The sequence below is a fragment of the Paenibacillus illinoisensis NBRC 15959 genome, from assembly GCF_004000925.1.
In the GTDB taxonomy this organism is placed as follows: Bacteria; Bacillota; Bacilli; order Paenibacillales; family Paenibacillaceae; genus Paenibacillus; species Paenibacillus illinoisensis.
In genome coordinates, this window is record NZ_BIME01000011.1 from 171,000 (window position 1) to 228,670 (window position 57,671).

56 protein-coding genes and 2 pseudogenes (2 of these 58 cut by a window edge) are annotated in these 57,671 nt (G+C 43.8%); 7 read left to right on the forward strand and 51 right to left on the reverse strand.

The genetic code is table 11. The features are described from left to right. From PIL01S_RS23415 to PIL01S_RS23455, 9 genes are all read right to left on the reverse strand, one after another. On the reverse strand, nt 1–1,035 hold the 5' portion of the coding sequence (locus PIL01S_RS23415) for a transglycosylase domain-containing protein (RefSeq protein ID WP_246058531.1). The gene continues 828 nt to the left of window position 1, outside the view; the window shows 1,035 of its 1,863 coding nt (coding positions 1–1,035); its start codon is at nt 1,033–1,035; its stop codon lies beyond the left edge, outside the window. Further along, nucleotides 1,032–1,754, reverse strand: a complete 723-nt coding sequence (locus PIL01S_RS23420) for a HAMP domain-containing protein (RefSeq protein WP_127539628.1) — start codon at nt 1,752–1,754, stop codon at nt 1,032–1,034. Before PIL01S_RS23420 ends, PIL01S_RS23415 begins: the two co-directional genes overlap by 4 nt. Nucleotides 1,755–1,871: 117 nt before the next feature. Continuing rightward, nucleotides 1,872–3,014 (reverse strand): sensor histidine kinase, encoded by a 1,143-nt coding sequence (locus tag PIL01S_RS23425; protein ID WP_127539629.1) that lies wholly within the window; start codon nt 3,012–3,014, stop codon nt 1,872–1,874. Between the two features lie 66 nt (nt 3,015–3,080). Beyond that, complete coding sequence (locus PIL01S_RS23430; RefSeq protein WP_170948143.1) at nt 3,081–3,812, reverse strand: response regulator transcription factor; 732 nt, start codon at nt 3,810–3,812, stop codon at nt 3,081–3,083. After that, nucleotides 3,809–4,750, reverse strand: a complete 942-nt coding sequence (locus tag PIL01S_RS23435) for an aminoglycoside phosphotransferase family protein (protein ID WP_164764324.1) — start codon at nt 4,748–4,750, stop codon at nt 3,809–3,811. Before PIL01S_RS23435 ends, PIL01S_RS23430 begins: the two co-directional genes overlap by 4 nt. Nucleotides 4,751–4,889: 139 nt before the next feature. Continuing rightward, nucleotides 4,890–5,351: a DinB family protein gene (locus tag PIL01S_RS23440; protein ID WP_127539631.1), complete on the reverse strand. Its 462-nt coding sequence runs from the start codon at nt 5,349–5,351 to the stop codon at nt 4,890–4,892. Nucleotides 5,352–5,535: 184 nt separating this feature from the next. Continuing rightward, nucleotides 5,536–6,477, reverse strand: coding sequence for a YwqG family protein (locus tag PIL01S_RS23445; RefSeq protein ID WP_127539632.1), 942 nt, complete (start codon nt 6,475–6,477; stop codon nt 5,536–5,538). 150 nt (nt 6,478–6,627) lie between these two features. Beyond that, on the reverse strand, nt 6,628–7,917 hold the full coding sequence (locus tag PIL01S_RS23450) for an ammonium transporter (RefSeq protein ID WP_127539633.1): 1,290 nt from the start codon (nt 7,915–7,917) through the stop codon (nt 6,628–6,630). Next, on the reverse strand, nt 7,914–8,333 hold the full coding sequence (locus tag PIL01S_RS23455) for a hypothetical protein (protein ID WP_127539634.1): 420 nt from the start codon (nt 8,331–8,333) through the stop codon (nt 7,914–7,916). The genes PIL01S_RS23450 and PIL01S_RS23455 overlap by 4 nt, the downstream gene beginning before the upstream one ends. Before the next feature lie 196 nt (nt 8,334–8,529). Between PIL01S_RS23455 and PIL01S_RS23460 the strand changes: the two genes are divergently transcribed. Beyond that, nucleotides 8,530–9,021 (forward strand): DinB family protein, encoded by a 492-nt coding sequence (locus tag PIL01S_RS23460; protein WP_164764325.1) that lies wholly within the window; start codon nt 8,530–8,532, stop codon nt 9,019–9,021. Between the two features lie 141 nt (nt 9,022–9,162). Here the strand turns inward: PIL01S_RS23460 and PIL01S_RS23465 are convergent, their stop codons facing one another. Then, nucleotides 9,163–9,669 (reverse strand): GNAT family N-acetyltransferase, encoded by a 507-nt coding sequence (locus PIL01S_RS23465; protein ID WP_127539636.1) that lies wholly within the window; start codon nt 9,667–9,669, stop codon nt 9,163–9,165. A gap of 138 nt (nt 9,670–9,807) precedes the next feature. Then, nucleotides 9,808–10,230, reverse strand: coding sequence for an Lrp/AsnC family transcriptional regulator (locus PIL01S_RS23470; RefSeq protein ID WP_127539637.1), 423 nt, complete (start codon nt 10,228–10,230; stop codon nt 9,808–9,810). A 167-nt stretch (nt 10,231–10,397) separates the two neighbouring features. On the opposite strand from PIL01S_RS23470, the gene PIL01S_RS23475 reads away from it, so the two are divergent. Then, nucleotides 10,398–10,604 carry a DUF1272 domain-containing protein gene (locus PIL01S_RS23475; protein WP_127539638.1) on the forward strand — a complete coding sequence of 69 codons (207 nt, stop codon included), beginning with the start codon at nt 10,398–10,400 and terminating at the stop codon, nt 10,602–10,604. A 57-nt stretch (nt 10,605–10,661) separates the two neighbouring features. Here the strand turns inward: PIL01S_RS23475 and PIL01S_RS23480 are convergent, their stop codons facing one another. Continuing rightward, complete coding sequence (locus PIL01S_RS23480) at nt 10,662–11,645, reverse strand: alpha/beta fold hydrolase (RefSeq protein ID WP_246058532.1); 984 nt, start codon at nt 11,643–11,645, stop codon at nt 10,662–10,664. Nucleotides 11,646–12,040: 395 nt separating this feature from the next. Between PIL01S_RS23480 and PIL01S_RS23485 the strand changes: the two genes are divergently transcribed. After that, nucleotides 12,041–12,586, forward strand: a complete 546-nt coding sequence (locus tag PIL01S_RS23485) for a GNAT family N-acetyltransferase (RefSeq protein ID WP_127539639.1) — start codon at nt 12,041–12,043, stop codon at nt 12,584–12,586. Nucleotides 12,587–12,645: 59 nt separating this feature from the next. Here PIL01S_RS23485 and PIL01S_RS23490 read toward each other — a convergent pair whose 3' ends face one another. From PIL01S_RS23490 to PIL01S_RS23515, 6 genes are all read right to left on the reverse strand, one after another. Then, nucleotides 12,646–14,154, reverse strand: coding sequence for an alpha/beta hydrolase family protein (locus tag PIL01S_RS23490; protein ID WP_127539640.1), 1,509 nt, complete (start codon nt 14,152–14,154; stop codon nt 12,646–12,648). 155 nt (nt 14,155–14,309) lie between these two features. Then, nucleotides 14,310–14,735: an arsenate reductase (thioredoxin) gene (gene arsC / locus PIL01S_RS23495; RefSeq protein WP_174818725.1), complete on the reverse strand. Its 426-nt coding sequence runs from the start codon at nt 14,733–14,735 to the stop codon at nt 14,310–14,312. Between the two features lie 2 nt (nt 14,736–14,737). Continuing rightward, nucleotides 14,738–16,174: an arsenic transporter gene (locus PIL01S_RS23500; protein ID WP_127539642.1), complete on the reverse strand. Its 1,437-nt coding sequence runs from the start codon at nt 16,172–16,174 to the stop codon at nt 14,738–14,740. Beyond that, a complete protein-coding gene (locus PIL01S_RS23505) occupies nt 16,171–16,500 on the reverse strand; it encodes an ArsR/SmtB family transcription factor (protein ID WP_127539643.1) in 330 nt (109 codons plus the stop codon). Before PIL01S_RS23505 ends, PIL01S_RS23500 begins: the two co-directional genes overlap by 4 nt. A gap of 489 nt (nt 16,501–16,989) precedes the next feature. Continuing rightward, nucleotides 16,990–18,129 (reverse strand): serine hydrolase domain-containing protein, encoded by a 1,140-nt coding sequence (locus tag PIL01S_RS23510; RefSeq protein ID WP_218029848.1) that lies wholly within the window; start codon nt 18,127–18,129, stop codon nt 16,990–16,992. Nucleotides 18,130–18,241: 112 nt separating this feature from the next. After that, nucleotides 18,242–18,907 (reverse strand): TetR/AcrR family transcriptional regulator, encoded by a 666-nt coding sequence (locus PIL01S_RS23515; RefSeq protein WP_127539644.1) that lies wholly within the window; start codon nt 18,905–18,907, stop codon nt 18,242–18,244. Nucleotides 18,908–19,139: 232 nt separating this feature from the next. On the opposite strand from PIL01S_RS23515, the gene PIL01S_RS23520 reads away from it, so the two are divergent. Then, nucleotides 19,140–20,336 carry an MFS transporter gene (locus PIL01S_RS23520; protein ID WP_127539645.1) on the forward strand — a complete coding sequence of 399 codons (1,197 nt, stop codon included), beginning with the start codon at nt 19,140–19,142 and terminating at the stop codon, nt 20,334–20,336. Beyond that, the gene (locus PIL01S_RS23525) at nt 20,329–20,985 is read left to right on the forward strand and encodes a TetR/AcrR family transcriptional regulator (RefSeq protein ID WP_127539646.1); all 657 of its coding nucleotides are present in this window, start codon (nt 20,329–20,331) and stop codon (nt 20,983–20,985) included. The genes PIL01S_RS23520 and PIL01S_RS23525 overlap by 8 nt, the downstream gene beginning before the upstream one ends. Nucleotides 20,986–21,089: 104 nt before the next feature. Here PIL01S_RS23525 and PIL01S_RS23530 read toward each other — a convergent pair whose 3' ends face one another. From PIL01S_RS23530 to pyrH, 13 genes and pseudogenes are all read right to left on the reverse strand, one after another. Further along, on the reverse strand, nt 21,090–21,479 hold the full coding sequence (locus PIL01S_RS23530) for a C-glycoside deglycosidase beta subunit domain-containing protein (RefSeq protein ID WP_127539647.1): 390 nt from the start codon (nt 21,477–21,479) through the stop codon (nt 21,090–21,092). A gap of 19 nt (nt 21,480–21,498) precedes the next feature. Continuing rightward, entirely contained in the window at nt 21,499–22,488 is a 990-nt protein-coding gene (locus tag PIL01S_RS23535; RefSeq protein WP_127539648.1) for a sugar phosphate isomerase/epimerase family protein, read from the reverse strand. Between the two features lie 21 nt (nt 22,489–22,509). After that, the gene (locus tag PIL01S_RS23540) at nt 22,510–25,008 is read right to left on the reverse strand and encodes a GH39 family glycosyl hydrolase (RefSeq protein WP_127539649.1); all 2,499 of its coding nucleotides are present in this window, start codon (nt 25,006–25,008) and stop codon (nt 22,510–22,512) included. A 28-nt stretch (nt 25,009–25,036) separates the two neighbouring features. After that, a complete protein-coding gene (locus tag PIL01S_RS23545; protein ID WP_127539650.1) occupies nt 25,037–26,005 on the reverse strand; it encodes a sugar phosphate isomerase/epimerase family protein in 969 nt (322 codons plus the stop codon). A 27-nt stretch (nt 26,006–26,032) separates the two neighbouring features. Then, nucleotides 26,033–27,133 carry a Gfo/Idh/MocA family protein gene (locus PIL01S_RS23550; protein WP_127539651.1) on the reverse strand — a complete coding sequence of 367 codons (1,101 nt, stop codon included), beginning with the start codon at nt 27,131–27,133 and terminating at the stop codon, nt 26,033–26,035. Between the two features lie 228 nt (nt 27,134–27,361). Further along, a complete protein-coding gene (locus PIL01S_RS23555) occupies nt 27,362–28,447 on the reverse strand; it encodes a Gfo/Idh/MocA family protein (protein WP_127539652.1) in 1,086 nt (361 codons plus the stop codon). A gap of 18 nt (nt 28,448–28,465) precedes the next feature. Then, on the reverse strand, nt 28,466–29,266 hold the full coding sequence (locus PIL01S_RS23560) for a sugar phosphate isomerase/epimerase family protein (RefSeq protein ID WP_127539653.1): 801 nt from the start codon (nt 29,264–29,266) through the stop codon (nt 28,466–28,468). A gap of 169 nt (nt 29,267–29,435) precedes the next feature. Further along, the gene (locus PIL01S_RS23565) at nt 29,436–30,074 is read right to left on the reverse strand and encodes a TetR/AcrR family transcriptional regulator (RefSeq protein ID WP_164764326.1); all 639 of its coding nucleotides are present in this window, start codon (nt 30,072–30,074) and stop codon (nt 29,436–29,438) included. A gap of 172 nt (nt 30,075–30,246) precedes the next feature. Further along, a complete protein-coding gene (locus tag PIL01S_RS23570) occupies nt 30,247–31,203 on the reverse strand; it encodes an ROK family glucokinase (protein WP_127539655.1) in 957 nt (318 codons plus the stop codon). A 144-nt stretch (nt 31,204–31,347) separates the two neighbouring features. Continuing rightward, nucleotides 31,348–32,748: an MFS transporter gene (locus PIL01S_RS23575; RefSeq protein ID WP_127539656.1), complete on the reverse strand. Its 1,401-nt coding sequence runs from the start codon at nt 32,746–32,748 to the stop codon at nt 31,348–31,350. Between the two features lie 687 nt (nt 32,749–33,435). After that, nucleotides 33,436–33,558: pseudogene (locus PIL01S_RS30095) on the reverse strand (TetR/AcrR family transcriptional regulator); the annotation flags it as partial. Nucleotides 33,559–33,587: 29 nt separating this feature from the next. Continuing rightward, nucleotides 33,588–34,553: a quinone oxidoreductase family protein gene (locus PIL01S_RS23585; RefSeq protein WP_127539657.1), complete on the reverse strand. Its 966-nt coding sequence runs from the start codon at nt 34,551–34,553 to the stop codon at nt 33,588–33,590. A gap of 168 nt (nt 34,554–34,721) precedes the next feature. Beyond that, entirely contained in the window at nt 34,722–35,459 is a 738-nt protein-coding gene (gene pyrH / locus PIL01S_RS23590; RefSeq protein ID WP_127539658.1) for a UMP kinase, read from the reverse strand. A 292-nt stretch (nt 35,460–35,751) separates the two neighbouring features. On the opposite strand from pyrH, the gene PIL01S_RS23595 reads away from it, so the two are divergent. After that, nucleotides 35,752–36,195 carry an Rrf2 family transcriptional regulator gene (locus PIL01S_RS23595; RefSeq protein ID WP_307721003.1) on the forward strand — a complete coding sequence of 148 codons (444 nt, stop codon included), beginning with the start codon at nt 35,752–35,754 and terminating at the stop codon, nt 36,193–36,195. 55 nt (nt 36,196–36,250) lie between these two features. On the opposite strand, the gene PIL01S_RS23600 is transcribed toward PIL01S_RS23595, so the two are convergent. The 4 genes from PIL01S_RS23600 to PIL01S_RS23615 form a co-directional block, all read right to left on the reverse strand. Continuing rightward, nucleotides 36,251–36,613, reverse strand: coding sequence for a VOC family protein (locus PIL01S_RS23600; RefSeq protein ID WP_127539660.1), 363 nt, complete (start codon nt 36,611–36,613; stop codon nt 36,251–36,253). A 209-nt stretch (nt 36,614–36,822) separates the two neighbouring features. Further along, entirely contained in the window at nt 36,823–37,491 is a 669-nt protein-coding gene (locus PIL01S_RS23605) for a Type 1 glutamine amidotransferase-like domain-containing protein (RefSeq protein WP_127539661.1), read from the reverse strand. Nucleotides 37,492–37,669: 178 nt separating this feature from the next. Beyond that, a complete protein-coding gene (locus PIL01S_RS23610) occupies nt 37,670–38,584 on the reverse strand; it encodes an alpha/beta fold hydrolase (protein ID WP_127539662.1) in 915 nt (304 codons plus the stop codon). Nucleotides 38,585–39,186: 602 nt separating this feature from the next. Continuing rightward, complete coding sequence (locus tag PIL01S_RS23615; protein ID WP_127539663.1) at nt 39,187–39,918, reverse strand: glucose 1-dehydrogenase; 732 nt, start codon at nt 39,916–39,918, stop codon at nt 39,187–39,189. 178 nt (nt 39,919–40,096) lie between these two features. On the opposite strand from PIL01S_RS23615, the gene PIL01S_RS23620 reads away from it, so the two are divergent. Continuing rightward, complete coding sequence (locus PIL01S_RS23620) at nt 40,097–40,657, forward strand: TetR/AcrR family transcriptional regulator (protein ID WP_164764327.1); 561 nt, start codon at nt 40,097–40,099, stop codon at nt 40,655–40,657. 226 nt (nt 40,658–40,883) lie between these two features. Here the strand turns inward: PIL01S_RS23620 and PIL01S_RS23625 are convergent. The 16 genes and pseudogenes from PIL01S_RS23625 to PIL01S_RS23700 form a co-directional block, all read right to left on the reverse strand. Next, nucleotides 40,884–41,799 (reverse strand): annotated as a pseudogene (locus tag PIL01S_RS23625) (DNA/RNA non-specific endonuclease). A gap of 199 nt (nt 41,800–41,998) precedes the next feature. After that, nucleotides 41,999–42,841 (reverse strand): oxidoreductase, encoded by an 843-nt coding sequence (locus PIL01S_RS23630; protein WP_127539665.1) that lies wholly within the window; start codon nt 42,839–42,841, stop codon nt 41,999–42,001. Between the two features lie 56 nt (nt 42,842–42,897). Then, nucleotides 42,898–43,287 (reverse strand): MerR family transcriptional regulator, encoded by a 390-nt coding sequence (locus tag PIL01S_RS23635; RefSeq protein ID WP_127539666.1) that lies wholly within the window; start codon nt 43,285–43,287, stop codon nt 42,898–42,900. A gap of 215 nt (nt 43,288–43,502) precedes the next feature. After that, nucleotides 43,503–44,405: an AEC family transporter gene (locus PIL01S_RS23640; RefSeq protein WP_127539667.1), complete on the reverse strand. Its 903-nt coding sequence runs from the start codon at nt 44,403–44,405 to the stop codon at nt 43,503–43,505. Between the two features lie 80 nt (nt 44,406–44,485). Then, a complete protein-coding gene (locus PIL01S_RS23645) occupies nt 44,486–45,919 on the reverse strand; it encodes an aldehyde dehydrogenase family protein (RefSeq protein ID WP_127539668.1) in 1,434 nt (477 codons plus the stop codon). Between the two features lie 20 nt (nt 45,920–45,939). Then, entirely contained in the window at nt 45,940–46,668 is a 729-nt protein-coding gene (locus tag PIL01S_RS30100) for a GntR family transcriptional regulator (RefSeq protein ID WP_127539669.1), read from the reverse strand. Nucleotides 46,669–46,702: 34 nt separating this feature from the next. Next, nucleotides 46,703–48,106: a sulfoquinovose isomerase gene (sftI, locus tag PIL01S_RS23655; protein WP_127539670.1), complete on the reverse strand. Its 1,404-nt coding sequence runs from the start codon at nt 48,104–48,106 to the stop codon at nt 46,703–46,705. 114 nt (nt 48,107–48,220) lie between these two features. Continuing rightward, nucleotides 48,221–50,257 carry an alpha-glucosidase gene (locus PIL01S_RS23660; RefSeq protein WP_164764328.1) on the reverse strand — a complete coding sequence of 679 codons (2,037 nt, stop codon included), beginning with the start codon at nt 50,255–50,257 and terminating at the stop codon, nt 48,221–48,223. A 37-nt stretch (nt 50,258–50,294) separates the two neighbouring features. Then, on the reverse strand, nt 50,295–50,966 hold the full coding sequence (locus PIL01S_RS23665) for a DUF4867 family protein (protein ID WP_127539672.1): 672 nt from the start codon (nt 50,964–50,966) through the stop codon (nt 50,295–50,297). A gap of 115 nt (nt 50,967–51,081) precedes the next feature. Further along, complete coding sequence (locus PIL01S_RS23670) at nt 51,082–51,750, reverse strand: transaldolase family protein (RefSeq protein WP_127539673.1); 669 nt, start codon at nt 51,748–51,750, stop codon at nt 51,082–51,084. A gap of 147 nt (nt 51,751–51,897) precedes the next feature. Then, nucleotides 51,898–53,313, reverse strand: coding sequence for an MFS transporter (locus PIL01S_RS23675; RefSeq protein WP_127539674.1), 1,416 nt, complete (start codon nt 53,311–53,313; stop codon nt 51,898–51,900). A 354-nt stretch (nt 53,314–53,667) separates the two neighbouring features. Beyond that, entirely contained in the window at nt 53,668–54,447 is a 780-nt protein-coding gene (locus tag PIL01S_RS23680; RefSeq protein WP_127539675.1) for an alpha/beta hydrolase, read from the reverse strand. A 374-nt stretch (nt 54,448–54,821) separates the two neighbouring features. Further along, nucleotides 54,822–55,814: a phosphotransferase enzyme family protein gene (locus tag PIL01S_RS23685; RefSeq protein ID WP_127539676.1), complete on the reverse strand. Its 993-nt coding sequence runs from the start codon at nt 55,812–55,814 to the stop codon at nt 54,822–54,824. Nucleotides 55,815–56,005: 191 nt separating this feature from the next. Then, complete coding sequence (locus PIL01S_RS23690; protein ID WP_127539677.1) at nt 56,006–56,401, reverse strand: nucleoside 2-deoxyribosyltransferase; 396 nt, start codon at nt 56,399–56,401, stop codon at nt 56,006–56,008. A gap of 172 nt (nt 56,402–56,573) precedes the next feature. Next, nucleotides 56,574–57,302 (reverse strand): hypothetical protein, encoded by a 729-nt coding sequence (locus PIL01S_RS23695; RefSeq protein WP_127539678.1) that lies wholly within the window; start codon nt 57,300–57,302, stop codon nt 56,574–56,576. Then, nucleotides 57,289–57,671, reverse strand: the 3' portion of a protein-coding gene (locus PIL01S_RS23700; protein WP_246058537.1) for an RNA polymerase sigma factor. It continues 106 nt past the right edge of the window; only the last 383 of its 489 coding nucleotides appear in the window; its start codon lies beyond the right edge, outside the window; it ends in the stop codon at nt 57,289–57,291. The genes PIL01S_RS23695 and PIL01S_RS23700 overlap by 14 nt, the downstream gene beginning before the upstream one ends.

Consider the following 57,671-nt stretch of genomic DNA (forward strand, 5'->3'; position numbering starts at 1 on the left):
ATTATGCTGATCAACTATAACCATACTTGCCTGTACCTGTTCATCTTCCCGATCATCGTTAAAATGTGAGGGGTCACGGAATGCTTCCTCCATGGCAAGCTGCGCCTGGCTGTCGAGTCCGGTGTGAATGGTCCATCCTTCAGATTGAATATCTGTTTCTCGCCTGCCCGTGAGACGAGCAGCTTCCTGCATCACTGTATCCACCGCAGATATATAATCCGGCATAGGTTGATCTGCTGCAGCTGACACAGATGCTGCTTCGGGCGGTGTATAGTCCACGCGGCGCGCTTCCTGCATTTGTTCTTGGGTAATCAGCCCCTGTTCGTACATGAGAGTAAGGATAACGGAACGTCTGTGCTTGGATCGCTCATCATCATCCACCGGATTATAGATGGAAGGCCCCTTGGGAATACCCGCCAGCGTAGCGATCTGCCATAGCTCAAGCTGATGCAGGTCTTCATGGCCGAAGTAACGCCTTGCGGCGGCCTTTACTCCATACTGCTGGCGCCCCATATAAATATGATTCAGATACATTTCCAGCAGTTCATCCTTGTTAAATCTCTTCTCCAGCGAAATGGCTATCGACATTTCGTTCACTTTCCGCACGAGCGTTTTCTCTCCGTTCAAGTACAGATTTCTGGCCAACTGCTGCGTAATGGAGCTGCCTCCCTGACTCCAATCCATGTGTACGACATCCTGTACAATAGCCCGGCTTATACCGATATAATCGATCCCTTCATGCTGATAAAAACGGCGGTCTTCCGTAGCCAAAAATGCCTGTATTAACAGCTCCGGCATTTCTTCGAGATCCGCATATTCTGCAAATCCGCTCGACTGCGTACGGAATCTGGCAATTACAGCTCCAGTCGAGTCAGTAATAACGGTCGAAGAGGCTTTGGCTGTGGCCTCCGGATGATTACGCACCATAGCCTCACCGTATAGAGCCATATAGAGACAACCCATTAGTAACAAAACAACAACGACTACTGCTGCATCAAAAATATAATAAATTCCCTTCTTTATCTTCTTTCTCAATATCCCTGCTCCTTGCCTTCCTGTTCTTCCGGGAAGGCATGTTCACGCGCATCCAGGTGAACGGACTCAAGCGCATGCTGTAACAGTAATGTCTGTTCATAGGCAAGCCTAACCCAATGCTCTATCTCGGCTTCGTCTCGGCAGTGTCCTTTCATTATTTCCTCCAGAGCAGAACGAACACCATACAGCGTCAGTTTAATCGGCAAATCGGATTGCGCCGAACCTCGCTGCACTTCATCTCTTTTCATCCTTTCATAAGCATGATTATCGAGACCTGGAGTATATTCAGTCATTGAAGCGAAACCTTCACGTCCACTCAACTTCCCCTTGTGCATGCGGAGCGCGATCTCATTCAGGTTGGCTGCGATCTGCCGGAGCTCACCTCTATTCAACACCTCAATCGGGGCAGGGATCTGCCCTGCAGCCATCTCCTGTGTTCCCAAGGTAATCCGGTTCATATCGTCTGAAATTTTCTGGGATCGAATCCAAAAGAACAGAGCAAATAAGGCTCCTCCGATGAATATCAAGAAGGGCCTTGTTCCGACATGATTGATTCCCCAGTGGACCATACGAGTGAACCCTGTCGCCTCAGACAAGATGTGATGATAAGCGAAACGTGACATGTGATAAACGACAAACAGGAGCACGGCGCTAAGCAGCGCACTTGCTCCACAGATGTATATGTATCTTAATCTGACTGTACGTAATGAACCTCTCATATTCAGTCTCCTCCTCCATTTAAGCTGATCCCTGTGGATTGAGGTTAAGCTTACCGAATACTTCTTAATAAGGAAGTGGTTAACTTCTTATCATTTTCTTAAGATAGGCTGCTTCTGTTACCTTCCCTGTTCCTCTGAATCATGATGAACAGAGGCAGGAGCCAGCGGGAAGCGGGTCACAAAATCGGTTCTGCCATTCTCACTGAATGCGGCGATATGGCCATGATGCAGCTCAATCATGGCTTTGGCAATAGCGAGGCCAAGCCCCGTGCCTCCCGTTTCGCGCGAGCGGGATTTGTCGACCCGGTAGAACCTTTCGAATAAATGAGGCAGATCCTGAGCCGGGATAGATTCTCCATAATTACTGATACGGACCACTGCTTCTCCCTCATCAAGGGATAATGCAATTTCAACAACTTTCCCTTGTGCTCCATACCGGATTGCATTGCTGAACAAATTCTCGTAGGCCCGGACAAGCTCTCCCGGAGCTGCCATAATCCACAGCGGCTCCTGACCGCCAGTGATCTTGTACGTCATGCCTGCCTCTTCCAGCATGGGAGCAAACTCCTCAGCCAGCTGCATCAGGAACGGATTCAGATTAAGCGGTGTCAGAGACAAGGGAAGGCTTCCACCGCTAACACGTGTATACTCGAATAAATCATCAATCAATTTCCTTAAGGTTAAGGATTTCTCATATGCAATGCTGACATAATAACGCATTTCAATCTCGTCCTGGTACCGATCCTTCTCGATGTACTCCAGGAAACCAAGAATGGAGGTCAGCGGCGTTCTAAGATCATGAGAGATACCCGTAATCAGGTCATTCTTAGCAGCTACCGCACTTCGCTCTTCCTGCAGCGATTGCTGCAATTGCTCGGCCATCTGATTGATGCTGGCAGCAACCACGCCGAATTCGTCCGATGTCTTCACCTCGATCCGGTGTGACAGCTCCCCTTTGGCCACCTCCTGGATGCCGTCAGTAATTTCATCCAGAACCAGCATCACCCTGCGCGTGAACAGGAAAAAGAACAGTACAAAAGCTAGCACGCCGATCATAATCATCAGCGGAACAGAACCAACATGGTTAATCAGCCAGCGGATTCCTCTGGCTGGAATGGAGTAATCGGGATATACCTGAGCTGCCAGAATCGATTGCACAACCTTGCTGCCTCCATACAGAATAGCTGCCGTCAAAATCCCGCTCAGCATAAAGGCATAGATAAACTTCCACCGAACCGTATTAATCAATTTTGAATTCATTTACAAGACTCCCTGCTCATGTGCTTCAACTGCCATGCAACGTAGCGATATAATCGAGCATTCGTGTTACGGTTTAATCATTTTGTAGCCGACACCCCACACAGTTTGAATAAACTTCGGATGTTTGCTGTCGACTTCAATTTTCTCGCGAATCTTCCGGATATGTACCATCACCGTATTATTTGATTCCATAAATTCTTCTTTCCATACCTGTCTATAAATTTGCTCCATGCTTAATACAGAGCCTTGATGACGTGCAAGCAGTTCCAGGACGGCAAATTCTCGCGGAGTCAGCCGAACAGGCTGCTCGTCTACCCAGACCTCATGTGTATCCGTATTGATGACCAGATCATCGATGACCCATTCATGCTCCTTGTGTTCCCGTCCTTCATTGAACGTATAGTACCTGCGAAGCTGGGATTTGGCCCGGGCAACAAGTTCGAGGGGATTAAACGGCTTGGTCACATAATCGTCCGCACCAATGCTTAGTCCCGTTATCTTGTCGATATCCATGCTCTTGGCGGACAGCATGATGATGGGCATCTTCTGCTCTTCCCTGATCTTCATGCACGCTTCGATTCCGTCCATATTCGGCATCATGACATCCAGAATAATCAGATCGATCTGTTCTTTCTTCAGTTGTTCCAGTGCTTCGAGTCCGTCACTTGCCGTCAAAACCCTGTAACCTTCATTGCCGAAATAAATCTCCATCAGTTTAATAATTTCCTGCTCGTCATCCACAAGCAGAATGGTAGCTGGCTGTGCCACGGCATTATTCCTTTCGATTCCATGAATCATTGATTCTTCAAATTATACCACCGGGGAACGAATCTGCGAAAATCATCATGATCTTCCCGAACACGCTCAATCTTGTCCATCATGTCATTTGTCTCTTCCGGTTTCACCTGCTGGATCCATACCACAGAAGATACAAGCGCCATTGCTGTGTATAAGGAATACAATCTCCAGAACTGCTCGTCAGGCTCATTACCGCCAAAGTAACCCTGGATCTGTCCAATGGAATAGGGAATGCTCGTCTCGGATGCAAACAGGCCCAGCTTCAGAAATTCATGAACCGGATCACCCTGGTCAAAGCGGTTGAAATCTATGACTCCTGCAAGCTTATCATCCTTGATGACAAGATTGCCCGGATGAAAATCATCATGCTGGAATCCATCGGGCCGATGTTTCATCCAGTCCAGATTCTCCTCGATAAATGCCAGAACATGCTGATCATGTTCCATTTTGACAGAACACTGTCTATACTTCTCCACATAACGCTTATGCTTCTTGCTCTTGCGAACGTACCACGATTCTGCTTGGTCCTCTACCTTGAAGCGATGGATCTTTCGCAGTTCTGTACCTGCTTCCATGCCTACATCCCATTGACTTTGTTGGCTCATGTGGGGAAGAGCCTCCGATGCTTCTTCACCCTCGATATAGCCAAGCAGCATATAACCATTCTCTTCATCCAGCCGTCCCATGCTTATCGGTAATGGACAGCGGACCCCCAATTCCCGCATGGCAGTCATGCATTGATATTCAGTCCTTTTCAAAGATTCCTGAGACAGGTGATATGTACGCAGCAAAAAATGCCCCTGATCCGGGACAAAGACCTTACATTTCAGATCCGATGAATAACCCCTCAACAAGGGCTCCACCTCTGTTACCTGATGCAGTTGAGGAATGTTCTGGAGCAAGCCTTGTAACGCCTGATATGTGAGATTCCGTTTCAACTCATGGTCCTCCGCTCTTATTGTATAGATAGTATCGTCCGTCTATTGATCCTTTAACCTATTGCAGTACCGGACTCGCAAGCTTCTATGTATTGTATTAGAACGATCTGATTCAGGCAGTACCAAAAAACCTATGTATTCAATTAGTCAAACAATACGCCTTGGACTCTCTCCCCGTCAGGGTCAGCATTGTATATAGCTGCCCTCTATGATGATAAACGTGCCCCATAATCTCGAGCAGCCATTCCAGACGACTATAGGACGCCCCCCAATAGGAATCGGTTACCTTCAGCAGTTCCTCCGTGTTAAATTGCCTGTACCGTTGATACAAATACATCTGATTCTCAATAAGAGCCTGCTTGATCTCGCTTAACGTACGGGGTTGATTCTCTTCATAAAACGCAGCCATCTCCTCTTCCGAGGCACCTTCTGATATGTACACGCCTGCACGACAGATCATCGACAAATGCGAGAGCAGCTCACCAACCGGTGGTTTCCCCTCAATCGGAGTCAAAGTCAAATCCTGTTCGGACAGCTCATCACAGATATCAATCAATGATGCGACTGCCACATCAATATGTTTGAATGCAGATTGAATCACCGATATCACTTCCTTTTCATCCCATTATACAGAACGTATGATCGTATTTCAATCAGTATTACACCCCCTATATATATAAACAAGCTACCTAGCAAAACCAACATTCACGAACAAAAAAGTCCCTCCTCCATCATATAGACGGAATCAGGGACGTTTTGTTGCTTCTATACTTTCAATCTGGATTTTAACTTGAGTATAACGAACAATAGGTTTGATCAAATCTTCCGGCAAACAGATCCGATTTACGAATGAAAAATTGCAGTTCTCCGCAGTCCCACCACTGGAAACCAATCGCGTCATGGGTATCTATCTTAAGAAGCAGCAGCGTATCCTCCAGTTCCTGCCGTGTGCGGTCCGGATCACCGCCATAATGGGCGGTCAGCTTGTTCTCGCATTTCTCTTCATCATACTCGTATTCTTCACCAAGTACGATCTGTAACAGGGCTTGATGCTCTGCATCCGGGTGCTGGCCGTCAGGGTAACCGAACATTCCGCCCCAATTCTGGGTACTCGGATGATTCCAGTCCGATTCGAATTCAAGATACCGCTCATACAGCCCCCCTTCCGGGTCTGCCACTTCATTCTCGCCCGTCTGCTGTACGGATAGTGCATTCAGCGCCTGGGCATCAACATAAGCATATGTAGGAAACTCCAAATTAGGCAGTACCGTAACGGCATGTGCAGCAAATTCGGTCTCCAGCGCGGTAACGCCTTCAGGCTCACGCCTAGTCAAGTTATGCGAATCCGGCTCATAGATCACATAATGTTCAATATTGTAGGCGGGCTCATCGACTCCAATAAAAAAGTAGAGCATTCCCCGTTCAGGCAAGCTCACGCGCCCATCATTCGGGGTATATGGAAGCAAGTCCACAAGATTCAGCTGGGCAAGAAAAGTCATCGGCACACCATCCTGTGTCAGCGGCCACTGGATATGCTCAGGGAGGTCCGGATTGCCGCCCACACGTGAATTGCCCGTTCGGCGATATTCATCGAGTGTCGATACATCCAGCCGGATTCCCCAGCGACTTGAGGATACCAATAGATCAGCGGCAGTGCCCAATCCGTACTCCTCCAGCGTTTTGCGAGCTTTTCTAGTCAGACGTTCACATTGTTCGGGTTTAATCATTCAGATCCTCTCCTTCAGCCAATACATCTATGGTGAGACATATTCACGTTCACACCTGTATATTCTTCCGGCACGAGTTCTTTCCCTGCTTGTGGTTAAAAAAAGAGACCCGCAGAACCATCCGCAGGTCTCCTTACATATACAACCTTGTTAACGAATCTGCTCGGACGAATCACGCTGTAAAGCCCGAATGTGCTCTTCTCCATCGAGAAACTCATGAGCCTGATGCGCAGCCATTACGCCATGGTAGCTAATATCCAGTCCCAGATCTTCCTCTTCTTCCGTGGAGCGAACAGGTACCATTTTGCCAATGAGCTTCAGACCGAACCAGGTCATGACAAAGCCCCAAATGACAAGCGCCGCGAGTCCCAGTGCCTGAACACCGAGCAGCTTCCAGCCACCGCCCATGAATAACCCGCCGTCTGTGGCGAACAGCCCTACAGCAATCGTCCCCCACATCCCGGATGCCGCATGAACAGGGAAAGCACCAACCGGATCATCGATCCGGCGACGTTCAAGCCAATTGGTTGCTGCCATCATGAGCAGGCCGGATACCGCACCGATAAAGATCGCTGCTGCATCGCCAACAAATGCACAGCCTGCCGTAATCCCCACCAGACCGGCAAGGGATCCATTAATGACGGACGGAGCATCTGAACGTTTGAAGCGGAACAGCGTGTATAACATCGTAACCGCTCCACCCGAGGCAGCTGATAGCATGGTGACAATCGCGATATGGCCGATTCTTGCATCCGTGGCGCTCAGTGTGCTCCCGGCGTTGAAGCCGAACCAGCCAAACCACAACAGAAATGCACCTACGGAAGCAAGCGGAAGATTGCTGGGAAGAGCAATTGCACTCACGCCATGAGGCGTGTATTTGCCTTTGCGCGGACCAATAATGATCGCTGCAGCCAAGGCCGAGAATCCTCCCAGGGCATGAATGACAGCCGATCCGGCAAAATCCTGCATGCCCAGCTCGCTGAGCCAACCGCCGCCCCATGCCCAGTGACCGCCAACCGGGTATATTATAGCCGTCATCAAAATGATATACAGGAGGTAGGCCCGGAAGTTGATCCGTTCTGCTACCGCACCTGATACGATGGAAATAACGGCGATGGTGAACGCCGCCTGGAACAGCCAGAACGTTTCAAGCGATACAGGCACGTCGATATGAGACAGATCACCATTCAGGAAGAATCCCGTAACTCCAACAAACCCTCCGGCATCAGAGCCGTACATCAATCCGAATCCAACAGCATAAAACAGTAATGTGCCTATCGTAATGTCGGCAAAAACCTTCATAATAATGTTCACACTATTTTTATAACGGACAAACCCGGCCTCCAGGAGGGCAAACCCACCCTCCATCAATAAAATCATGGCCGCACTCAGTACCACCCAGACCGTATCGATCCCGGAGCTTAACGTCTCCAAAGTCATGCTTGTACATCCTCCGTTTCACTAAGCTGTCTGATCTCGCGGATCATATCGGGCGGAAGCTCAATCTCGCCTTTCTCCTTGATGTGAGGATGCTCGATTTGCTCCATAATCCGATCCAGTTCACGAATATGACGGCGGATCTGTTCCATCTTGCGAAAGCGCTCCTTCACCTGCACCATATATTCCACGGCCTGATGATGGGAGGCAGGACGGCCTGCGAACCACTTCCGCACGGGCGACATGGATTGATAGGCGACTTCCTCCGCACGCTTCTTTTGTTCAAATTGTTCAATTTTATGTTTGAGGGTTCCAATCTCATTTTCTTTTTTGACCTTCAGCTGCTCGATAAGGTACAATAAATCGGACGATGATATTTGCAATGCTGTATGGTGGTACACCTCGTCGATTACTAACATATCATGTCAGGACTCCTTACATATCAAGTTACTTGTTACCGATTATAGTTTGCCGTGGTCTGCTCGTCAATCTTTTTTTGGAGTCCAATTATTTGGATGAGAAGTTGTTCTTCGCAGACGGCTTTATTTTTGTTTGTATAATTACACATAACAACATTAATTCGGCATGAACCCATGTATAAGGAGAGGAATGCACATGTTAACTCGCAATGACGATATTCGGCATGAGATCTGGCAGACCGTCTCGGAGCTGGACGAAGAACAATTGAACCGAAAACCTGCACCGGAGCAATGGAGTGTTATGCAAGTACTCCGTCACTTGAACCTAATGGAGCGCATCATCGTGAAGCAGGCTGAGCTTGCTCTGCAGAAGGAACAAAATGTGACCGTCGATAAAAAACCTTACGAGCTTTCACTGGACCGCAGCCGTTCCCTTGATGCTCCACCCCATCTGCAGCCTCCAGCAGAGCCGGAATCCCTAGCTGACGTTCGCCGGGATCTGGAACAATCCCATCAGGCATTGACTGATTTCGTCCAAAACAATGACTCCTCCCTGCTGCGGAGCAGGTCTTTCCCTCATCCTGTATTTGGAGAGATGGACCTTGCCCAGTGGGTTGATTTTGCAAGCTATCATGAAGAACGCCATCTCGGGCAGATCAAGGATATCAAGCAGGCGCTTGGATTTTAAGAGCTCTCCTCATCCAAAATAAAAACGTAAAAAACCTCCAATGCACGTCAGCGTGAATTGGAGGTTTTTTTAGTTCGAAGTAGTCATTATTAATTAAAATACTGATCATGGATCATGGCTCATGGCCTGACAGCAGATCATTCACATTATTTTTTTGCCCAAAATCGCCAGATCCCGGTTCACACCGTCCAGTACAGCCACTTCCGGATAGTAGCCCCATTGCTCAAAACCATGCTTGCGCAGCAAACCAAGACTTGGTTCATTATGTCCAAAGACAAAGCCCAGAATCGTTGTAATGCCCAGCGCAGGACAAGCAGCAAAAATTGTATTTAACAAACGTCCACCGGCCCCGATTCCCCGGCATTGCTCATCAACGTACACACTGACTTCCACCGTACCGTTGTAAGCTGGCCGCCCGTAAAATGAACTCAGACTGGCCCAGGCCATAACTTGTCCTTCAAGTCTCATCACCCAGAGCGGACGACGGTCCGGTGAATGCTCCTCAAACCAAGGTACGCGCTGCTCAACCGTAACAGGCTCCAGGTCTGCTGTCACCATCCGGCTCTCGATTGTGGAATTATAAATCTCCACAATTCTCGGCAAATCCTCAAGACGCGCATATTCAATCTGCACACTATCCAGCTTCATGTCTACTCCTCCATCATTCCAGATCGAACTCTAGTATGACGAATATTATAACGGAGAAGGCAAGCAGACGTCATCCCCCAAACATTCCTATGAAAAGGCGAGGGAATACCATACCATGAACGGTTTACTCCATTGCATTTAGTTGATTGCTTTACTCTCCACAGGTGAAGAAAGTCTAATCAAGGTCGATGGCTGTCCAAATGCCATGGAAGCATCTATAAAGCTCTCTAGAGATTGAACAGAATCTGTCAAAACCTTGATTAAATAATTGTACGATCCAGCCAGCCGATGACACTCAATCACACTCGTATGATCTTTGCAAAACGCTGTGAACTGTTCACACTTTGTATTGTTATAGAGGATAAATGCTGTGATAGGTTTGTCTATTTTGTCCGGATTAATGATTGCTTTATAGCCAGCGATAATTCCTTTCTCTTCAAGCTTCTTAACCCTCTCATTCACTGCAGGGGTGGATAACCCTACTTTTTTCCCTAGTTCCGTAAAGGAACACCGGGCATTTTCCTGCAAGTGTAATAGTATGTCTCGATCAATCTCATCCATGGTTATAACTCCTCATTAAGAATTTTAAGAGAAACACTATTTTTTCAACTAAAAAGAAAGTCATTCTATAAAATTACAATCAGATTATTATGTAAGGGGAGCAATGGTTTTATTAAAATTAGATTAATAGAACGTTTCAAAAAATAAAAATACAGGAGGTCTTTACCTTGTCTTTAGAAATGAGAAATACATGTCAAACCTGCGAAAGCAGGCTCCATACGGATTCTTTAGCGTATATTTGTACGCATGAATGTACTTTTTGCCATGAGTGTACTGTGGAAATGAAGTATGTGTGCCCTAATTGTAAAGGAGAACTTGTACAAAGGCCAAGAAGTAAATCTTCAATGAGTTGTCCCCTTTCACCTGTTAAATGAACAAAAGCAGTCGATCATGGATCGGCTGCCTTTTTTAAAATTTCTCGTTGAGCTTCCTTATTCCCTATCCTCAATATCCTTCATGAATTTCAAGACAGCTTCATTCATCTCCTTGGATTGGGTCCAATGAAGGTAATGATGACCTTGCAAAGGGATGATTGTACTCGCAGGATGATCCGTAAGTTGGGTTTGTAAAAAAGTAAATAGCGATTTACCATCCTCCCTCACCCTGTCATCTTCTCTGCTAAAAAACAACACAGGCATATCTGATGGAAATGATATATGAGCTGTTTTTTTCACATTATCACCCAATTCATTGGTCTCTTGAACGACATTTTCGTTGTAAGCATTCCATGCTGTAATGGCTTTGGTCATTGCTAGATTCTTGTCCGAATAAGTACCCTCACTCGCAAGGGGAAGATAATTACGAGCATCCAGGGAGATGGCGAGTCTAGCCAATCCAGCGGGTGCCACATATCTCATATAACCTGGCATGGATGGAGGAGTTTCATTGAAGTAATCGAGAGCTGCTGGCCACGTTGCGTCTATGCCTACAACCGCCTTAACCTCTTCAGGATATTCACGAGCATAGTACATGCTATACATTCCGGAAACAGAATGCGGCATTAACACATATGGCCCAGGGATATTCAATTGCTGCAGTGCACTTCTCAGTTCCCCAACGATGTGTTCCACCGTTCTTTTCTCATCGGTCATATCACTCCAGCCATATCCGAACGGCTCTACCACGACAACTTTGTTATGTGTGGACATTTCATTCATTAAAGGCTCAAAATCCAGTACAGGCGAGGCAGTTCCCAGGCCGCTTAATAACACAATGGTGTTTGGTCCGTTCCCTTTTGTGTAGACATGCATCCGTCCATTCTCCACTTGGATATACTTTCCTATTGCCGGGTATTGATCTCTTTCTACCAGCTTCATGATGTGATGAAAGCAAATCCAGATGAGTACAACCGACAACATGAATACAAGCATTCTCTTGAAGAGGGTTAGAATCTTACTTTTCTTTTTGACACTCACTTGATACTCGGCTCCCCTCCATATTTTTTTCGTCGTCAAAATGCCTTTTTCATTCCTCCATTTGTTATTGATGTTTTACCTTGGGAACGATCATAACCCTCCAGGTTAAAGGTGAAGTACGGACCCATTTTAAGTTAAGTTTAAATTTTTGGTTTTTTTCATCTTTCTTAATAGTGGATGGTCAGTGGTGTATTGCAATTTGAGTGTTGTTGCCTGCCTACAGGAAATTCATGCATTCCACCTGTTAAAAGAAGCCAACCCGTCATAAGGACGGGTTGGCTTCGCTTCTTGAAATGGCTCTTTTCGTAAAAATTGTTGTTTTCAATTATAACAATAAGCAATTTACTTTTTATGGTATTATATACATCAAAACATCCTAAAAGGAGTGTGTAATATTGAGCAGTGAGAGTACAATCATTATTTCTCCATTAACTTATGACTTAATAGAGGATATCAATAAGACAAATGATTCGTTTAACATATATGGTAGAGTTGTCCCCAGTTTTCAATCAGGAAGATGGTCTTATACAGAAGAACTTTATGATGAAATGAGAGAAACACGTTTTCCAGATGACCAACTTGATTGGAGCCATTATATAAACCGAGAGGATAAAGCTTTGTTTTTAGCTTATATGAATAATACTTGCATAGGACAAATTAGAATCATTAAGGATTGGAATCGCTTCTGTTATATTGAAAATATTGCTACTAAAAAGGATTATAGAGGCAGTGGCGTCGGAAAGCTGCTCTTGCATAAAGCAGAAGCGTGGGCCAAACAAAGAAAACTGATCGGAATGTCCTTGGAAGCACAAGATGATAATCTTGGTGCATGCCGATTTTATGTGAAACAAGGATTCATACTAGGTGGTGTAGACACACTAAAGCAGTCATATACTCCTAATATTGAGACCACTCTATACTGGTATAAGTTATTCAAGTAACGGGGCTTTAGAGAATACAATACAGTCTCTCCAACATAGGAGCGGCTGTTTTTTATACCTCACATGTCGTCTATTTTTACGAAAGTTACCTCTGGAAAGTAGCTATTCGGTCCTTTCATTAAGGTTCCATTTTGATGTTTTAGATACAAATCGAAGAAATCCAGCATGTAGGCATTGATAGCGAAGTTAGCTCTTGCGGGCGCAATCTTTCCTGTAATGCCTAGCAGGTTGAAAATCGGTGAAATGAACTGTACATCGGTAAAATTCAAGTGTTCCGTATTTTCGATATAAAGGATTTGCCCCCCTTCGTCGGCCGCTAGTCGCATCCGGTCAAGTTCTAACTTTTTGTCTTCCGTTACTTGATCCTCCCACTCTCTTGTTAAACCCATACGTTTAAGCTCTTCATCCGTGTATACCCGGTTTTCCATCACCATTTTTAATTTTTCGAAATAGCTTTCCGAGTTGATAAACAAAAACGGCTTTTGCAGACCCTCTCTGTCACTCAAACGATAAAGCCCTCCATCAAGATCTATTCCGATCGCGATTCGCGGATCGTATGAAGCGTCATAAGCTGTCGCTCCGCCGATAGAATGACCGAACACCCCAATATGACCGAGATCCAACCTTCCCTTTAGATTACTTGGGATCTGTCCCGATTGGATAAGCTCGAACTGGTCCAGCGTAAAGATTACATCGTTAGTTAACACTTCTCCCAACTTGTCGCGAATGCTTCTACTCTCCCTGTAATCCTGATCCGGCGAAAATAAGTCGTTGGTTGTGTCGGTTGTGATTCGGCCGTCTGGAAACTCGGTTGCAAATGTATTGTAGGTGTGGTCGATCACTGCCACGATATATCCGTGACTCGCGAGATGTTCCGCTTGCGTCGTGTGGAGGAATCTGGAAGAGCCAAAACCGGGACTTGCAATGATCAATGGGTATGCTTTCTGTTTCGAAGAGACTTTGGCCTCCAAATAAGCATGATTGGATACATACTGAAGGTGCTGAAACGTAAACCCGGGAAGGCCATAATTCCCAGCCATATAATGTAAAATCTCCGTATCAGGAATAAAGGGAGCGTAATGGCCAGTGCCAGCCTGAGCCGGATACCATACCTGAACCATCAATTCCCTTTTACCTTTCGCGGTTTTCCCAAACGTTTCCTCGCGGCTTGAATCAATAAAATGGAAAGCTTGCGTGCCAACTTTCCACTCACCGGTTGGCACCGGAAGGTTGAAGACGGGAAACACGTAGAGGAGGCACCCTGTTGTAATTAGCCCTATCCCGATAAAAATTCTACCGAGTACCCTTCGCATTTGAGAGACATTCTGAACGACTTTCGGCTTGATGAACATGCCTATAAGCGAAATGAAAAACATCAAGATTATGAATCCGTACAGAAATAAAAGCTGAATCCTGTATCCTTCGACAAGCAAATGTACCACTACAAAAATGAAACTCGCTCCGCTTGTCACGAGCAGGATTGATTTTCGAATACGTTGATTATTGACGAACAGGAGCACCAACAAGCAAACACTTAAAAAGAAAAGCAGCATTTCTAAAAGCCTCACGCCAACTCCCCCTTAAAAATAATCCTTTATGTGGATTAGTCTAAAGGAGGAGCTATGTGACTACCATTGATTTAAATGACAATTACCTTACACACTTGTAAGGTTCAACTTTATCAGTTATAAGTGCATGGTATTTCTTTTCAGCGTGATCCATTTTACTTACCTTCTTTCAAGAACTGCTCGATCCGAGCTTTAATTGAATCGCGGACCTCAGCGAATGTATCTGTGATTTCTTCCTCTGTACCTGTCGCCTTGGCTGGATCATCGAAGCCCCAGTGCCATCTTTCAGCTTTATCATTACGTACAACTGGACAATTATCTTTGGCATGACCACAAAGCGTGATGATGTAGTCTGCTTGTTTTAAAATCTCAGGATCAATCACATCTGATGTATGACTTGAAATATCGATTCCAGCTTCTTTCATTGTTTGAACAGCACGAGGATTTAAGCCATGGGCTTCTAATCCTGCACTTCTCACCTCATATTTATCACTACCAAGTGCCTTCAAAAATCCATCAGCGATTTGGCTTCTGCAAGAGTTTCCTGTACACAAAAAGTAAACAAGTGGTTTGTTGTTCATGATTATTGATCTCCTTTATCTTTGGCTTGGCTTACTTGTACTTTCGCTTCGCCCATTTTTGAGTTAATTAACGTTTTTATGATCATAGCGATAACAACCAATGCTACTGTGATTACGGCAATCATTAACCAAACATTTATGTTTGTTGAATGAATCAAGTGTAGCCACAAATACAGTCCAGTTAACGTGATAAAGAGCGTTGGGATGGTGAGCACAATCCCGATTTTGAAATAACTCCCCCACGTGATTCTTACATCCTTACGGGACAGTACATTTAGCCACAAAAGTGTGGCGAGCGATCCGATCGGTGTAATTTTTGGACCCAGGTCACTACCGATAATATTGGCATAAATCAGCGATTCCCGGATGACACCTTGCGTACTCGTTCCATCAATAGCAAGCGCATCAATCATCACTGTGGGCATATTGTTCATTACCGAAGATAATATTGCAGCCAGAAAGCCCATACCCAGTGTGGAGATGTAGAGCCCCTGGTGAGCAATAGCTTGAATGACCTTACCAAGTTCATCCGTCAACCCCACATTTCGCAGTCCATAAACGACGACGTACATACCAATGGAGAAAATCACAACTGCCCATGGAGCCCCTTTAATGAGCTTCCACGTTTGAATAGCGTGACTCCGCCTTGCAGCTAATATAAACAAGATGGCAATAACCCCAGCGATAACAGACACCGGAACTTGAATGAACTCGCTCATCAAGTATGCCACCAGTAGCACGGCTAAGATCACCCAAGATATGTTGAACAGTTTCTTGTCCTTGATCGCTTCAGCTGGCTTTTTGAGCTGACTGACTTCGTAGTTCCCTGGAATGCTCTTTCTAAAGAACAAGAACAGGACCAGAATACTCGCTAATATTGAAAAGAAATTCGGAACAATCATACGACTTGCATACTCCACAAAGCCAATGCCAAAGTAATCAGCAGAAACGATATTGACGAGGTTGCTAACGACGAGCGGAAGTGAAGTTGTATCTGCAATAAAACCACTTGCGATGATAAAAGGTAAAATCATCTTTTGATCAAATTTGAGCGCTCGGACCATAGCAAGTACAATGGGCGTTAAGATCAGTGCGGCACCGTCATTTGCAAAGAACGCTGCCACACCTGCTCCAAGCAGCACAACATAAACGAACATCAGCTTGCCATTACCTCTTGCGAGCCTTGCCATGTGCAGTGCAGCCCATTCAAAAAATCCGACTTCATCTAAAATCAGAGAAATTAAGATAATGGCTACGAAAGCAAGCGTGGCGTTCCATATGATTCCTGTGACCGTACCTACATCGGATAGACTGACGACCCCAAAAAGGAGAACAAGGACAGCTCCAGCTGACGCTGACCATCCAATATTAAGCCCCTTAGGCTGCCAAATCACAAAAGTCAATGTAAGCAAAAAGATTAAAATCGCGATAATGGTCATGCTTCCTCCTGAGGACCGCAGCAGTTTTTCAATCCTGCTATTTTATCTTTCATGGATGGCAGATAGGGATACACACACTGAACATATGCTTCTGCATCTGGATTAAGAGAGTAGTACACCCACTGCCCTTTTTTCTTTTCATTAAGGAGACCGGCTGCCTTTAGTTTTCGAAGATGCTGACTGGCGTTTGGTTGTGACATGCCAATAATGTCTGTGATATCACATACACAAAGTTCTTGTTCCTGAAGTAGGGCAATAATTGTCAAACGTGTCTTATCAGCTAATAACTTATACGCCTCAGCCATCTCCTGAATGTTTTGTTCCATATGTACACCCCCTGTAATTATTCTCGTCGGTTTCTTTAATGATAAAAGCATATAATAAGTCACTTATATAAGCAATGACGAATATAAAGAGATCTAGTACTCCAAAAAAAGTCGGCAATATAAATGACCGACCTTGCTCTCGAACTAAAAATTCACATTTTGACTTTATAAAATAATGACCGTCTTTCATCTTAATTATATCTTTCGTTTGATATTCAATGACTCCACCTTGATCTAATAAGTCATTATGCTCATATACCTCTACGTGTCATTGTTTTAAGATTGCATTATTAAGTTGTGCTGCATACGAATTACTCAAGCATAATACATTTAACAACCTGCCCGTTAGTTGAATAAAGCCAGCCGGTCAAAATAATCGGCTGGCTTTATGTTCATTATTGAATGATCTTCTCCTTTGCGTAACATCTCTTATAAAATTTTATATTTCCGTACCGCCCGATCCGAGTCATTCACTAGATTAGCAGTTTTTTACTCAACTTGGTTACCCCCGCCGAACACCTCCTCGACGAGCCTCTGCGACGCCTTCTGGAACGGCCCTGCCAGGGACATTGCGGCGTCGTCCACATAGTTGATGGAGGCAGTCAGGGTCTTGCTGCCGTCAGGCGTGCTGTACATTAGTGCCGCGTAGCCCGATATACCACCGTTGTGGGTGATGATGGTACCACCGCTGTTCGATCCGGCGTCCTGTACGAACACCCCCAAGCCATAGCCGATTTTGGGGTAAGGCTTGCACATCTCGGCCAGCAGAGGGGCCGGAAGGAGCTTGCCGCCCATCAGCGCCGAGATAAACGTGTGGAGATCCTGGGTGGTCGAGATCATGTCACCTCCGGTGGAAATCCAGGAGGGGTTCTGGCTGGTGATGTCGACTGTCTTCTGCTCGCCGGCGTTCTCGTACCGGTAGTAGGCGTGGACGTGCGGTTCAGGGATCATGGGCTGGGTGTCTGGTACGACGGTACCCGACAGCCCGAGCGGCCCCAGAATCAGTCGCTGCATCTCCTCGGCGAGCGAGCTGCCGGTGACTTTCTCGATCAGCAGCCTGGCAAGCACGTAGTTGGTGTTGGAGTAGCTCCATCCCGTTCCTGGCTCAAATCGCATCGGCTTGGTCAATGCCAGCAGTACCAGCTCCTCTGGCCGATAGGTCTTGAACCGATTATCTACCCACTCCTGCCCCTGCCAAGGGATGCCCGGCGCGACCGTCCCGTCTTCGTAGTACTCGCCGGTGAAGTTGAACACCCCGCTGGTATGCTGCAGCAGCATCCGCACCGTGATCCTCCGGTCAAGCCCAAACTCAGGCAGGTAGTCTACCACTGGGTCCTCCAGCCCGATCCTACCCTCGGCAACCAATTGCAGCACCACGGTCGCGGTGAAGGTCTTGGTATTGCTTCCGATTCGGAAGTGCCCATTTGTAGATGGCTTCGCGGCGTCGCCCAGCTTGCTAACCCCCGCACTACCAACCCACTCGCCCTGCTCATCGTGCACGCGCAGCTGCACCCCTAGGAAACCGGAATCGACTATCTCCTGGATGGCCTTCTGTAGCTCCGGACGATCCTGCCCCGCAGCGAATCTTTTTTCCTTCATATTTTCTGACGAATTAAACTGATTCATCATATTCACATCTCCTTATAATAAGTTTAGTTTCTAACACACATTTGAGCCTTGATCATCTATACATACCGACCGATGGTATGTATAGTTTAAAAATAAGCTGCCTTTCGGCAGTTTAGTTTTCGTTGCTGACTTCTCGAGCTGACAAACGGTACAATTCCTCGTAACGCTGAATCATTTGCTCATCGAACAGGTCAAGCCCCAGACCCTTCAATATTTCATCGAAAAGCCTTACCTTACGCAACATCATCTCGGGTGAAGTTTGTATGACCGCCGGGTTTAGCCAAAAGTTGGTGAGAATCATCAACGCTTCGCTTAGCTCTCTTGGATAGTCGGTTCGGATCGAACCGTCTCGCATACCCTGTTCGATGATGGGCTGGATATAGAGGGGTACGCCTTTTACGAATATGTTCTCGAATTGTGCCGCCAGCAGCTTTGGATTGCGCAGGAGGCTAGGCGCCGCCGATGCCATTTCGTTCTGGGCTGGATTATCTAGAGATACACGGGAAATCTTCCGGAGCTTCTCCAGGCCGTTCAGCTCCTTGTCGTCCCTGATACCGGACAGCATCTCGTCAGCGCCTTTGAACATATGGTCGGTGACAGCCTGGAAGATTTCTTCCTTTGACTTGTAGTGATGATAAATTGCCCCTTTTGTCAGCCCACCCAGCTCATTAATGATATCCTGAATGGAGGTTTGCTCGTATCCTTTTTGTATGAACAGGTTAAGAGCAACGGTTAGAATCTGGTTGATTGTTTCTTCGGGATATTTATTCCTTGCCACTCGCTTTCTCCTTTCATACATTCAGTTGGTATGTAAAGAATATATTCGATCATTCTTATAATGTCAATAACATAAAAACAAAATCATTTGATTTGGGTGTTCAGGCGCGAGGCACTGTTAGATGGAGGTTGAGATATTTTTATAAAATGCGATTTACAAATCCTCCACATGCGTATTAAAATTGTTTACATCATGTAAAGGTTGACACAATGTAAACAAAGGAGCTCATTTTATGTTACCAAAGTCGGTTCGCTTCCCACTCTTCATTTTAATGTTAAATCTATTTATAGCTTTATTGGGTCAAGGAATGCTTATTCCAATATTGCCTGATTATTTGAAGCTATTCCATGCAGGCGGAACTGTCGCTGGTTTTCTGGTCGCTGCATTTGGTGCAGCTCAATTCTTATTTTCACCTCTGGGAGGACAATTATCTGATCGATTTGGACGCAAAAAGTTAATCATGGCCGGCATGTTTCTTTCTGTCGTTGCTGATGTCATGTTTGCGCTTTCGACTTCATTGCCTCTGCTTTACGTTGCTCGCTTTATTGGTGGAATCAGCTTAGGTTTAATGATCCCATCGAACTTGGCCTATGTGGCCGATATTACAACCCACGAAACGCGAGCTAAGGGTATGGGGTATTTTGGAGCAGCCATGAATTTGGGAATGGTACTTGGACCCGGTCTTGGTGGTCTCATTGCCGAAATGGGCATTCGTATGCCTTATTTCTGTGCAGCTGGTCTTGGATTGGTCGCTACGCTGCTAACACTCCTATTGCCCGAGACACTTGCACCTGAAAAAAGAACGCGCTCTTTACGCAATCCGGATGGAAATCACTTTGGAAAAAAAGTTTTGAGTTCCTTTAAAGTTCCCTATTTCAAGTATTTACTTCTGCTTCTCGTTATGACCTTCGGTCTCATGAGTTATGAGACGGTATTTGCCCTTTTCGTAGAGAAAAAATACGGGTTTGATGCTGCTACAATCTCTATCATTATTACCCTAGGGGCCATAATCGGTATAGTTATTCAAGTTTGGTTGCTTGATTGGTTTGTGAAAAGGATGGGTGAGATCAAGTTAATTAGACTATCTTTGATTATTGCGCCTATTGCTTTAATGTTAATGCTGATTAAAGTTAACCTTGCTTTTCTTTTATTCGCTTCTGCATTATTCTTTGCATTTAATTCTTTTTTGCGGCCTTCGGTCAGCACGCTAATATCCAAAAACGCAGGAGATCGACAAGGGTATGCATCTGGTCTGAATACCACATATTCCAGTCTTGGAACCATATTTGGCCCGCTTATTGCAGGTTCTTTATTTGATTCAAACATTAACCTTCCTTATATTTTTGGGGCAGTGATGCTGCTGGCTTCTCTGCCGCTTACCATGAATGTATTTCGCTCCAAGAAAGGAAAGTTATCTACAAGTGAATGAAAATTGGCATCAGCAATTAAAAAATAAACATCGTGATGATCTGATTTCAGCTGGTAAAGAGCTTTTTTTGAATGATGGACTATTCCAAATGAAGATCAAAGATGTTTGTGCTAAAGCCAAACTTAGCAGAGTAACCTTCTACAAACATTTCCAGTCTATGGATGATCTTCTTCTGTCTATTCATATGGAGTTAATAGAGCATTTAACGAATCATGTTAGTCGTGCTGCAGCTGAAATGGAATTCATGAATGGCTATGAACAACTTGCTGCCATGTTGAACGCTTGGATTACTTTTGCCCGGAATTATCCGGACCATATCCGGTTTATTCAATTATTTGACATTAACTATGAGTCATATGATTTTAATCAGGAGCTGAAAGAGCGGTATCATCTGTTCACCCAAAACGGAAAAGAACGACATTTTCTTCTTGGCGCATTATCAAGGGGAACTGTTGATGGAAGCATAAGGAGTAATTTACCCCCTCTTCATCTAGCCCAGTTTATCTTTACAGCGATGATGGGTATGCTTCAGAAAAGTGTTTCCAGCTGTTCAAACATCCTCAATGCATCGGATACGCAGATGCCGGAACAGTTTGTCAGTATGCTTCTCCAATATGTCTATGGTGAGAGAACATCGGAGGAAAGCTGACGAAGTAAACTGACAAAAAAAGAAAGACCGAATGTTGGCTTGAACATTCCGTCTTTCTTTTTTCGCATGGATTGAAGCATTTTCGGGCTTTCGTAGCAGCTGGCTTACACTGCCATGGTCTTCGTTTGTGTTCCTGAGAACGGTACAGGGATGTAGGCCACCCGGGTAACCTGCGTCAGCTTCACTTTGTGTTCACCCTCGGAAAGTCCTCCCTCTTGCTCTACAAAAATGATGCCCTCCTGGCCATATTCCCATTTGTAAGAAGTAACGGTCGCCATTTCGTCCAGGGTAAAGTACTGCTCGCCATCGAGTGAAAACCGGATTTGCTCACGCGGAACAGGGTTGTCGTTCACTTCAACTTGGATATCGTGAACCATGGACAACGGAATTCCCCGATAATAGGTAATTCTTGTGCGCATCTCATAACCTACCGTTTTTCCGTCTTTCTTTACATTTTTAAGACTGTTGTCGGTCAATACATAGTTATCAAACATGTTTTTACCCTCCTGCTTACTAAATATATTTACGAAGCATCTCCTGATGCTTTCTGACCTGTGTTACCGCATCAATCTCTGCCCCAGGTAGAGCAAAGCGGCCGCCCTCGTATTCACTGGCAATATAACCGTCATATTCCTTTTCTTTCAGATAATCAATGAGTTCCTTATAAGGAATGGAGTATTCCACGCCTTCTTCCGTCATTTCATAGAATTTCCCGTGGAAATGCTTAATGAATGGAAGATAAGGGTCAAGTACGGAGAAGTCGTGGTTCTCATAACCGCCGGCAAACAGAACATATTCCCGATCGACCCAGGAACGGATTTGGCTTTCCAGTTCATCAGGAAGCACACGCTGGTGACTGATGGCTTCCACATCTCTTCCCTTTGCAAATTCATTGTCAATGTACTCGGCTACAGCAGGGTTAAGTCCCTGATTCAGGAAAAATGCCGTGGAAACACGCGGATGTTTGCGGCAGAAGATTCCTGTATCTACGACCAGACCCACATAAGGGGAATTCAGTTTGAACATCAGGTCAGTAAATTTCTTGGTCTCCGGATTGTCGAAAGCCATACCGCCATGAACCTCTAGAGCCATGACTACATTCAATTCCTCAGCCAACGGGAGAGCGTCTTCAATGATGTCGGTAGGGGTCAAGGATACAAGACGAACAAGCGGAATACCGAGCTTATGAGCAAGGTGCAGCTCTTTCTTGAGCAGAGCCAGATTCTCTTTTTGCGTCAAGCGGCGGTTCTTGTATAGCACGGTGTTGATGTAAATATCGTTGCAAATGGGAGTAATGCCGTTCTCACGAATGATCCGGTGCCAATTTGCAATGTCCTCCTCCGAAACATCGGGCGCATTCCAGAGCATCTGGTCGCTGATAATTTCGACTCCTTCTACACCGATCGAAGCAAGTTCTTTGATGCAATCTTCAAGCGTCATTTTTCCCCGAGCATATTCATCCTGATAACTATATAAACTTACGGACCGTTTAATACTGGACATGTTTCATCCCTCTTCTCTTCATTAATAGCTTAAATTTGTATCCACTCTCAGTTCCAATTCAATCAGACTCCCTTCACAGGGACGCAATGCATTGTTGATTTCGATCCATCCTTCTCTTACCTCCACATGCTCGACAGAGATACAAGGAACACAGGTCTGCTTCAAGAACAGAATCTCGTCTGGCCTTATATCATTGACAGATCCGAATTTCGTCCATTCTTTGAGGATGCTTCCACGTTCATTACTCAAGATCGTCCGCTTAAGACGATAAATTCCATCTCTGAGCCCTTCCACTCGAAACTTGCGTGCATGGGTATTGGAGAATCTACGTTCAACGGACTCGGTTTTAGACATATCTACTCTCTCAGCTTCGTGAACTCCCTGCGCGAAATGCCGGTAATGATAGCAAAGCAGTTGATAGCGGTCTCCACTTCGTTTTGTCAAAAGAAAGTCATTGCCTCTACCGACCATTTGCCTTCCCATGCGGTTCAAAAATTCAAATGCATAGTAGGCGGGCTTTTTTATTCCGTCCTTGGAAATAAGCCCTGCTCCCCCATATAGCAGCCGCTTGGAGTCGGTGAATTCACTAAAGATATCGGAATAAATCCAGTAACCCATCATGCAATTCTCGGTTATAACCTCCGACATATTTTTGAGGATATAGGAGGCCTTGAAGAGACTGTCGTTCAAGGAATCCCGGTTGGAGACACTGAAACTCCATTCAGATACATGAAGTGGCAGATGCCCTAGGTTACGTTCTGCCATGGCCGTCCGAATGGATTGAAGGGTGTGCAGCATCCATTGTTCATCGGAGGCATGCACAAATGCTGGAGCTTCTCCCTCGTCACCCGGAGTGAATTCGTATGGATATAAGTACACAGACAGGAAGTCAGGCTGGACCTCTCTTCTCCCCCAGCGGTCCAACAGCATCGGCAGGTAGCGCCCTTCCATATCCATACTAAGGCCGCAGCCCCCCAGCTTAGCAGCTGGAAGCAATTCCTTTATTCCCTTCCAGGTCATTTCGAAACGAACAAAGTATTCGTCAAACCATTGCTCCATCTCTTCAGGACGGTAAACATAGTTGACCATCTGGTCAGTCTCGTCCGTGAGAAAAGCATGTTTGCTGGCATGCCATAACTCAAAGTACCAACTTTCCACCTCTTCACTGCCATATCGATTGATACAGTGAATAAGGAAAGCACGGATCAGACGTTTCCACTCCTCAGCTCCTCTTGAATGTAAAAGGGCAGGAGCTGTGACCATTTTCTGGTTCAGATTCTTTTGAATTAACTTTGGCTTGTCGCCAAGGTCAATATAAGGTTTAAGATGGTTGCGTATTAAGGCATCTATGACTTTATCCACATTGTTAAAATTGTAGCTGGCGTCCGGATCGGATGGATCTCGAATCATCATATCTTCACTGAAGATCCCCCAGATGCGTGCATAGGAGAAACCAAGCTCTCCATGGATAAGCGGAAGCTGCTCCTGCAGATCAGAGTTTAATAAATCCCTTGCATATCCTATATTGATAAGCTCTTTCCAGCTCCGCTTCTGTGGTTCACTTTCCGGTACAGCCCGGATGACAGTAACATCCGAGCTGTGCTGCAGCCGGCTGTCCAGCAAAGTCTCAAGCTCGTATGAAACTTCCAATGATCCGAGATTCTCAGTACCTTTCTGAACAGGACCCTGCTGGGACACCTGCTCATTTTTGCGGTACTGGGAAGGACTCACGAGGTACGTTTCCCTGAATACCCGGTTAAACGCGGCCAAACTGGGAAATCCGCTGTCCATTGCAATTCGCGTGATCGGCTGATCCGTATACAGCAAGTAAGCAAGTGCATGATCCAGACGGGTTTTATTCAAATACTCGGAAAACGTCATGCCCATCATCTTTTTAAAAGATTTGGAGAGATACGGTACGGATAAATAATGCAGCTCGGCGACTTCATTTAAAGTCAGCGGCTGTTTATAATTCGCATGTACATAAGAGCATATCTCCAGGAGGCGTTGATTCGGCTTGCTTGGACTATACAGCAACTCCAGCTTGTGATCCTCGACCAAATACTCGCTTAACAAGAAGTACAGTAGTTCAAAAGTGGATTGGATTAGCTTAACGGATTTGAATTTGACCGGTTTGACTTGATCGTTCAGCATCTCAGTTAAGATCTTTCTTAACCCCTCGTCCGCCTCTCGTTTGTTTCTAGCGGAACAACAGGCAAACCGGGAATCATCAGAAGTGCTGAACAGCTTCAACAATTCTTGCGGCACCTGAAATCGGGCAGCCAGAATTTTCCCCGAAGATTCCAAACGGTACTCCTCGCCCGGATGAAATAGTATAAAATCATCCTCTTCGAGCTTCATCCGTTCGTCCTGACAATGGACCGTCAGTTTCCCCTGCAAAAGAAACACAATATGAATGCCCTGGCTAGCAATGGAGTCCGAATCCCTCTCTGAAATCATCGAGATTTGTAACGAAAGCTCAGGTAACACTCGTGATATAAGGTGATGACCGTTCTCCATTGCTTAGCCTCCTCTCATGGCGAAACGGTTAGACCCACCACATCTCTGCTGCTGATTCACGTATCAAAAGGGGCTTCAGCGTATCCACCGCTTTTGAGAATCCTTCGTTAACCGACATCAGTCCGTCTTCATGTTCAATGCTTACGACATAGTCATATCCAACCAGTCGAAGTGTACTAATGAGATCCGCCCAAGTCTTGGCGTCATGTCCAAAACCTACAGAACGGAAGTTCCATGCCCGGTCCATCAGAGCCGTATACGGCTGCATGTCAGTGACTCCATAGCGGTTCACATTGACGGGATCAATGGCTGTGTCTTTCGCATGGAAATAATGGAGAGCTCCTTCACTTCCCAACATTTTCACTGCCTGGATCGGGTCAATCCCCTGCCACCACATATGGCTTGGATCCAGGTTGGCTCCGATCACTTCCCCAGCGGCTTCACGAAGCCTCAATAATGTGGCCGGCGTATGGACGGAAAAACCTCCATGCATTTCTAAGGCGATTTTTAATCCTTTATCTTGAGCGATCCGCCCTGTTTCCTTCCAATAAGGAATGACTTTGTTCTCCCACTGCCAAGTCAGCAGCTCACCATACTCATTGGGCCAGGGTGCTACCGGCCAGTTAGGGTATTTGGCATCATCAGAGTCTCCAGGACATCCGGAGAATCCAACCACAACGGGAACTTCCAGCCGTTCAGCCAGATCGAGTGTCTTCAAGAATGACTCGTGGTACTCCCGGGCGACCTCTTTCTGGGGATGCAGTGGGTTGCCATGGCAACTTAGCGCACTGATCATCAAACCTCTGGATTCAAACGCTCGCTTGTACGCTTTTAGCTTACCGGCATCCTCCAGCAACTCATCGGGGTTACAGTGATGATTACCGGGAAAGCCGCCAGTACCCAGCTCAACAGCATCCAGTCCTTTGGAAGCGATAATGTCCAGCGCCTCTTCCAGAGGCAGCTGCTGCAGAAGGACGGAAAAAACTCCGAGTTTCATAGCCGCTACACCTCCTTTACTTTTGGATTAAAAGAATACCGGTTCTCCTGTTTCTGCGGACTTGTAGATCGCTTCGAGAATCTGGGTAACAACCAGTGCCTGCTCCGGTTTCACCAGCGGCTCTTTGTCATTTAGAAGAGCATCGACCCACATGCGTGCTTCTACATCGTTGGCTTTCCGGCTTTCTCCGCTAAAGTAAGCTACGCCGCCGCCATCGGAAGGAGCTGTCTCGACCAACTGTCCGTGCTGAGCGGTATTAAACACTACATAACCTTCATCCAAAAATGCCTTACCGCGCATTTCCGCGCCAGCTTTAGTTCCGCAGAGCGTAACTTGAGCTTCCTTACCATCCAGCACATTGAGTGCCCAAGCCGCTTCGAGGTAAATCGTTGCGCCGTTTTCCATTTTGATAAAACCGAATGCGGAGTCCTCTACTTCAAATGTTTCCGGATCCCAAGGCCCGAACATATTGCCCATCGGATTGTCTTTGAGCTTTTGATAAGAGGAGCCGACCACCATCTTCGGTTTGTAATTGTTCATGTTCCACAGAGTCAGATCCAGCGCATGTGTACCGATATCAATCAACGGGCCGCCCCCCTGCTTCGATTTATCCGGGAATACGCCCCATGTTGGAACCGCTTTGCGGCGCACGGCGTGTGCTTTGGCAAAGTAGATTTCACCCAGCTCATCGTTTTCACACGCTTCATGCAGCGCCAGGGAATCGACACGGCAGCGGTTTTGGTAACCGATCGTCAGCTTCTTACCGGTACGTTTGGCTGCATCCAGCATTTTTTGCGCTTCTTCCGTATTGATGGCCATTGGTTTCTCACACAGAACGTGTTTTCCAGCTTCCAGCGCATCAACGGTAATATAAGAATGGGAAACGTTCGGAGTCAGTACATGAACGACATCCAGCGATTCGTCTTTAAGAAGCTCTTTGTAATCAGTGTATACGCTTGCATTTTCAACCCCGTATTGCTTCGCCGCTTTTGCTGCGCGCTCTTCAACGATGTCACAGAACGCTACCAGTTCAACTTCGTCGCTCAGAGCTGACAATGCCGGAAAATGTTTTTGATTGGCAATTCCACCGCAACCGATAAATCCGAATCTTAATTTTTTCTTGTTCAATGTAATTTCCTCCTACGAATAAAGATCATATTCATTTACCATTGTTAATCCATTACTATTACTTAATCATTAACTAGTGGTAAACTTATATTCTATATATAACACTCCTTTTTCGGTTTGGCAAGAATATATTTTTATTTTTTGTAAGCGCACTCATTTACAACATAAAAAAGCGACAATCCTGGAATGACCAGTTTTGCCGCTGACTATACTGTTAACAGATCAGGTTCAAGATGAGACCAGAGACTGTGCAGTCTGCACGTTGACAGGAGCGCCAGACGCAGCGCTTTCATAAAAGGCATCGACGATTTCAGCAAAATATAGGCCGTCATCCGCCGGGGCAATCAGCTGCTGCCGTTCATCTTTGATAGAGTTCACGAAATGCCTGAACTCATTCTCAAGCTGCAGATTGGGATTCAGCTTCAGTTTGGGTGTAATATCCAGGCAAATATCGGAGCTTTCTCCGAACAGCTTCAACGTACCATTGACCAGACTGGCTCCCCCTTTTGTTCCGAGCAGCTCCACATAAAAGCGGTCCTCTTCGATGTTGGAGGCCCAGCTGAATTCAAAGGAAAGACTCCCCCTGTTTTGCAGTGCCACAAATCCAATAGCCGCATCCTCCACATTAAAGGTCCCGCCTTCAATTCCCTTGTACCCATTCCGGTTCCGCGCCGTCGTATGAACGAAATTTTGATAGGTGCTTCCGGCTACATACGATACCTTCGGGCTCCCCATGAGATAAAGAGCCAGGTCCAAATAATGGGCTCCAAGGTCAATCATCACCCCACCGCCAGAACGGGCTTTGTCGGTAAACCATGTACCTCTGCCCGGAATGCCGGAACGACGGATCCAGCCTGCTTTAGCGCTATAAATATCACCAAGATTACCCTGATCAATCCATTTTTTCAGAAAGACAGCTTCATTGGTAAATCGGTTATTTAAGCCAATCATCACTCGTTTCCCTGTCCGGTTTCGAGCATCAAGGATGCGACGTGCTTCCTCACTGCTGATGCTGAGCGGCTTCTCACAATGAACATGTGCTCCTTGAGACAGCGCATATTCCGTAATTTCTGCGTGAAGAAAGTTCGGTGTCACGATGCTGACAATATCCGGACGCTCCTTAGCAAACATTTCCTTATAGTCGCTGTACACATTAGGTACATTATATTTTTCAGCCATCTTTGAAGCCTTACTCAAGTCAATGTCGCAGATCGCTGCCACTTCTACATCTTCCAAAGCCAGATATCCGTGAATATGTTTCTTTTCGGCGTTACCGCCTGCTCCAATCAGTGCGTACTTCAATTTGTTTTCCATTCTATTCACCTCTCTATGTTATAGCTCAACCTCTTCAAGCAGAAGCTTCTTGAAATAAGTCGCTGAGTAATCAATACCTTTATCCGCCAGTTCATCTGGAAGAGCTGATTTTCGCGGCTCAATACTTAGCCCGGCATTATATCCGGCAGCACGCAGCGTGGCAATGAAAGATGGCCAATCTGTCTGATCCATACCAGCAGGTGGTTCATCCACTTTTTGACCGTTAACGAGCAGGGAACCCTTCAAGTGTACATGGTAGAACCGATGTCCCCAATCGAGCGCCTCTTGCAAATAATCTCCGCCGAAAAAGCGTGCATGTGACGGATCAAATTTAATGCCCAGTTCTGGCAGGTGTCCATGGATAATCCGCCAAACTTCAGGTGTATTAACGAAATTGACTTTTCGGCAGTTATACGCGGAAATCTGGACATTTCTAGGTCTAGCATACTCAAGCAGTTCCTTGAAGAAGGCAATCGCGGCTGTGCAGTTCTCGTAGAAGGATAATTCCTCTACATAGTTGCAGCCAGAGACAAAGCTTGGACACCCAAGCGCGCTTGCTGCATCAATCAGTTTGAAGCATCGCTCCAGTTCGTCCTGCAAAATCTCTCCTTTCTCATTAATGCGAAGAGATTTCCACCGTCCGATAGAGCCCACCTTTACACCGTATTGTGTCTTCCATTGGGAAATACTCTCCAGTTGTTCACAAAATTCTTCGACACTGTCACCTTCGTTAATACAGAATTCCAGAAAATGCAGACCTCTGCGCCGAGCATTAGCAAAACTTTCTTCCTGTACAGGAGCAATTATCCCTAGCTTCATACCAATTAACTTCCTTTCCTACCTACGTCTACTTCGAATGGTTTATTTATAATAAATGGTTAACTAAGAGTAACTCTTTAATTGTAATGTACCAGACTTCTATTTTTTTTGCAAGCGCAATAAAAAAAGATGGATCCCGGTAAGAATCCATCTTTTATATTGCGTAAAATTACTTCTTTAAATAGTACAGAACAATCAATTTTGACGTTTTCGCAATTTCTTCATAACCAACCTGATGTTCCTCTTTTAACAGCTTTCCTCTGAAGGCCAAGCGCTGCATTAAACTGATGATCATCTCAACAACAAAGAGACTGGTTTCCTCCAGCTTAATGTCAGATCTTATCGACCCATCCCGGACGCCCTGCTCTATGTAATTATGCAGTACTCGACCCATAGCGCCGTCGCTGACCAATTCACGGTAAGTGGCCTGCAGTTCTTCATTCGGATAATGATCACGGTAGGTATGATCAAAGAAACCAATATATTTCAGGTGGTCAGGGTGAGCCTCCAAAAACAGAATCCAAGCGTCCAGATATCCCTCAACGCTCTCCAGCCCGTTCCTTTTTGCAATAGAATGACTTTCAATAAACTCAGTAAGTTCACCGAGTATTTTTTGCTGTACCGCAAAGATCAGTTCGTCCATGGAGTTAAAGCATTTATAGAAGGTAACTTTACTTAAATTCGCCCGCTCACAGATATCTTTTAGTCCCACATTCGTAAAATTACGCTCGATAAGCGCATGTTGTCCGGCAATTATGAATTCTTCGCGGTTACGGTTCCGTACATCCTGGTGCCATGTAGTCACCATAAACACCCCCTCCCTCATATGCCAGAGTTAACCATTTATCTAAGGTTAATCATTACTTAGGATAATATAGGCTTCTGTAAAAATCAAGCGGTTCCTAGGGGCATCGCCGTGGATGATCCATCTTTAAACAAGCTTGTCCAGCCAGCTAATGAATGGATGCGGTAACTTAGCTTCACTCATATAGATGGAGTCCTGCCGCACCGACCACACCCGCATTATTCCCGAGGATGGCAGGTACAATATCTACGTTCTCTCTAGCATTTTCAAGCGCATATTCACAGTAGTATCCCTCAATTCGGTCCAGCAGATAGCTTCCGGCTTTCGCAACACCCCCACCTACTACAAAGCGTTGAGGATTAACGATGATGGACAGCAGCGCCATGGATTTGCCCAAATATTTTGCAGCCCGATCTACAATCTGGACAGATACTGGATCGCCTGCTTTAGCCTCATCCAGCACATCTTTTGCAGATATTTCACGGATTAAAGCCAGAGAGGTCTTTTCGCCACGAATTACAGCCTCTTTGGCCATGTATATCATGCCGGTAGCGGAAGCAACCGTCTCTAGGCACCCTGTTTTGCCACAGCCACATGCAATTGCCTCGTTCTCAGCGACTACGTTCATATGTCCGATTTCGCCACCCATTCCGTTAAATCCCTGACACAGGTTGTTCTTAACGATAATCCCGCCGCCTACACCAGTACCAAGCGTATAACAAACCACGTTTGAAATTCCTGCACCAGCTCCACTCCAGACTTCCCCTAGCGCAGCTGCATTGGCGTCATTATCAATCTTGACTTCTTTACCTAAACGAGCTTCCAAAATCTCTTTTACGGGCACATTCCTCCATCCCAAATTAGGTGAAGCTTTCACAAGTCCTGCTTGAAAATCGAGAAACCCCGGAATTCCCGCGCCAATACCGGCGATCTGATTCCAGCTGTAGCCCTCCCTGGAGACTAACTCCCTCACGTAAAGTTCAATGTTCTGAAGAACACCCTCTGCGCGTTTCTCTGCTTCTGTCGGTCCTTCATATACGGCAAGCAAACTACCGTCCTCGCCACAGATCCCCACTTTTACCGAGGTTCCTCCAAGATCAATTCCGATGTAAAACTTACGTTCTAAGTTCATCACTGTTTCTCCCCTTTGATATTTACTTTTATTTAATCATTTACATTTAGTTAATCATTTTTCATATAAAAAGACAATGCCATAAGTTTAAAACTCTTACAGCATTGCCTTTGGGTAAAACTGCAACACAACAGCTGATGAGATTTAAAGAGCACTTCTTCTCGCTTCAAGCTCACTTACAACTTTCGGATGAATAGCATCCAATTTATAGAAACTAACTGCAATGATTTGCAGGATGGTGCAGACAAGCGGAATAACGAAAAATAACATGTTAATGGCTGATGACGCTTCCGGCGTCACATTTGTCGCACTATAACCGGTCAGCGCTAGTGTATATCCAACGACTGCACTTCCCAGAGCCATACCGACTTTTGTAGCGAAACTGTAACCTGCATACAGCGTACCCTCAGCTTTTTTATTAAATTTCCATTCATTGTAATCAACAGAGTTAGCAATCATACTGAATACGGCACCTGAGCTAACACCGCCGAATACATTGGCAAGAAACCATAGAGCGACAAACACGACCATATTGTGTTCAAAAAATGGCATAAAGGCCAATCCAATCAAAAATATAATCTGTGCGATAATGTTTCCTTTTCTTTGCTTGAATTTCTTCAGAAATGTCGGTGTAATCGCAGCAGAACACAATAACGAAACGTATAGTGCTGGCAGCAAAATAGAGATCATAGCTGGATTATGCAGAACATGAAGCGAAAAATAGATCGTAATGGATACCGTAGCACCGGTTCTAATAAACAACAAAAGTGAGAATATGATCGTTGATACCCAAGGGGTATTTCTGAAAGCGCTCTTATAAGTCTGAATAATGGACCCTTTTTCCTTAACCGATGATACAGGATCGACATAACGCTCTTTGCAATTTCTATAAACAATAAGAAACATGATTGCACTAAGGACAGCAAAAATAATGGTTGTATACAGATATCCCTTGTGTTCATTACCACCGCCAAAGTAGCTCACCATGGGAGTCGTTAGAGCGGTTACAATAATGCTGCCGACCGCCATACCCACCATTCGAAAGCTGGACAGCTGGTCTTTCTCTTCCCCACTGCGCGTCATTAACGACATAAGTGAGCCATAAGGGATATTGATAAGCGAGTACAACAAACCTGCAATAATATAAGTAACCGAAGCGTAGATGATTTTACCCGTTGTTGAAATGTCAGGACTGGTAAAGGTCAAAATGAGCATGATCGCAAACGGAACAATACCGAATAAAATGTACGGACGTGTCCGTCCGAATTTGGTATTGGTTCGGTCCACAAATCCTCCAATAACCGGGTCAATAATCGAATCCAATATTCGCGCTACCAGAAGTAACGTTCCTGTTGCAGCAACCGGTATCAGAGCGACATCCGTATAAAAGTAGAGAAGAAAGCTTCCGACGATCCCCCACATGAGATTAGAACCTAAATCTCCAAGCCCGTAGCTGATTTTTTCTTTAAAGCTTAATTTGCCATTCTTTTGCTTGATTATCGACCCTACCAGAGGCATTTCGTTTGTTATGTTCGTAGTTTGCATGGATAACTCTCCCTTATTTTAATCACTTCCAGAATGGGTAAAAAAACAGTGTTCCTTCCGTTTCACGACTCCCTTGCTTCATTCTCTTTTTTTCACTTCAGTAATGATTCCGCTTTCATTATAAGATACTGTCTGCTGAATGACTTTTTTATATTTAATCAATTAAGCGCTATAATTTAACCTGTTTCTGCTGGTTTGCCCATGTCATCCAGGTCTTAATTAAATTCAACCCACTCATTTTTAATCTAATGTGATTTTTAAAGGGAACTGCTTGACGAAGAAAATTCGACTACAGCAGCTTACCTAAACTTCAAGACTCCAAGTCGTTTGCTTCTCTACTCCAAACTCGGCACGGACACCCGACATGTACCAAACTATGTAGGAAAGTCACAACCCGCCAGGAGGGAAATTGTTAGCGCTTCCATTTTTTTTAAAAAAAGGCTTTGTCTCTGGTCTTTTCCCCCCCGAAGCAAGATATAAAATTGGGTTGGACTGTGTACCATCAACACCCCACTTCACTCCAGATAATGTATATCATTTACAAAAAGCTAACGGTTAACACATGGTTAATAATGATACAAAAGTACCATACCTTATGTCCCTTGGCAAGAGATTATATTTCCCATTATCTGGGAAAATTCTTCATACATTTGCAGGTCTCTTATCCAAACAAAAAAAGCCGCGAAATTAGCGGCTCCCCATGGAATAGTATTCGTGTCCTTCGACACCTCGGTTAAGCAAATTCCAAAATTGTTCATCCATGACGGGCGGCGGATATGGCATCGAACGGATAATCCACCATTCCAATAACTTGAGTCTTGGTTAGATTCATACGATTTTTACGGTCTTAATAAAATTTTCCCCGTGCTTTTGCGGCTCTCCAGAAATTGATGCGCTTTTCTTCCATCTCGTAGTGCAAATACCGTAGGCTCGGATACCGTTATTTTCCCCTCTTCGATCCAGCGGAACAACTCGGCTGAACGGGTTGCCCGTTCCTCGTGGGAAGTAAGGAAATTCCAAAGATCGCCACCAGTCAAAGTTTTTGACGTATCCATCAACATCCTTGGGTCAACTGGAGCCGGGTCTCCCCCTGCCATTCCATAAAATACAACCGTCCCCCCAATGCGAGTGACTGCAAAACTATCCTCAAGCGTGGAGCCGACTGAGTCATAGACAACATCCACACCTTTTCCGTTTGTCTCCTCCATGACTTTTCTCTTCCAATCATCCGAGTACAAAAAAACCTGATTCCCTCCAGAGCTCTTAACTGCCGACGCCTTCTCCATCGAGGAGGTTAAACCAATGACCCTCCCACCGAAGAGCTTTGCCATTTGAACAAGCAACTGTCCAACGCCCCCTGCTGCGGCATGAACTAGAATTACATCATTCTCCTTAACCGCATAACTATCTTTTGTTAAATAGTGGGCAGTCAACCCTTGCAGTAAAACAGAAGCCGCCTTTTCAAATGAAATGGTCTCTGGAAGAGGAATTGCCTTTTCTATAGGAACAGCCACTTTTTCTGCGTTAGCATGGGGGACATCTGCAAATGCAACAGGGTCGCCAACGCTGATTCCTTGGACATTAGCTCCCGTTTTTTCAACGACTCCTGCCCCTTCATAACCTAAAATAAACGGGGAATTCCCAGTAAGATGATAGTTCCCTTTCCTTCTATAAATATCTGCAAAATTCAATCCGATGGCTTTCATCCTTACTAATATTTCGTCAGGCCCGATAACTGGATCCGAAATTTCAAGATATTCTAGTACTTCCGGTCCTCCGAATTTATTAAATACAAGTGCTTTCAAATGAGTGGCCTCCTCTTATATATTTTTCAAGAGCTCTGAAAGAAACGGGCTTCTTTTATTTACTCCAAAACTTGCCTCGCTTATGATACGGTTCACCCCGCTGTCTGTAACAGCAAGTTTATTACGAAATCTAGGGAGCACAATGTGCTCCCTCGGACAGAAGTTCTGTTATTCCAATTCCAAAATTGATTCACCGCTAATAATAGTACCCTTATTATTTCCTTCACAAATCTCTTTCATTGTGCCTGGCTTGTCAAAATTAAACACATGCATGGGCAGATTGTAGTCTCTTGCTAAAATGAAAGCGGATTGGTCCATTACCTTTAAGTTGTGTTTTAAGACATCGTTGTAATGAAGCGAGCGGAATTTCCTTGCATCCTTATCCAATTTAGGGTCTGCATTAAGAACACCATCAACACCTTGCTTTGCAACAAATAAAGCGTCACAATGAACCTCGATGGCTCTTTGTACTGAAGGATAGTCTGTTGTAACGTAAGGTTGACCGTTCCCCCCTGCAAAAATTACAAGATAGCCTTTTTCTAGATGGTGGATTGCTCTTAGACGGATGTATGGTTCTGCAACTGAAGTAATAGGTATTGCCGTCATTACTCGTACTTCCTTTTTGGTCTTGGCTTTAAGAACTCCACGAAGCATTAAACTATTTACTACAGTCGCAAGTGTCCCAATGTTATCAGCTTCTGCCCTTTCGATCCCCCAGCTTTCCGCCATATTCCCTCTGAAAATGTTACCCCCACCTATAACTAACGATACTTCAACGCCTAAGTTTACCACTGACATAATTTCATCCGCAATATGATCTAACCTTTCTGGCTCAAAACCAAATTCGGAGTTTCCTGCTACTGCTCCACCACTTAGCTTAACGAGAACCCTTTTGTACCTTGACAATGATTACACCCCCATAAAATAAAAAACACTAAAGCAATAAATGCTTTAGTGTTCTAATGGAATGGAAATATGAAATTACGCAAGTCCACTGACTGTAAGCCTTCCGTTTCCATCTCATACTCCCACCCCTTCATATTTTTTCCATCAAGTGATTTTACATTACGTGAATGTAAATTGCAATGATGAGAATGGAAATGTTTCTGGAGTTGATCTTTGACCCACCTGTTTACCTGCTGATGATGCTGTCGATTGACCTGTTCTTTAAATGAAACTATACTATTTAGCAAAGAAGGTGAGTAGATTGAAACAAATAAGTAGTCGTTTTTCGATGGCAGTCCATATTCTTTCCATGATCTCGCTGGACCCCCTATATAGTACAGGCGATCGAATTGCCCGTAGCATCAATAGTAACCCTGTCGTAATTCGAAGGATTATGGCCCAGCTCAAAAAAGCAGGTTATATTGATACAAAACCAGGAGTTGCGGGGGCCTCTCTTCTGATCTCTCCTGAAAAATTAACCCTACTGAATATCTTCCAAGCCGTCGAATCTGTGGATGGAAATCAGCTTTTCAAAATTCACAAGGATACGGACCCCAATTGTTCTGTAGGAATGAACATTGAATCCATTCTATTACCCCAATTCTCTAATGCACAGAAGGCTATGGAGCAAGAACTAGCTTCTGTTACCCTAGCTCAGATTGTAGAGCAGCTACGGATAAAGGCAAATGCAAAATAAAGCTACTCCTCTGATGGAGTAGCTTTATTTTGCATTTTTTTGATTTTGCACCAAGTCAAACAGAAGCGTGCGCAGGCTCAACATATTCAATAAAACTACCATCAGGATGTTGAACAAAAACGCTTGGACCAATGGGACCATGCTGATCTCTTACGATAAGGGTATTTTGTTTTTTTAATTCTGCCTTCAATTCGCTCATGGAATCAACATACACCACTGCACGGAGTGATCTAGCAGGCTCCAAGGCCTCTGGACTTCCAGATACAATGACGTAAGGATATACTGTGGCTAAAGATAAGCCAGCCTCGGGAATATTCCACGTGCGATCCATAGATCGGTTAGCAATAGACTCATAATATGTAACAGTTAATTCCAGTTGTTCGGTAAAAACGGGTATAAAATGATTTATGATTTTCATGTTAACCTCCAGTTTTTATTTTTATATATAACCATAATGGTTATAACTAATTTAGTTATATATAAATGTTTTTACCTTGTCAAGCTTTCAAAAAGGATCGACCTCAACTAAAATGCTCGTTTCAGAACAAAAGCAGCCGATCACGTAGATCAGCTGCTTTCTTGGTTATATTAACTTATCGTATCCCGTTACCTCAGCGGTGAGGAATCTTAGAGCATAAAATGCCTCCAATTCCCTTCGGAAACCACTTCTACTGCTCCATCGATCACCTTGATGGCGGTCTGATCATCGATTGCATATGCCGGCCCTTGAATCTCTGCGGCCCAGCTCTCAGCAGCAGCCATGGTGTTATCTGGCAGCATGACGTGATCAAGATGCGGAAAAATTGCAAAATCAACCAGTCCCAACGTTTCATCGCCACCGGTAGGTGAAGTCCACCCCACAAAGTATTCCCCGATCTTAGGTGCCATCACCATACTACCGGCGCTCATTCCCACATAAACGGCCTTCAGTGAAGGCAAGAGTTCTGCCAGTCCGGATTGCCGCATCCAATGGTATAGGAAGAGAGCATCGCCACCCGACACCAGCAAGACGTCTGTTTCCCGGACCAGGGGCTCCCAGTGGTCTCTACTGATGCTTGGCAGTGCGGTGAGCTCCAGCACACCTACTGACTTCCAGCCGAGGTCAACCATGGGGTTCTCGGATTTCCCGCTGATAAACTCCCAGGTTTTCACGCCAGGGCCAACCCAGGGATGTCCGTACATCGCCGTGGGAATGCACAGGGCATTGGAGTCAGCAATCGGCTTGTCCAACATGCGAGCTAACGCATCGTGTATACTTTGGTTATTAACGCCTGCAGATGTCAGTAATAATTTCATACCCTCACTCCTAGTCATTTGACCTTCATAAATTCCCCTATTGTCTATTGTTCGATAAAATGGCTATCCTATCCTGCCCGTTAGTTGAACAAAGGCAGCCGATCACCATGGCCGGCTGCCTTCTTGATTTATTGAGCTATCGTTTCCCGTTAGCGTAATAAACTAATTACCGAATTAATCACAACTTGAGGATTGTGAATTTGTATAGAATGCCAGCTGTCTTCCACGATAATATGTTGAGTTTTTTAGACAGAATTAAAAGCTCCTTTTGTCCATGTTTCCATTCTTCACTTTGTTTGCCTGCAGTTAATACTAGTATAGGGATATCCGATCTCAGTGGCTGTGATTGATGTAACTGTTCAGCACTTTTAATGGTACAGAGGAATTCTAAATATGCTGCCTTATATGCATTATTTCTATATCCTAATGCAGCTGCTTTTTTCTGAATATCGAGAGGCAGTCTTTTAGAACCAATATGCTGTTTTATCATTCGAGGAACCGCAATTGGTGATAATAGATAACCAAGCCTAAGACGTTTTTGATTATTTAGTCGTTCTATTCTTCTTTTTTCACTTGAAGTGGATTCTAAATATCTCTTTTCATGAGTTGAATCGACAAGAATAATACCCATTACTTCATCAGGAAACTCGGATGCAAACAATCGTATTATCATTCCACCATACGAATGCCCAACAAGTAAATACGGCGGTTTTAGCTCTAATCTACTTAATAACTCTCTAAGATCAAGGACATAATTTTCACATGTGGGTTTATCAATCGTTTGTGTACTCCACCCAAATCCCGCGCGGTCGTATGAAATAACCTTTGTATGTTTGGATAGTTCAGGTTGTACTAGCGACCAATCTAATGCACAGCCCCCCATTCCTGATTCTAATATAACAGTAGGTCCATCTTTATCTTGTCCAGCTACAATAGCATGTAAGCTATGGCTACCGATATTAATCAATTTCCCCATTCGCTTGTATTTATGTATTGCATATTTTGAAAGAAGAGTTTGAACGAATGCTAGTGGGAAACCAATAACTGAAATAGTTGTTCGAAGAACCCTTTCTGTTGCATTTATTTTGGTCAAACTTTTACACCTCTCTCTAATGTTTTATCAAATGATAAAGGTGATTTTCACTTTAAAAAAGAGAAACTTTTCAATTTGATTTTTCTTATTTAAGATCTAATTAAAAAAACTTCTCCTGAGCTAAACTAAAGTAGCTGATCGCATTGATCAGCTGCTTTCTTGGTATAATTCAGCTAACGTTTCCCGTTAGTTGAACAAATAATTAACTTGTCATTTGGATCAAAAAGATTCATGATGTTTCAAGTTTGAGATTTTGGTGCATCCCTTATAGAATTGATTGTCCGTACAAGAAAGGATAAAAACAGTTAAAAATCAGTCGTTAGTAGCATTATTTAAAGGCAGCTGTTGAGAAGCCAGGGTAGCTAGAATCGAAGATATGACTGGTCTACCACCGACACTTATAACTGCAGGTATTCCAACAGAGCTCCATGTGTATCCAGGTCTTACTCACGCACAAAAACCCGGAGCGTATGTCGTTAACCAAATGAAAGAAATGTACGGAGTTTATATTCAATGGAGGGATCTTATTTTACTTATTGCTTAAGAATATAAATAAATCCGTAAAAAAACACTGTCAGTTGTCGACAGTGTTTTTCTATTCATCATTGTGCGCCTAGGCCACCATCAATTATGAATTCTGAACCACTTGAGTAGGACGATTGGTCGGAAGCTAAATAGGTAACGAGATTTGTTACCTCTTCAGGTTTACCTGCTCTACGAATTGGTAAAGTTTGCTCCAACTCAGGTGAAACTAAATCTCTAGTCATATCAGTTACGATAAAACCAGGATGCACAGAATTTACTCGGATATTATAATCACCAAGTTCTAATGCGGCAGCTTTAGTCATTCCACGAACTGCAAATTTTGAAGCTGTATAAGCCACTTTTTTATAAGCTCCAACCATACCTGCTAGTGAAGAAATGTTTATAATGGAGCCGCCCCCAGCTTTTTTCATAGATTCAACGACTGCGCGCATTCCTAAAAATACAGAATGTTGATTCACAGCAATAACTTTTTGATAAGTAGTAAAATCTGCTCCCTCAAGATTAACCTCAGGTACATCAATACCAGCATTGTTTACCAATATATTTATATTACCAAAAGCTTCAATCGAAGCTTTCACAACATCTTTCCAGTCATCCTCATTTGTCACATCATGCTTAATAAAACGTACAGAATCACCTAATTCCTGTGCAAGTGCTTGACCTTCGTTTTCTAAAATATCTGTAAAGATAACTTTTGCACCTTCATCAACAAATCGACGAACGTGAGATGCCCCCATCCCTTTAGCAGCGCCAGTAATAATAGCTACTTTACCATCTAATAATCCCATATCTATTTCCTCCTCAGTAATAACATTTATTTATTAAAGTAGACAACAGTGTGTCTTTAAATTATCCTATTATATGAAAACGGTTTCCTCAATCATCAAACTTAGAAGGAATGTCGGATAACATACATTTATGATATAAGTGTCGGAAAAATAATGATAATTTATGGAGGAAAGTCAGTTGAACAGTGTAGTTGATCCTCGTGTGACTCGTACCAGAAGGTTACTTATGGACGCATTGGCGAATTTAATTATTTTGGAGGGGCATGAAGCTATTACGGTTCGTGAAATTGTACGGAAAGCGGAGGTCAACCGTTCAACGTTTTACCTTCATTTTCTTGATAAACAGGATATGTTCACTCAATTCCAAAATGATAAATTGAATGAGCTGAAAGAATCATTGAAACAGCCGAAATATTCCTATGAATCAGCTATAAATGAATTCATAAAATTAAATAAGCCAATTAAATCACATGTCGTCATGTTTGAACATATACAAAAACAATCTTCTCTTTACAAAAAATTGTTAACTGAAAGTGAATTTCGTGGGCGTTTTGTGAAAGAGATTATTACTGAGATACTTCATTTTAGGGTCAGTATTTGGGAAGCAATCTATATGGCAAATGGGGCAGTTGGAATTATTCTTTATTGGTTAGAAAATGGTATGCAGGAAACAGTAATGGAAATGAGTTTATGGCTTACAAAAGTTAATTTGTTTCCTTTAGGGAAATTTGATAACTAATTCTTGTGACTGGACAACACCATTAATTTGGGTTTAAAGCATTCGTACAAAGCTGTTGGTGAAAATCTTTATAAAAGGACTGAATAACTTGGAAAATCTGTTGCAGAGTCTGATCTATAAAGTAGAACAACTTCCTTTGTCTGAGGGTGGGAATACGAAACAAACCTGCCCGATAGCTGAATGAGAAGAAGCAGTTGCCGCGACGGCAAACTGCTCTTATTTAGTCTTACTCACCTATCATACCGTCCATATCAGCATCGTGCATATATGGATATAACCAATGATCACTCGTTATTGCATACTATAACCTGCTTCTTTAGCTTCTTTAATCGTCACCTGTCCATTACCGTTTGTATCAACACTAGAAATGTTAGCGTTTTTATTTGAACTAGTTGAGTCAGAAGGCTCACTGCCTGTTAATCCGAGTGATGCATTTACTTCATCAGGGTTCACATTGTCAAATGTATCAACGATCTTGTTACCCTTTAACCTGTAGGTATACTGGTTACTTGAAGGGATTTGGGTTTCTGTATTCGGATATGTGACAATCGCTTCAAAATTAGTGACTCCACCTGCTTTGCGTATCGCATCTTCCATATAAGCCTGATCACCATGTCGGTTGAGTGTGCTATCTTGTGGGGTAATATTATAAGCATTCGATACCCCTCTGAGAGAATCAGCAATGATATGTCCTTCATCTAAAACGTCACTTTCGACACCAGGAACCTTTGCCTCATCAGTATAGTATCTGCCAGACGATAGTACAGGTTCGTTATGGTCGTCTTGTAGAATAATTTCATCAGCATGGACACGCACTAATTGCCCATATTCATTAGTAAATGCCCAATATTCACGGTCTCCGTATCCAATGTCAACAACAACATTAGGTTCACGATGCCCAGACAAATCACCACCATCGACTTATCCTAAAACAATTCGTTAGTTGATGTTTCCTCTCCTACTGGTTCTTCAATAACCGCTTTGACAGCTGCTTTTTTTTCACTATTCTTATTTGTTGTATCTGTGTTTATTTCTTGTGAATCTGTTTCTACATCTGTATTGGATGTATCTTCTACGTTGGTACAACCAACCATAAAGATGATCGTTGAAATTAAGATTAAATAGTTCATTTTCTTTTTCATTTTAGGACTCTCCTATAATTTCATACTGTTCATTCTAAAAACGACGACTATTGAATTACCCTGCCCCCGTTAGCGCAGCGAAGGCAGCCGATCTTAGTCGTCGGCTGCCTTCGGGTCATCAGTAAGCTATAGTTTCCCGTTAGCTTAAAGAATAATTATGATTGGTTGAATCTTCTCTTTAAGAGACGGTTTTTGATTGTTATTCAAAATCAGCGTTGAGCGTGATTTCTTTCCATTCTTCTATGTCTGACAGCAAACCTGTGAATTTATGTGTTGCTGCTTGATATGCAGCTTTACCAAGAAGTAAACGAAGTGGTGGGCTTGGTGTCTCAACTACCTTGATTACAGCTGCTGCTGCTTTTACTGGATCGCCAGACTCTTGTCCACCATTTTGCTGCACACCTTGCAGCATCTGTCCTACAAACGAATCCTTCAATTCAGGGATTTGAGTATCCGTCTTAACGGACGATCTGCCGCCCCAATCCGTACGGAAGCCGCTTGGTTCAATTAATGTTACTGCAATGTTAAAAGGCGTCAGTTCTTTCGCCAAGCTTTCTGATATCCCTTCAACTGCATATTTGGTTGCATGATAGTAACCGAGTGTTGGAAATGAAGTTAAACCACCGATAGAGGAGAAATTAATGATATGACCGGACTTCTGAGCTCTCATATGCGGGAGAACAACATTGGTCATATGCATAAGCCCCCAGAAGTTAATTTCGAACATTCGGCGTGTCTCTTCTTCTAGGCTTTCTTCCACTGAACTAAAGTATCCAATCCCAGCATTGTTCACTAGAACATCGATACGCCCGAACTTGTCAATGGTCTGCTGAACTGCATCTTTAATTTGATCATCGTTAGTTACATCCAATGGCAACGCAAGCGTATTCTCTCCATGTCCTGATACTATATCTTGAATCTGCTCGACTCTACGTGCAGTCACGACAACCTTATAACCAGCTTCAATTGCTTGTACCGCTATTTGGCGGCCAAATCCAGTAGAGCAGCCCGTAATAAACCAAACTTTTTTTTCTAGAGACATTCTAATCACTCCTTTTAGATGATATCTCTACCTTACATCTTCAAGTATACTTTAAGTCAAATAAGCAAATCACCGGAGCTTTCTCTTTTCTTATATAGCAACACGTCATAAACAGCTATCTTACGAATAATTTTTTCAAGATGATACTGTTTTTTAGCCAAGCTGATCTCTACATTTTTTTTGTGTTCAGTTAAAAAATCTCTTCTGACATCCAACGTGTCATCCCCTTGTAGGATAAGCTCTGTATACGATTTTATTTCTTCTATCGTCATTCCTGTGTCTTTTAATGCCACCACGAGTTCAAGCCACTCGAGTACTTTCTCATTATATTCTCTTCGTCCATTCACGTTTCTTTTCACTTCGGGAAGAATCCCCACTTGTTCATAATAGCGAAGCGTAGATGCTGGTATTCCGGTTATTTTTACAAGCTCGTTGATACTATACATTGGAGGAAACCCCTTTTTTGTTAAAGTTGGCTTTAAGATATTACATATGAGGTAGTTAGTCAATATCTTATATAAGTCATTATTGACGAATTTCATTATCATGATAAACATAACGCTAACCTGCCCGTTAGTTGAACAAAAGCAGCTGATCACTTTGGTCAGCTGCTTTGTTGGTTTTATTGCGTTGCCTAATCCCCTTCCCTTCTTCTGAAACATCACAAAACAAGTGTAAAAATGATTGGAAGTGTAACAAGGCTTGCAAGTGTACTTATCAACGTGGCACCCGAGACAAATTCAGGTTCCGTGCCATATTGAAGGGCATACATGGTCGTATTCGCTGCAGTCGGCATGGCCGCCATAATAATCATGATCTGTTTGACCATTGGATCCACTGGAAGTACTAAGGTGAAGAGATATGCAATAAACGGGGAGATCATAAGCTTAACCAGTAAAGAATAGCCCAGTCTTGCTTCCTTCATGTTCTTGAGAGATATATTCGCAAGCTGCATGCCCAGCACAATCATAATCGTAGGAATAGCGGCATCCGCGACCAAGCTCACCGCCTCTAACACAGCACTGCTCAGCGGAATGTGTAACAATTGAAACAAGGCCCCCATAATCCCTCCGTATACAATGGGCATCCGCTTAACTGCTCGTAATGCAGAGCCGATCCCATCTCCTTCCGGACTTCCTTTGGCAGCATAATATACACCTACTGTACACATCACTATCTGCTGAATGACCATCAAAACGATAGCTGCATCCAGCCCGGCCGCTCCGAATAACAACAGCACAACAGGAGTTCCATAATTCCCGTTGTTCATGAAGGAAGAAGCCAGAATAAGGCCGCACGTTTCTTTCATCGAATACTTTTGAACATATGCGAGCAGATACACAACCAGGATTAAGAAAAAGCACAAGGCAAACGTATAAATCGTAAGATACAAATAATCCATATTAAAATCTGTCGTATAGAACGTGCGGAATACCAGTATTGGAGACATTAGATATAACGCCATTTTTGATATATTTTTCGTTTCGAATCCTATTTTCTTCTGTCCTACATAACCGATCGCAAAGATTCCGAATATAGGCAGGAGTATCGATAGAAATTGCATTTCATTCACCTACATTTAAGTTAATTGCATAGAAAAAAAACCTAGAAACAAAAGTTGCCTCTAGGCTGGGTATCTATCAATTACAGATTGAAGACGATGATCCGTTCCTCTGTCATTTCTTCGATTGCATATTTAGGGCCTTCTTTACCCGTACCACTTTTTTTGACTCCGCCATATGGCATATGATCTACACGGTATGCTGAAGCATCATTCACAATAAGACCGCCTACTTCAATTTCACGCGCTGCCTTCATGGCGAAGTTCAGGTCATTGGTGAACAAACCTGCCTGCAGACCATAATCGGAATCATTCACACGTGCAATGACTTCGTCTTCACTAGAGTAAGTAGCCACAGCAACAACGGGTCCAAAGACTTCTTGTCTGCACACTTTCATATCATCGACAACGTTGCTCAGAATGGTAGGATAATAAACGGCACCTTCACGTTTGCCACCAATCTCAATATGTGCTCCTTGTTCTACGGCTTCCTTCACCCAAGCTTCTACCCGTTCCGCTTCACTGAGACGAATCATCGGGCCAACATCCGTTTTTTCATCTACCGGGTTACCTACCACGATGTTCTTCGTATTCTCAATCAATTTGGCAATAAAAGATTCATAGATATGTTCATGCACGTAGATCCGCTGTACTGAGATACAGACCTGACCTGCATTATTAAAACTCTTCTGTGAGATCAGCGCTGCAGCTTTGTCCAGATCAGCATCTTGATGAACGACAGTGGCGGAGTTATTCCCTAGTTCAAGTGCCACTTTGCGGAGTCCTGCCTTGGATCGTATTAATTCTCCGACACGAGGGCTTCCTGTAAAAGTAAACATGTTGACATCTTCATTTTGCAGCAACCAATCGCCTATTTGTGCTCCATCGCCTGTCAGTACATGCAAACGTCCATCGGGTAGACCCGCTTCTTGCAATAATTCTGCCAGCATCAGGGCACATATCGGGGTTACTTCTGCTGGTTTTAATACCACGCTGTTACCCGCTGCAAGCGCAGGGCCAATCTTATGGCATACGAGATTCATCGGTACATTAAATGGAGTAATGGCTGCGATCACACCCACAGGGACTTTGACGGTAAAAGCCATTCGATTCTCAGAACCAGGGGCTGCTTCTACCGGAACACCTTCACCCTGAATTCGCTTCGCTTCTTCAGCAGATACCTGCAGCGTTTGTGCTGCACGCTCAACTTCACCGCGGGATTCTCGAATGGGCTTGCCAACTTCTGCGGCTAAAACCTGAGCAAATTGCTCTTTTTTTGCGAGCAGCAATTCAGCGGCTTTCATCAGTACTTTATAGCGCTCATAGGGAGCAAACGGCTCTTTTAAAGCTTCTTTGGCAAATTTCACTGCCTGATCAACATGAGCCTGTGTCGCTACAGCGACTTCAGCAGCAGGTTCTTGGGTATATTTATTTTGCACCGTCATCGTTTCTGCAGTGGTTACCCACTCGCTGTTCATGTATAGTCCGTATGTTTTCACTTCTACTTCGTTCACCATTCAGATCACTCCTCCGAGCATTATCGTGTAAGCTCAATATCGTAATGATATTTGTCGCTCCGGAATTTCGTCGTTGTAAACTCAAGTGGCTTATCGTCGTAACCAAAACTCAGTCTTTGCATTTCCAGCAAAGCTTCACCACCACGAATACCCAGTAAGTCGGCTTCATATAAGGTCGCATTAATGGCGGATACCTTATCCTTAGCTCGTTTTAGATTAACTCCGTTATTTTCAAGAATCTCATAAAATTTGGCATCATTTAAATCAACTTTCTCCAAGATCTTTCCTATGGACGCTGGCCAGCACGAACGCTCAAGGGCGATCGGAGTCTCATCCGTAAAACGAATCCGTTCAATAACGAGGATCTCTTCCCCTTCCTCCAGCTCAAGCATCGAAGTTTCATAATATAGATGACTCATAAAACCGACACGTAACAATCTGGAATTGGATGTCAATCCTCGTTCGGTCGCTTCTTCAGCCAGACCTTTTAATCTGCCCAAACTTCCTCCGAAAAGAGGCTGTGCTTTGACAACGGTTCCTCTACCTTGCGTTTTCTCCAGCAAACCATCTTGTACAAGCATATTGATCGCCTGGCGAAGTGTTGTACGGCTCACATCAAACTCTTGCATTAACTCCTGCTCTGTCGGTATCAGATTACCTGGGGTCCAGATCTTATCCTGAATTCTTTGGATAAGAACTTCTTTTACTTGTAAGTACAGAGCAGCCTGCTTATTAGGAACGTTCTTCAACAATATCAAACTCCTTTTGCTTTCTTGGGATCTTTTAATTCCCGGATCCAACACCAGTTAGCAAATAAGAGGCCCTTTTCTCTCTAGTTCGCGGTGCAGCGTATAGTTTGGTCTCAATACGCAGCATGCGACCTAATTCAACCAGTTCATCTGCAACATCTCCATATACGAGAGCGAAGTGAGGTTCATAACCCGCATGCATCATCTCATAGAGCGTGTCCGTTACATCTGTTTGTAGAGCGACTTCAACTGAAGTACCTGAAAAGGGCTGCTCCACATCTAGTGCCTCTCCTCTAAGAACTAAAAGGCGATATCCTTCTGGAGTATGACTTACTCTAAAGATAGTCACTTCTCCTGCTTTTAATCCAAAATCCATGGCAAAACCTATTTTTCGATTCGGATGTACACCAGCTGTAGCCCCTGTAGCCGGGTTAGCGAGAGAATAGGCACCAGCACCACAGTGCCAGAACACAACCGAATTGGAATCTTCATTCACATGAACAAGATCACCCAAATACGGCGCTTTCCCTCCAGAAAGCTCTCTTAAAATAAACATGGATATGGAACCGTGAATATCCGACTCACATGAGGTTACCAACCCATCCTCCGTAAATTGAGAGAGTGTGGAGCAAGGTGCTGCTCCTAGTTCATTAAAGAAATCAGGCCAACAGCGCATCGCAAGGGCACTAATTTCCTCATGTTCAATTTGCTTTTTGATATACGTGGAGAACTGTGCAAACTTCTTGACCGTCTCATCCTTGCGGTTGAGTCCAATCACTTGCTGTTGTGCTCGATCAATTTCAGGAGTCCATTCTTCTTCAGGAAGATGCACGCATTCATTAAATGCCTGCTGCAGATCGAACTTTTGCAAAGATACGCCAAGCGTCTTTTTAAGTTCAGGTTCACTCGCATCCGAGAAAAAGAAACCTGGGGGATAGTCACCAACAACGCCTATTTTCATTTTGCTCAAGGCTTTTATGACCTTCATGACGTTTATTTCTTTGACCAAACGGGTCTGAAGAGCTTCCTCATCCGGATTTCCAAGCACAAACGCAAAAGGATGGTTATGATTACGCAGCACGTTACTTGTGCTATTTCCTCCCGTGAGTGAGTTTAAGCGCAAGCGGCCTCCTACACTCGGTTCACGGACCGACCATACAATCACAGGTTCACGGAAATAATCCAAGATTTGGACCATGAATTCTCCATCGGCAAACGTGACACTCTGATAAAGGATGGTATCGATCTCCTGATCTTTCACCGATTCTAAAAAGTCCTTCAAATATTCTGGCGAGGTCAGGATCTGCTTCGGGGCGATTACCCCGTCACCATATACCTTCGTCAGCCAATCTAAACTTTCTCTATAGTAAGTTTCCGCTATTTCCATATCGAATGTTAATCGTCCAATAGGTACATATAAAATAGTGGTTTGTGTCATGGAATTACCTATGCCTCCCTAATATAACCACCTCGAGCATTGGTAACTATCATAATATCATACATCGTTACCTTTGCACGAGGTCATTACTTGTCGAAGTAAAAAAAAGTTAGATTATAATTGTCCTACTGTTTGAAAGAGATCCTTCCACATGGAATCCTTGCGATAGAAAACAGGAGGTTGTCCTATAGGAGCGGCAACAGTTACCGACCCACCTCTGTATTCTTTCCCAGTCCATAGATGAATCCACTCATCTTCTGGAAGATAAAGTTCCCATTCGGTCTGTGCTTCTTGATGAACTGGAGCGACAAGCATATCCTTACCGAACAAATATTGATATTGGATATCATACGTCTTCGGATCGTTCTCATAATGCATGAATAACGGGCGTTGCACGGGTATCCCGCGTTCTGCATTTTCTTTGACAAGAGACTTCGTATACGGAGCAAGGGTTACAAAAATATTCGACATTCTTGCAAAGTGCTCAAGCGTTTCTTCATCTCCGTCATATTGGAAACAATCATCGGGGCGATTGGCTTCATGCGTACGCATCATCGGTGTAAAAGCACCCATATCCGCCCATCTCATCAGTAATTCCTTGGAACGTTTATTGCCATGCAGACTGGTGTATCCCCCAATATCACTGTGATGCAGTCCACATCCAATCATGCCTGAGGACAATGCAGCCGGAATGACCGAAGCAAGACCATCGTCAAGCGACCAATCCACACTCTGATCTCCACCCCACAGCATCGTGGAATATTTCTGAACGCCGGTATAGCCTGCGCGCATGAAATAAACAATTTCACCGAGTTTACCCGCTTCAGATACGGCATCGTAATTGGTTTTCGCCCACATCGTTGGCCAGGCATTATGCATGAGTTTCGGATCACTACCGTCACTGAGCACCACATCTGTCGGCAAATACTCTCCGAAGTCAGCCATCCATCCGTCAAGTCCAAAATCAATCATATTGTCTTTGATCACTTGCTTGTACCATTCGGTTGCCTGTTCGTTTGTGAAGTCTACAACCCCACAATAAAACTCTCCAAAATCAACGAGGTACGTTCCGCCTTCCTGATTCCGTGCAAGATACCCCTTTTGTTCCGCTTCTTTGTATAATTCACCCTCAACAGCAACATAAGGATTGATATATCCGAGGAAACGGACTCCCTTGCTTTTCCACTCCGGAATTTTCGTATCGAGCTCTGGATATTCCTGTGGATTCCATGCCCAATTCCACATTAATCGTTTACCGAAAGAAGTAATTCGCTTGCCTTGCCAGTCCTGGCACCATACGCCTGCTACTTTAATCCCTTTTTCTTCGGCTTTAGCCAGTTTCTCTTCTACAACCTGGGTACCGCCTTGGATTCCAAGAATAACTCCGTTATACACCCAGTCTGGCAGTTCGGGCTGTCTACCAAATAGCGCTGTGATCTTCTCGACCAAACCAAGATAAGTCTCGGCAGTTTCAAACAGCATGTATTGCGGCACTTCCCATACCTGGAGCTCATGAAAAGAATCATTACGGAAGTCAAAATCAGCGTAAGCTGTGGTTTCCGTGTGACAGTAGTACTTCTGAGTAGAAACGTACGTAGGCTGAGGGAAATTCGTATTGTAATAGTCCCCGCCTGCCTTGTCTTTAACATCCGCTTGCCAGGTGATATAACTATTTTTATTCCGGCCTACTCCAGGCTCGGACGTCCACAGCGGGAAATTTTTGCCTCTCATATTGAAGTGAGATAATTGTTCTCCGCAACCATACACTTTCTCCGTCGGATCTGCAGCTATACGAACCCAGAAGCGATTGGTTTTGGTGTCATGCTTCGTATACTCAAGCTTCAATCGATCATTCTCGACCTTGACCTGAAGGGAAAGAACGCGCTCACCCTGTTCATGTCCACGAAAATCGATACGATATTCCCCATTCTGTTCCTGAACTTGGGTATGACGCAGAGCCACACGCTCGGAGACATAGTCCTTGATGTTAAAATTTCCCCGATACATATCAATGCTTTCTTCTCCGTACCCTACATAAAATGCAGGCTGCTCGATCGTATGCTGCAGGAGCAGAACTCCGTTAAAATGAACTTCAAAGCCTTGATTGAGCACGGAAACTTCCAACCCTTTTGACATGCTGATACTTGACATCACACTCTCTCCTTCCCGTTTGAAAACGTTTACGAATTTAGGTATATATACGAATGTTCTCGCCTTCAATGCCCACATGAGCCCCTCGGCGAACGAGCACTTCCCGCTCAGGATGGACTAGCAGCCATTTATTTTTCATAAACAGGAGTTGATCTTCATCTCGATGCTTTTCGCACGTATGCTTTAAGGGCTCATTCGTACCCGACGGTAAAATGACAACGGTTTTGAACCCTTCCTCTTCGACCTTACAAGGACCAAAGTGCAGCGTAGTACCATATAATTCAATAGCCGTACCTTGAGGGACATAAAATGCAACAGCTTGAGCTGAATCATAGGTGTTGTTTTTGATATCTTGAACCTTCCCGAGTAAAAGGACCATATCGGTTACAGCAACATTGATCTCACTGCTTTTGTGATATTCCAGCCCATTCAGCGTCGAATTCGCGCCATTACAATAACCGATTTGGATAGATATTTCTCCGTAGAAGGAGGCTTCAAGCTGTGTTTTGATTGTTGAAAGCTCCATCTCGGGAACTGACGCCACGTACTCATTCTGATCTTGAGGAATCTGCAGGCTGTTCATATATGGCAGTAATTCATCAAACGAATAACCTTCAATGATATTGCCGTATTCCAGGAAAGCTGTATCCTGAACATGATAAAAAGAAAGATGTTTGTTCTTTTGCCGAAGCCGTTCATATACAGTCAAGATCACTCTCTCCCCTTTACGATGGTGGTAAAAGCTGCCTCCAGCGCCGCACATACATGACTTGGACCAGGAGGCACTTATAAAGGAACGTCTGTCTATAGCTATGTTAAAGCACTTATTCTTCAGTCTTGGTTTGATCCCAAGCATTACGGAATTTATCCAATCCATAGGTTGTGAACGCATGATGGAAGCTTTCTCTGAATACGTCGAAGCCACAAGTTACGATATCTGCACCGGCTTTGGCTGCATCGACAATTTGCTTACCGTTACGAAGAGCTGCCACAATGATTTCGGTATCAAACTTATAAGTCTTGTAGATGGCCGCGATATCTTGGATGTATTGTGTAGTGTCATCACCGCTATTTTCCTTCCAACCAACAAATGGTGATACGAAACTTGCTCCGACTCTTGCAGGTTGAAGCGCTTGCGAGGCTGAGAATACAAGGGTTACATTCGTGTTAATCCCCTCTTTTTCAAGTTCTTTTGCCGCAATGAGACCGGATTCAATACATGGGATTTTAACAACAAAGTTGTCGGACATTTTGGCAAGTTTTCTGCCTTCCTCTACCATGGTTTTTGCATCATCGAGGTGAGGATTGATTTCCACCGAAATCGGGAAGTTATTAACTCCTCTGAATTCCGAAGCGAATTCATCCAGCAATGTAGTTAAAGGTTTGCCGCTATTCATTACGTGGCGGGGGTTGGTTGTCACCCCATCAATAGCCCAATTCTCATATGCATAACGGATCTCATCCAGAATAGCACTGTCCAAAAAATATTTCATATCCAATTCCTCCTAAAATTAATGTCGCATACATAGTTATCTTTCTTAATAGATAGTAACCTTTATATCATCATAAGGAAATGCCACTCATTTTTCAAGGGGTGTGTTAAAAATAGATATCTTGATCATTAATATTCGTTCTGACCTTTAGATCGACGCCTCATTTCTCCGCTCATTCAGATCCGACACAATCTGTTTATACTTATCTTCAGACAGTTTATAGAACCAGGCCATAACGATAATCGTAGCAAGAGCCAGCACACCTGGGTAAATAAACATCAGTCCACGAATACCCGCAATGGCTTCACTGCTCTGTACCACGTTAGGCACATAACCTACGATTCCAAGGACTACCCCGGGAATAAATCCTGCAAGCGCTTGCGAGAGTTTACGGCAAAATGTAAAGAACGAATACACAACACCCTCCGAACGAGTACCTGTCTTCCACTCTCCGTACTCAACAGCATCGGATACGAGCGCCCAGTTAAGGCTGTTCACGAAAGAGCTTCCAAAGAAAGCAAAGCAAGCCATAATGATAAAGATCGTCGCATTATTCGCAAAGAAAAAGGCGAGTCCATCTCCAGCTGCCCAAATTGCACAGCCTAGAATATAAGTATTTTTTTTACCGATTTTTTTAACGAGACTTGGTACAAGGGCAACACCGATAAATACACATCCGATACTGAAAAAGCCCATATACGGAATAATAGAAACATCTTGAAGAACGTACTGTGCATAATAGATTTGAACAGCGAGCTTCACGTTAAAAGCAGAAAACGTAAATAGATTCACCAGGCAAAGAATCAAAAGCGGTGCGTTTTTAAATAATCCTTTGTAGCTATCGATCAAATTAATCTTTTTCTCTTGGTTAGGCTTCTCATAAACAAATCGTTCTTTAACATTAGCATAACAGTACAGTTGGAACAGTACTCCGATAATGGAAAAGATAACAACTCCAACCAGATATCCTGTGGACTGGCTATCAAACATCAGGACAATCGGCATAAAACCAACCGTAGTAATTAAGAGACCCAGATTCGAACCTGCTTGGCGGAAGGAAGCCAGCTGCGCTCTCTCCACCGGATCTTTGGTCATTGCGGGTACCATTGAACCGTATGGTATGTTAGATATACTATATACCGTACCAAATAACATATAAGTCGCGTAGGCCCAAATCATTTTCCCCGTTAAGGTGAAGTCCGGATTCATGAAGCTTACGACAGTGACTAGAGCAAGCGGAATCGCAGTGTACAGAATAAAGGGTCTGAATTTACCTCTAGGTCCGATTTTTTTCCGATTATCCACCCATGTTCCGACCGTGATATCCGCGAAAGCGTCCCAGATCTTGGTAATCAAGAAGATAAGTCCAGCTGTTGCAGACGGTAGACCCAGGGCATCAGTATAGAATTTAAGAAGATAAATCTGTCCTAAATCGAACATGAAGTTGTTACCGACATCCCCCATACCGTATGCGATCTTTTCCTTGAGTGTTAATTTCTTCGGCTTTGTCTCGATCGGCGCACTTGTTACCGTCTGACCTGAAGTAGCAAGATCTGTTTTCATGGAAATTCTCCCTTTCTGTTCATACAATGAATGCGCTACCAATTACCATTAAAAAAAATCGCTTTCATAATTGATCGTTTTAGCATTCCCATCCCCTCTCAAAAAGTGAATTGGTTTTAGGTTTGTTTGGATTATAACATAGTTATCTTTAAAGGAAAAGTAGTTACCTTTATTTGCAACTATTTTTATTTCTCAGATGTTATTGAGATGACTGGAGTATACAGCATCCTGCCCGTTAGGTAAACAAAAAGCAGCCGATCACAATGAATCAGCTGCTTTCTTAATTGTATAGCGTTAACGTTTCCCGTTAGTTCAATGATCATCATTTCTACTTTGGATAGGTCACAGTACATGTCATACACGATCTAAAGGAAGCCATTTCAACACGTCTTGAATCGTTTTATCCCAGAATGCCCAATCGTGTACACCTGGCTCTTCAGCGTAAGTGTAATCCAGGGAAGATCGCTCAAACGCTTCCTTCAGTTCAATATTTAGATCGTACAGGAAATCATTCGTACCGCAAGCTTGGTAAAACGCGGGTTTTGGTCCAGCTGTGCGATCATTGGATTGAATCAGATGATAAAGATCGTTATCCGTTCCTGCATGTGGTCCGTCTCCGAATGCGAGACGCAGAAACGGAGGAAACTCGCCGTCCGGCCCCGGGCTCCAAAACGGGAAATTACCCGTCGATAGTCCAGCTGCAGCGGCGAACATATCAGGTTTGCTTAGCGCCCATTTGAATGCGCCATAACCTCCCATCGATAACCCAGCGACGAAATTTTCCTCGCGAGCGTCTGATAGCGGAAACAAGGACCGGGCAATTTGGGGTAGTTCTTCCATCAGGAAGGTGCCGTACTTTCCTCCATACGCCATATCCGTGTAAAAGCTTAATTGGACTTGAGGCATCACGACAGCAAGGCCCAGCTCGGAAACATAGCGTTCGATCGATGTACGTCTCATCCAAATCGTATCGTCGTCAGAGCCGCCATGGAGCAGCCAGAGGACGGGATGCCGTTCCCGGATAGCGACGCCTTTCATCCCGATTTGCCCCTTGGTTGCCTGAGGTACAATAACGGTCATTGACGTGCTGAGTCCTAACGTTTCCGAGAAATAATTGCATCGAATCATTGCCATTGCACATTCTCCTCACATTCATATTATTTAAACAACCACATTCCTTTTCCGTTCGGTCAATGCAGACTGTTATCATTGCCTCTCTGCCTTATATATATTTGATTTTATTTTAAAGGAAGCGCTTTCATAATTATATACAACAAATCCGACATATTTTCATTTCATAATTCGAGTTTTAAGAATATAGGCACGCTTAAAAACATTAAAATTCACGCTTAAAAGTAGTTAAGGGTATTTTTCGCTAAATGAAGAAATGGATTATCATCCTAATCTTTAGTGAACAAAAGCAGCTGATTCCATTAATCAGCTGCTTTCATAATATGATTATGCTATCGTTTCCCGTTAGCTCAATGAGTATCTTTCATCTTAGTGGTTCAAAGCTCATCGATCAACGAGATACCGTTAGTAATCCTCATTTTACTATCTTTCAAGAAATCGCGAGTCCAGTCATCTGGTTTGCTTAAATCCCAGCTTCGATGCATACCGACAACCACAATGATTTCACGAAGTCTAAGGAAAAGTTTCAACACATCCTTCCAGTTGTCTGGCATTCGTCGGCCATCCTCTATATAGCCTAGCTCGAAGTGCTTTATAAAAAGATCATACTGGACCTTTCGTTCGAATTTCGAATCTTCACCGAATACATATAGCAAGTAATACAGCTGTATAGCAATATCCTCGACATACCAACTGTACTGGCACTCGTCGAAGTCAAAGAGAGTTAATCCCCCAGATTCATCGATTGTGAAGTTTCCCACATTAATATCTCCGTGGATCAAACCATAATTATCTGCATTAACAGGCAGACTCGCCAATTGTACTTTAAGTTCATTAAGGGCAATAAGGATTGGTTGAAGTTCTGACGGTAAATAATCCTTGGCTCGTAAGAGGTATTCATTTGACTTCCAAGTGTGCCTTTTGGCAATCGTAGGGTTGTAAAGCTTCGCTAATTCATGAAGTCGGCCCGTTATACGTCCACATTCTTCATAAAGTATAGAATTGCCTAGACATTCTGGATATCCGATTTTACGGCCTGGTGCATGTTTAAAGGAGGTTACGTAAAAATCTATTTTATTTCCTTGAATTAGTTCAAAATACTTTCCATTAATCGAAGAAATCGGTTCTGACACTGATATACCGCTCTCTGAAAGATAACGAATCCAATCTATTTCTGCTACAAGTCCTTCCGACGTGCGAAGAGTGCTCGGAGTGAAACGGAGAATATACTTCAATTCATCGCGATTATAGGAATAAATAAAATTTTGAAAGCCTCCAATGAAAGTGAGTTCCTTTTGGCTGATCCCATAACGCGCGGCGCCTTTAGCGGCATGTTCGTCCAAGAACAATAATTTTATTTTTGGGTCCATTAGTTCTCCTTAGTAATAAAAGTTTAAATTATGGCCTACTCACTGCTGTTGCCTAAAACTAATAAAGTGAATGCCTAGGGACATGCGAAAGCCCCACTTTCAGATTTTTCTATTCCGTAGCAATCATAATATTCCTTTTTTTTACAGCCAATCAAAAAAGGTTGATCTATTGCGCTAACCTGTCCGTTAGCTTAACGGAGCTGATTTTCAAGACAGATTGAATTTATTAAATCATCTAAGGAACCGATCCGCTGTTCTACTGAATCTACATGATAAAACGTACATGTGCTTCCGATTTCATTCAGTTCGTTTGTTGAGGAATATAAATAAATTCTCTTTCCTGTTCCCAGCGCAATTCCTAACTCTACATGACTCCCTTTCCCAGCTGGAATCATAACAATTACTATATCTGCAGCCAATACCCCAGAAATTTCTTCTTGGCCAATTTGATGGAGTTTGGTGATTGAGTCTATATTTGAATGTTTTGTCCAGTCGTACGTATGTTGAAACCCCCGTGCTTTCAAACCCTCAGTGACTTGCCGCACATTTTCAAGGTTTTTTAGACTCGACGCTATATAAAACTTCATTTCGTTCCCCCATTTCACCGCTCAATACATACAGTTATATATTAACACATATTGGAAGTAACCTGCCCGTTAGTAGAACAAAAGCAGCCGATCATATTGATCAGCTGCTTTTCTTTGTTTTATAACGCTATCGTTTCCCGTTAGCATAATGATTAATTTGCCTTGCTCTTATTTATTTAATGGATGAAGCTAAGTCCTGAATCTCTTGTTCATTAATTATATTTTCCTTCGCATGGTTACTCACAATGATAACAATTTTCCAATTATTATCCTTTTCTAAATAAATGTATGGGATATGATTGAATTCTGTACTAGTTATGAATTTAGCGGTCCCGCCTTGAATTGATAATTCTTTAACGACCACCTTATCAGTAGTTTTTGCAAAAAATTCAGGCTGTCTGTTGATGTTATAATTTGCAATGACTTGGTAGTAACGATGCTGCGTACGGATAGAATAATCGTACCCCAGTGGTTTATCATTTTCTTTTCTAATCCAAACTTCTTTTTCACCAGACTTTTTTTCCAATTGATGCGGCCATGGAATGGAAATCCCAAGCGACTTCTCTGCCTCTTTTTTATTTGAAACTTTAAACCGAGTATCGCCAGCAGTATCTGCCCAGGAAAATCCGATTTCGGCATTTTTCCCGTTCTTAATTAGTTTGACTTCTAAATACTGTTCTATGAATGCTCGCACCGGTGTTTGAAATACTACAAAAAAGAAGAGTAACCCCAAAATACATGCTGCAATTACACCTTTTCTATAGATCCTTTTACGTTTATGTCTAATTTTTTTATTTGAGTATTGTTCCCATACATTTTCGAATAGAACAGATGAATGGCTGGAAGATTTGATATGGTTATGTATAGCATGTTTGATATCCGTTTGATTAATTTCGCTCATAGGAAGCTCTCCTTTTTCGAGATTCTATGGTTTCGCTTTTCAGGATCTGTCTGCGAAGTGTAGTCAATGCTGTATGCAGTCTTGATTTGCAGGTACCTATAGATACACCTAATATTTCAGATACTTCAATTAGCTTTAATTCAGCATAATAATGGAGTATTAAGATTTCTCTGCTCTTTAATGATAACTGGTCAATTTCTTTCCATAGCTGCATAGATTCTTCATTTTGTATGATCATATCCTCAATCAATTCCTTATCAGCTGTTTCAGGTGTATACCCAACAAATGTTAACCATTTTTGCTTGCGAAGCATGTTACGCATCGTATTTATAGATATTTTGTAAATCCAAGGCTTTATTGGCTTAGTCG

What these genes read in the sequence shown, in the direction of transcription:
- PIL01S_RS23420 (WP_127539628.1), bottom strand. Translation starts at nt 1,754, where the DNA reads ATGAGAGGTTCATTACGTACAGTCAGATTAAGATACATATACATCTGT.
- PIL01S_RS23425 (WP_127539629.1), bottom strand. Translation starts at nt 3,014, where the DNA reads ATGAATTCAAAATTGATTAATACGGTTCGGTGGAAGTTTATCTATGCC.
- PIL01S_RS23430 (WP_170948143.1), bottom strand. Translation starts at nt 3,812, where the DNA reads ATGATTCATGGAATCGAAAGGAATAATGCCGTGGCACAGCCAGCTACC.
- PIL01S_RS23445 (WP_127539632.1), bottom strand. Translation starts at nt 6,477, where the DNA reads ATGATTAAACCCGAACAATGTGAACGTCTGACTAGAAAAGCTCGCAAA.
- PIL01S_RS23450 (WP_127539633.1), bottom strand. Translation starts at nt 7,917, where the DNA reads ATGACTTTGGAGACGTTAAGCTCCGGGATCGATACGGTCTGGGTGGTA.
- PIL01S_RS23455 (WP_127539634.1), bottom strand. Translation starts at nt 8,333, where the DNA reads ATGTTAGTAATCGACGAGGTGTACCACCATACAGCATTGCAAATATCA.
- PIL01S_RS23460 (WP_164764325.1), top strand. Translation starts at nt 8,530, where the DNA reads ATGTTAACTCGCAATGACGATATTCGGCATGAGATCTGGCAGACCGTC.
- PIL01S_RS23465 (WP_127539636.1), bottom strand. Translation starts at nt 9,669, where the DNA reads ATGAAGCTGGATAGTGTGCAGATTGAATATGCGCGTCTTGAGGATTTG.
- PIL01S_RS23470 (WP_127539637.1), bottom strand. Translation starts at nt 10,230, where the DNA reads ATGGATGAGATTGATCGAGACATACTATTACACTTGCAGGAAAATGCC.
- arsC (WP_174818725.1), bottom strand. Translation starts at nt 14,735, where the DNA reads ATGAACAACAAACCACTTGTTTACTTTTTGTGTACAGGAAACTCTTGC.
- PIL01S_RS23500 (WP_127539642.1), bottom strand. Translation starts at nt 16,174, where the DNA reads ATGACCATTATCGCGATTTTAATCTTTTTGCTTACATTGACTTTTGTG.
- PIL01S_RS23505 (WP_127539643.1), bottom strand. Translation starts at nt 16,500, where the DNA reads ATGGAACAAAACATTCAGGAGATGGCTGAGGCGTATAAGTTATTAGCT.
- PIL01S_RS23510 (WP_218029848.1), bottom strand. Translation starts at nt 18,129, where the DNA reads ATGATGAATCAGTTTAATTCGTCAGAAAATATGAAGGAAAAAAGATTC.
- PIL01S_RS23520 (WP_127539645.1), top strand. Translation starts at nt 19,140, where the DNA reads ATGTTACCAAAGTCGGTTCGCTTCCCACTCTTCATTTTAATGTTAAAT.
- PIL01S_RS23530 (WP_127539647.1), bottom strand. Translation starts at nt 21,479, where the DNA reads ATGTTTGATAACTATGTATTGACCGACAACAGTCTTAAAAATGTAAAG.
- PIL01S_RS23535 (WP_127539648.1), bottom strand. Translation starts at nt 22,488, where the DNA reads ATGTCCAGTATTAAACGGTCCGTAAGTTTATATAGTTATCAGGATGAA.
- PIL01S_RS23540 (WP_127539649.1), bottom strand. Translation starts at nt 25,008, where the DNA reads ATGGAGAACGGTCATCACCTTATATCACGAGTGTTACCTGAGCTTTCG.
- PIL01S_RS23545 (WP_127539650.1), bottom strand. Translation starts at nt 26,005, where the DNA reads ATGAAACTCGGAGTTTTTTCCGTCCTTCTGCAGCAGCTGCCTCTGGAA.
- PIL01S_RS23555 (WP_127539652.1), bottom strand. Translation starts at nt 28,447, where the DNA reads ATGGAAAACAAATTGAAGTACGCACTGATTGGAGCAGGCGGTAACGCC.
- PIL01S_RS23560 (WP_127539653.1), bottom strand. Translation starts at nt 29,266, where the DNA reads ATGAAGCTAGGGATAATTGCTCCTGTACAGGAAGAAAGTTTTGCTAAT.
- PIL01S_RS23565 (WP_164764326.1), bottom strand. Translation starts at nt 30,074, where the DNA reads ATGGTGACTACATGGCACCAGGATGTACGGAACCGTAACCGCGAAGAA.
- PIL01S_RS23570 (WP_127539655.1), bottom strand. Translation starts at nt 31,203, where the DNA reads ATGAACTTAGAACGTAAGTTTTACATCGGAATTGATCTTGGAGGAACC.
- PIL01S_RS23575 (WP_127539656.1), bottom strand. Translation starts at nt 32,748, where the DNA reads ATGCAAACTACGAACATAACAAACGAAATGCCTCTGGTAGGGTCGATA.
- PIL01S_RS23600 (WP_127539660.1), bottom strand. Translation starts at nt 36,613, where the DNA reads ATGAAAATCATAAATCATTTTATACCCGTTTTTACCGAACAACTGGAA.
- PIL01S_RS23605 (WP_127539661.1), bottom strand. Translation starts at nt 37,491, where the DNA reads ATGAAATTATTACTGACATCTGCAGGCGTTAATAACCAAAGTATACAC.
- PIL01S_RS23615 (WP_127539663.1), bottom strand. Translation starts at nt 39,918, where the DNA reads ATGGGATTATTAGATGGTAAAGTAGCTATTATTACTGGCGCTGCTAAA.
- PIL01S_RS23630 (WP_127539665.1), bottom strand. Translation starts at nt 42,841, where the DNA reads ATGTCTCTAGAAAAAAAAGTTTGGTTTATTACGGGCTGCTCTACTGGA.
- PIL01S_RS23635 (WP_127539666.1), bottom strand. Translation starts at nt 43,287, where the DNA reads ATGTATAGTATCAACGAGCTTGTAAAAATAACCGGAATACCAGCATCT.
- PIL01S_RS23640 (WP_127539667.1), bottom strand. Translation starts at nt 44,405, where the DNA reads ATGCAATTTCTATCGATACTCCTGCCTATATTCGGAATCTTTGCGATC.
- PIL01S_RS23645 (WP_127539668.1), bottom strand. Translation starts at nt 45,919, where the DNA reads ATGGTGAACGAAGTAGAAGTGAAAACATACGGACTATACATGAACAGC.
- sftI (WP_127539670.1), bottom strand. Translation starts at nt 48,106, where the DNA reads ATGACACAAACCACTATTTTATATGTACCTATTGGACGATTAACATTC.
- PIL01S_RS23660 (WP_164764328.1), bottom strand. Translation starts at nt 50,257, where the DNA reads ATGTCAAGTATCAGCATGTCAAAAGGGTTGGAAGTTTCCGTGCTCAAT.
- PIL01S_RS23670 (WP_127539673.1), bottom strand. Translation starts at nt 51,750, where the DNA reads ATGAAATATTTTTTGGACAGTGCTATTCTGGATGAGATCCGTTATGCA.
- PIL01S_RS23675 (WP_127539674.1), bottom strand. Translation starts at nt 53,313, where the DNA reads ATGAAAACAGATCTTGCTACTTCAGGTCAGACGGTAACAAGTGCGCCG.
- PIL01S_RS23680 (WP_127539675.1), bottom strand. Translation starts at nt 54,447, where the DNA reads ATGGCAATGATTCGATGCAATTATTTCTCGGAAACGTTAGGACTCAGC.
- PIL01S_RS23685 (WP_127539676.1), bottom strand. Translation starts at nt 55,814, where the DNA reads ATGGACCCAAAAATAAAATTATTGTTCTTGGACGAACATGCCGCTAAA.
- PIL01S_RS23690 (WP_127539677.1), bottom strand. Translation starts at nt 56,401, where the DNA reads ATGAAGTTTTATATAGCGTCGAGTCTAAAAAACCTTGAAAATGTGCGG.
- PIL01S_RS23695 (WP_127539678.1), bottom strand. Translation starts at nt 57,302, where the DNA reads ATGAGCGAAATTAATCAAACGGATATCAAACATGCTATACATAACCAT.